This window comes from Nocardia sp. NBC_00508 (genome assembly GCF_036346875.1).
Taxonomy (GTDB): domain Bacteria; phylum Actinomycetota; class Actinomycetes; order Mycobacteriales; family Mycobacteriaceae; genus Nocardia.
In genome coordinates this window covers 1,951,594-2,008,761 of record NZ_CP107852.1, presented here as the reverse complement: position 1 = coordinate 2,008,761, position 57,168 = coordinate 1,951,594, and the positions used below count along the sequence as shown (strand labels likewise).

Genomic DNA, 57,168 nt, shown 5'->3' with positions numbered 1-57,168 from the left:
CGGTCGCCGCCCACCCCGCCACCGACTCCGACAACCGACCTCGAGAGTTCAGCACGGCCAAATCATGCAGCGCGTCCGTGCGCGTGACCGTGGCCTCGAACGCCGGGATCCCACCCGCCAACGCGTCCACCCGCACTACTGCACCCTCCCGGCCTGCGTCGATATCGTCGAGCACGTGCAGGGCGGTGGCTATCACCCCCGGTGCCACCTGGAAACAGGAACCAACCGGGTAGGCGCCGTCCAGAATACGGCCCAGATACCCCGGCACCCGCGGATCTGATGCCGGCTTCGGGGACGACGGCGAGGTCACGGCTGTGGCTCCTGATCGGTCCCGGGACTGCCCCGGCTGACCAGGGCACCTAGAACGAGGGTGTCGCGAATCGCCCGCACCGGTAATGGGTGTTCGAGTTCGGCGCGTGCGGCTTGCACGAGTTCGAGGGGAAGCACGGGTCCAGATCCTGCTGCTGCCAGCCTTGACGGCGCAACTGGTCGGACAGTTCTGTGGTCAGAGATTCCAGCGAGGTCGCCGCGGAGACGAACGCGGCCGCGGTGATGTACTCGGCGGTGTAGGGGTTGCGGCCGAGCAGATTCGGGCGGATGAGTTAGGGCCTGCCAGCCTGCCACCCACCCGGCGCCGATACCTCCCGAGTCGTGTTTGGAACGGGATCGGTTGATGCTGCTGGGCTTTCGATCCCCGATGTGATCGATATTGCGGCGGTGACGGCTGGTTCTGGAGCGGCGGGCGTGCTCGGGAGGGGATCGGAGCGGCGTCGCGGAATCTACCGGCAGGTGGTGACGCCAAGCCTGTGAGACCGGACAGAACACGAGCTCTGTCCGGTCTCCCGGCGCGTATCACCCCAGGTCGGAGGCCCGAAGCCGGTTCCTGGTCCCGGCCCCATCCCGTCAAGCGGCGTCGAGGGCTCCGGTGATCTTGCGGGCCATCTCAGCCATGGTGGGGATGGGCTCGCCCTTGTGGCGCTGGCGGGCTGCTTCGAGGGCGACGAGGATGGTGCTGCGGAAGTTGTCGGCCTCTGCCGGAGCCTGCTTCTCGAGCAGGCTCATGGCTGCCGTCAGGGCAGGCAGCACCTGGTCGGCGAGTCCGGCTACCGACTTGCCATTCAGCTTCATGCCCTTCGGCTTGGCGAGCACGTGCCCGACCAGGCCGGTCGCGGAGGACAGGGCGATGCTGCCGTCGGTGGCCACCTTGTGGGGCGAGCCACCGGCGGCAGCAGCGGCGGACATCAGCGAGACGGCACCGTACGCGGCGGTCTGCAGGGTGAGCTTGTCCTGGTCGGTAAGGGTGATGGACATGGTTGCGTGCTCCTTGGATCTGTTGTTACCTAGCGACCGTAACTATACGTAGAAGTATACGTATAGGCAAGATCCGGGGACACGCTTGCAGCGCACGTGAATTCGCTACTCGACAGTTCGGCACTTGGGCCGGACGCCCGCTCGTTGCCGTGAGCGGAGTGGGCGAGGGCCAGCAGCGCGACGGTCGACTGCGCCATCGAGCCTTCGATGACCAACGGCCACAGCCACGCTTCGCTGGACGGGACGCCAGTCGTGACCGCCAGTGACCGTAATGCGTTGTACGACAGCCAGAACGCACCCATGGCGATGAGCGCGGTCATCGCGGTGGCGATCCAGTGAGTAGCGCGTGCTCCGGCGTGTGCGCGAAGCAGCATCGAGACCCTGTGGGTCGCCGCCAGGAGTGTCAAGGACGGGAATATCGCGACAGCAGCGGCGACGCCGGTCAGTGCGGTGTCGTGCAGGAGGGCCTGGAGCGCGTCGCCGGTGATGCCGAAGGCGGCCGCGGTACCGAGCACTATCCAGAAGAAGGTGGGGCGACCGGTCGTGGCGTGGTGCGCATAGCTTCGATGAGCTCGTGCAGAGCTGTCGGTCAAGTCCAAGCGGGTGGTGTATCGGGGTGATTGCCGCGTGACCCTGTTCGGTCAGGCGGTCAGTGCTGGGGTGGTGTCCTCCTGTTCGGCGGGGTCGGTGAGGCCGCGGGAGCGGGCCAGCACGTCGAGGCCGAGGTAGCGGCGGCCTTCGATCCATTCGTCGTGTTGCTCGGCGAGCACGGCGCCGACGAGCCGGATGATGGCTTGACGGTCGGGGAAGATGCCGACGACGTCGGTGCGGCGGCGGATTTCCTTGTTCAGCCGCTCTTGGGGGTTGTTGCTCCAGATCTGGCGCCAGATCTGCTTGGGGAACGCGGTGAACGACAGCAGGTCAGCGCGTGCTGCGTCGAGGTGTCCGGCCACCTTCGGCAGTTTCTCGGTCAGTGCATCGAGCATCCGATCATATTGGGCAGCAACCGATTCGGCGTCTGCCTGGTCGAACGCCGAGTGCAACAGAGTCCGCACCCACGGCCACGACGATTTCGGGGTGATCGACATGAGGTTCACCGTGTAATGCGTACGACACCGCTGCCAGGCAGCTCCGGGCAGTGTCGCGCCGATCGCGGCGACCAGCCCGGCGTGGGCGTCGGACGTGACAAGGCTGACGCCGGACAGGCCGCGGGCGACCAGGTCGCGGAAGAATGCCAGCCAGCCCGCGCCGTCCTCGCCGCTGGTGACCTGGATGCCGAGGATCTCGCGGTAGCCATCGGCGTTGACACCGGTCGCGATCAGGGCATGCACGTTGACCACGCGGCCGTTCTCGCGGACTTTGAGCACCAGCGCGTCCGCGGCGAGAAACGTGTACGGGCCTTGGTCGAGTGGTCGGGTGCGGAACGCTTCGACCTGGGCGTCGAGGTCGGCGGCCATGATCGACACCTGGGACTTGGAAAGCTTTGTCACACCGAGTGATTCGACCAGTTTCTCCATGCGGCGGGTGGACACACCGAGCAGGTAGCAGGTCGCCACCACCGAGGTGAGCGCGCGTTCGGCGCGTTTGCGGCGCTCGAGCAACCAATCCGGGAAATAGGAGCCCGAGCGCAGCTTCGGGATCGCGATGTCGATCGTGCCGACACGAGTGTCGAAGTCGCGGTGGCGGTACCCGTTTCGTGAGTTCACCCGCTCGTCGGATCGTTCGCCGTAGCCGGCGCCACACACCGTGTCGGCTTCAGCGCTCATCAATGCCTGGATGAACGTGGACATCATGTTGCGCAGCAGATCCGGGCTCGCGACGGCGAGTTGGTCCGACAGCATCTTGGATGGGTCGATAGGCTGGACAGAGGTCATCGCGTGAAACTTTCTTCCTTCAGTGACTTGGTAGGTCTGTTGAAGGATCACGCGGTGACCACCCTCTACTCGGCTACGACACGCCCAGACTTTGCTGGTGTCCGGTCGTACACCATCCTGCTGGACTCAACCGAGCTGTCTGCGGTGGGATGACTGGTGCGATCAGCACGAGGGCCACCGCCCTGCAGTCCTACCCGGGTGTTCGGATTCGGAGTACTCGACTTCTCTGTGGGCCAAGGATTTACCTCCGAGTCGGGGCACTCGACCGCACGGCCCCGGTGCGATCAGCCGCACCGCCGGGCGCGTGAACGATGACGGGAAGCATTCGACCACGCGGGCGAGGGCGTGCCGCGTGTGCATGCGTCCGCCGCAGGTTCGTGCCCTCGGCGGAGCTCCGTACAGATTTGAATCGTGCCGATCAAACTGAATTTGCGCTTACGGAAACGGTTTCTGGGGTCTCCTGCCCCACACCCAGCAACTCGACGACCACCCTTGTCGCGGCCCACTCCAGCTCGAGTCTGCAAGTGTTGGAGGTGGCCCGGCCACGGGGCTGGCGGACAATAGGGCACGGATGCGTGGGCGATGCTAATTGGCAACCTCGGCATACATTCGCACCGTCCGCTCACGCAGCTCGGCCGCGTCCTTCTTCCTCGACGACACGACTCCTTCCTCTCCAGCATCCGCCACGCACAACCGCTGGTCAGCACGTACACCACCCCGGTGAACACCGCCCGCTGGTCGACCGGCGTGGTACCGCCACCCTGTGTGCGCGGGACGAACTCCGGCAGCAACGGCTCCACCAGCTCCCGCAACTCGTCGGGCGCAAGCCGCTTCGACAACTCGCCTGCCACGGCCAAACATCATGCGGCACAAGCGATCCCGACACACCGGAAACGGATTACATCGACGTGAGACAACGTGTACGCACAGTCGGTCGCCCATGGTTGGACCGCCTGCCAGAGACAGCTCATTAGATTGCTGAGCGATGCGTCTCCAGAAGGCTTGCCCTGGTTGTTTATTCGCACGATGCGAACGCGGTGTCAATCTTCGCCCGGGCGTAGAGGCCAGTACGTACGAATCATCGCCTGATGTACTCTCGTTCAGCATCTGCTGTGCCGTCCCGGATGGAGGATCGTGGACGACGAGTCGATGCTCGCCGAGACCAATAGCGCCCCAGCCGAACTTGCCAAGGGGATCAGCCGCATGTACGAGTTGATGCGTATTCCTGTTACGTCGCGGCTGTCCAATGCCGCTGCGGCGGAGGTGATTTCGAAACTTGTGGGAACATCACCCAGTCCGGCTTATCTGATGCAGCTGCGGACCGCTACGAAGTCGAACCCGACTAAGCAGTGCATCTGGACGATTGCTCAGTTCTTTGCCGTCCCAGCCTCGTATCTGCTCGACAGCCGGTCGGACAAGGCAATCGACTCCCAGTCGAGGTTGTTAGCGGCCATGAAGGATGCCGATGTGCGAAACCTGGTCTCACGCGCGTCGGGCCTGACTCCCGAGACGCTCGAGAGCCAGTCCGCGATCGTCGGCCGTGCGCGCGAGTTGGAGAATTTGTCCGCGGTGCATCCGAAGGAGCAGCCGCGTAGACACGGGGACAGCGAACTGTCGCTGGATGAATCATGACGGGGACCTCTGTCAGGCGGATCAAGAAGGCGATTGCCCAGCTTCCGGTTCCAGACCCGTGGGACCGCAGGCGATTTGTGGAGAGTGTGGCTGAGATGCGTGGCCGTCCGATCACCTTGTTGCCGGTGGGCATGCGCGGTGGGCTCGCGAGTCCGTGTGGTCTATGGCTTGTCCGTGAGCACGATGATGTGATCATTTACGAGGATGCGACCTCGGAATATCACATGGACCAGATAGTGTGCCACGAGATCGGCCATATGGTGCTCGGACATGATCGCACGCAATCATCCGATACCAGAGTCACGTCCGATCCGATGTTCCGATCGGTGTTTCCCGATATCGATCCGTTGACGGTACGGACCGTGCTTGGCCGCTCGGATTATGGGAACGCGCTGGAACGCGAGGCGGAGATGTTCGCCACGATGGTCATGGTCTCTGGAGGGCGCGAGCAGCGCGACCAGAACTTCCGCAACGTTCTGTTCAAGCGGCAGTGACGTCCTCGATATCCGCGGTGATCGCGTGGCCACTTATCGGCGCGATGCTGCTGGTGGTGGCGGCGCGGTGGCGATGGTTCAACGGCACCTCGGCCGAGCGCTACCTCAATGCCACGCTCACCATCATCGTCACCACTCAACTGCTGCGCGAGCACATAGTCGAGCGTTTCATCGCTGAGTGGTCGCCGCTGACCGAAACGGCAGTCCAGCAGGTGTCGCTGTGCACCATCGTTGCTTCGATCGCACCATTCCTTTGCGTGATCAGTCTGCTGTCCGGAACAGATCCGAAAGACATTCGGCGGCAGCAGTTCTTGTTCTACTTCGTCGCTGGTGCACTCGCCCTCGGGATACTCGCCGCAGGGACGCGGGCGCGCCGTGGTGAACAGCCGCTGGAGATCTCCGGTGGCTGGGATGGTGTGCTGGCTTGGGTAGCGTTCTCGGTTCTGCCGCTGTTCTTGGCATTCGAGATGATCCGCCGATGTGCGGCGGAGTATCGACAGTCCGGGGTGACCGCCGGTGAAAAGCTGGTTCTGGTCGGGATTGCTGTCGCGGGCGCGACCATTGGAGTGACGACGATGATCGCGGCTGTCCTTGCCGTGCTGCAGGAGCTGCATCTTGTCGACTCGGTCGAGTACCGGTTGGCCACCCACTCGCGCAACTTCTTCTGGATCGCCACAACGATCGGGGCCGTATCTGCCGCTCCGTTGGTGAAAGAGGTAGCCGGATATCTCGGCTACGACTCGACAAGCAAGCGGTGGCGGCGCCTGCAACCGATGTGGCAGGCGATGGTGTCGATGTTTCCGGACTGCCGACTTCCGCTCGACTCGAGTGAATCCGGACGCCGGGTCAGCAAGGTGCAGTTGCATCGCACGACGGTCGAGATCCGTGACGCCATTCTGCGGCTGCGTCCATACTGTCGTGCGGTCGACCCATCCCAGTTAGCCAGCTTCGTTGCCAGCGAACGTGTGCCGGGTCGAGAGCGGGAATCGGCCGAGTTGGCGTTGCAACTCGCCGCCGCGGCACAAGACAGGTCGGGTATTGCGAACCCGCCCGGTGATGCTGCCGGGATGACGGCCCCGTCGGCGTCTGCCAGTCTGGACGACGAGGTCGCCGAACTTCTCCCGCTGGCCAAGTGGTGGGTGGCGGCCTGTCGGTTCGTCGCGACCCGGCACAGTTCAGACTTCGAATCCAGTTCCGAATCAACACGATGAGCAGGGAGACGGCATGAGCGAGGCGTCGACGATCGAGGTAGGGGCTGGCTCCGGTATGCTTCCGCATCCACCTTTTCGGCTGCCGTTGCTCGGTGATGTGCTGACTACCGATTTCGCCAAGCCTTGCCAGCGGTTGGCCGAGCAGGCACGCGAACTCGGTCCGGTATTCGAGCAGAAGCTCTTCGGGTATCCGGCGGTCATCGTGACCGGCACTGGGGCGGTCGAGGAGGTGAACGATGAGTCGGTGTGGGAGAAGCATGTCGGGCACGCGCTGATGAAGCTTCGCCCCCTCGCAGGCGACGGGCTGTTCACCGCATTCAGTCGGGAACCGAACTGGGAGAAGGCGCACAACGTCCTGATGCCTGCCTTCACCAAGGCGGCGATGGCCAACTACCACGCCACGATCACCGCCACGGTGCGCGAGTTGACCGATGCATGGTCGGCGCACGCCACCAGCACATGGATCGACGTACCCGAGCACTCGAATGCGTTGACGTTCGAGATCATCGCGCGGGCCGGGTTCTCACATTCGTTTCGTTCGATGGCCGACCAGCACTCGGATCCGTTCGTCGAGGCGATGGTTCGTGAGCTCACCTACGCCAACCGGCGAACCGACGTCCTGCCCGTATTCGAGCGGATCTTCCGCCGTGGTCGGGCCCGTCAGCACCAGCAGGATCTGGGGCATGCGCACAGCGTCGTCGACAGCATCATCGCCGCTCGCCGAACCCAGTCCGGCGCAGCGCATCACGACATACTCGAGCTCATGCTCAGCAGTACCGATCCCGAATCCGGGGAATCGCTGGAACCCACCAACATTCGCAACCAGATCCTGACCTTCCTCGTCGCGGGCAGCGAGACATCAGCGAACACCATCGCCTTCGCGCTGCACTATCTGTCCATTCACCCCGAGATAGCCGACGGTGTCCGGGCCGAGCTCGATGAGCGTTGGCCGACAGAAAATTTTCCGGATATCCGTTTCGAGGATGTGGCCAAACTACGGGGCTTGCGACGGGTCGTCGATGAGACGCTGCGGCTGTGGCCGACCGGACCGGGCTACTTTCGGCGTGCACGACAGGACACGACTCTCTGCGACGGCAGATACCGCTTCCGGCAGAAGGATTGGGTGTTGGTCCTGCTCCTGGCCGCGCACCGGGACCCGGCTTGGGGTCCCGACGCCGACGAGTTCAACCCTGACCGGTTCCTTCCCGACAACATCCGGAATCTGCCACCGCGCATTTTCAAACCGTTCGGCACGGGTCCACGCGCCTGCATCGGGCGGCAGTTCGCACAGCACGAGATCACCGTCGCGTTGGCCGCGATCCTGCACCAGTTCGACCTTGAACCCGACCCCGCCTACCGACTCGACGTCCGCGAAACCCTCACCCTCAAACCCACGGGCCTCCGACTGCGGCCGCACCCGCGAACCAGCCACAAGATGTGAGTCAGATGTAACACCGCTTGCGTGGTTATGGCGCGCTAATGGTGTGTCCCCGAGCCAGAAGGGGATCGGCTCGGGGACACTTTCCAAACGTACAGGGAAGCTCCGGCCCATCAGCAGACGATTTCAATCGATAGGGCGCGCTGTCGACTATCAGCAGCTGGGGGACGAGCTGAGCTCACCCAGGGACGTTACCTCGGTGCCGATCAGCGCATCGAAGCGAGCCGGTTGTGTTCGTCCGATGCTCGCTCGTTTCGATGTTGTTGATGGTGGTCGTTGTGGTCAGCCCGGTCGGTGGTGAAGGTTGCGGCGTCGCTGAGTATTCGGCTGATCGTGGATCGGCTCTTGTTGAGGTGACGTGCGATTCGTGTCGGGTTCCAGCCGTCGCGGTGGTGGTGGACCAGTGCTTTGGTGACGAGGTCGGGATCGCGGCGGCGCGCCGGATCGCGTGCGCACAGACGCGTCGCGAGGTCGATGAAGTCGGAATGGCTCGGTGGTGAGGTGTGCGGTGGCGTGTGCACGCCAGTAGCGTCGACGGTCTCTGCGGGCGCAGTTGGTGTGGGCTCGGTGTCGGCCGTTGTGTCGGTGTGCGTCGGTTGGAGCGGGCGTGCGGTGACGTGGTGGGCACGCCCGGATGTGCTGTCGGGGTGTGCGGAATGGGCCAGCGCGAGGAGCGCGACGGTGGATTGGGCCATGGATCCTTCGATGATGAGCGGCCACACCCACGCCTCACCGGGTGGGACACCAGCGGTGATCGCCAAAGCCCGGAGGGCGGTGAAGGACAACCAGAACGCGCCGGTGGCGATAAGGACGGTCATCGCGGTCGCGGTCCATCGGGTGGCGCGGGTGGCGGTGTGCGCACGGGACAGCAGCGAGACCCCGTGCACGGCCGCCAACAGTGCCAGAGGCGGGATGATGGCGACCGCCGCGGCGACAACCGGGAGGGCGGTGTCGTGCAGCAGGGCTTGGGTGGCGTTGCCGGTGATGCTGACCGCGGCTGCGGCAGCCAGCACCGTCCAGAAGAACACGTGCGCATGCGATGTACGCACGGCGGGCGCAGCTGATCCGCCGCCGCGTCCGGTAGGGGATCCGGAAATACCCGGCGGAGGTCATCGATACCGGCCCGTCCTGTGCTGGGCGAACCGACAGCGCGCCCACCTCGAGATACGCCAGCGCCAAGCGCATACCTGGGCGCCAGTCCAGGGCGGCGAAGACGGTCTTGTCCAGGACTCGGCCCGCTTCCCCCACGGTGCACATCCCGTACACGATCTCACTGTCGGCGGCACGGACCACGCGGTTCGTGACCTGCGGTCCGTGAACAAGTTCCTGCAACGGCGACTGCGGCGGGATGACCGGCGCGATCATCGGCAATCACCCACCCCAGCAAACATTTCGGCGGGTGGGGCGCTAAGGAGATCCAGCAGATTTGCCGGGTATCGCCGCAGGTCAGAGCAAAAAATCACTGGTGTCCTCCGTGTGTTCGAGTGCACTCGCACACACGGCACGTGAAAACCACAGATCTGTTGGGAATCTGTGCGCGAGAGGGGACTTGAACCCCTACGTCCGTGGACACCAGAACCTAAATCTGGCGCGTCTGCCAATTTCGCCACTCGCGCTTGATGGTACGACCGTCCAAACTCTACCGGGCATTTCGACCATAGCGAAGCATTGGGTGGGCGTGGCGTACTCGTCAGTAACCTTACCTGGGATTATAACGATTTGGAAACTGGCAACATGAGGGGCGCTCATGTTTCGTACGGGTTAGTAGCCCCCAGACCTGCAGGTTCAAACATGAGGAGGGGTCATGTTTCTCACCATTCTGGTACGATCGTACGAAAATACTCCTAAGTAATGGGCGCGTCGGGGGACAAACGTGAGGATTTCCTCATGATTTTGTGCCATCCTCGCCGGTATCAGGCCGATCGCCCGCGATCACCCGCGTACCGGTAGGGACCGGCGTGTCGCCGAGGCATGTCGCATGGAGAAGGAAGTCGAAGCGTCTTGACGATCAACGAGAGCACCAAGACCGGGGCCGGACAGAGCGCGAAGGTGGTCGCGGCCGCCGGGAAGGCCGCGCCGGGCGGGGCGCGGTCGCCGCTGTTGGATCGTCTGCTCGGCGGCGTGCCGTACGCGCTCGCCTTCGGTGGACAGGGTGCCCAGTGGCTGAACGAGCTGGAGGAGATCGGGCGCGACAGCGCGCTGGAGCCGGAGCTGACCGCACTGGTCAACGAGGCGGCCGCGCTGCTGGAACCCGTTGCGGCGCAGTTGCTGGTGGTGCGGCCGGTCGGCTTCGACCCGATCGGCTGGATGCTGGAGAACGAGCTCGCCGACACCGAGGAGGGCGAGACCTCGGCGGCCCCGTCCGAGCAGGTGCTGCGTTCGGCCGCGGTGTCCATGCCGGGCGTGCTGTTGACCCAGGTGGCGGCCGTGCGGGCCCTGCGGCTGCAGGGGCTGGACGCGGCCGAGCAGGCACCGGCCGCGATCGTCGGGCACTCGCAGGGGTTGCTCGCGGCGGCCGCGGTCGATGCGGGCGGCACACGTGACGCGGAGCTGCTGGCGATCGCCCAGATGATCGGCGCCGCAGCGGGTTTGGTGGCGCGCAGGCGCGGGCTGATGCCGGTGGGCGATCGGTCGCCGATGGTCGCGGTCTCGAACGTCGACCCCGAGCGGCTGAGCGCCGTCGTGGCCCAGGTGTGCGAGGGAATTGATCCGGCCGCGGCCGTCGTGGTCTCGATCCGCAACGGACGTCGCCGCGCTGTGCTGTCGGGCCCGCCCGCGCAACTGGAGCGGGTGCGTCAGCGGTGCGCGCAGCTCCACGACGAGCAGGCGCGCGAGCGCGACGCCAAGGTGCGCGGTGGCTCGGTATTCGCTCCCGTCTTCGAGGACGTGGCCGTGGATGTGGCGTTCCATCACCCCGCGCTGGCCGACACGGTCGACCTGGTGAGCAGCTGGGCCACCCAGTGCGACCTGGACGCCGAGCTGGCCGGCGGGCTGGCACGGCAGATCCTCGTCGACCCGATCGACTGGGTGGACATCGTCGAGGGTGTTGTTTCGGCGGGCGCGCAATGGATCCTGGACCTGGGTCCGGGCGATCTGCTGTCCCGCATCACGGCGGGCACGCTGAAGGGCAGCGGCGTCGGCATGGTCGCGGCCGCCACCCGCGCCGGACAGCGCAGCCTGCTCACCCCGGGCGCGGCGCCGGAACCGGCGACACCGTGGTCGGCGTTCGCGCCGCGACCGGTGCGGCTGCCCAACGGGCGCATCGTCGTCGAGACCGCGTTCACCAAGCTGACCGGCCGCTCGCCGGTCCTGCTCGCGGGCATGACACCCACCACCGTCGACGCGAAGATCGTCGCCGCAGCGGCCAACGCCGGTCACTGGGCGGAGCTGGCCGGCGGCGGCCAGGTGACCGAGCAGATCTTCGCCGACCGGGTGGACGAGCTGAAGAAGCTGCTGCACCCGGGCCGCGCGGTGCAGTTCAACTCGCTGTTCCTCGACCCCTACCTGTGGAAGCTGCAGCTGGGCGGCAAGCGACTGGTACAGCGGGCCCGCGCGGCGGGCGCTCCGTTCGATGGCGTCATCGTGACCGCGGGGATTCCGGAGCTGGAGGAAGCCGTCGCGCTGATCCGAGAACTCACCGAGGTCGGCATCGCACACGTCGCGTTCAAACCGGGCACCGTCGCGCAGATTCGCGCGGTGCTGCGGATCGCCGACGAGGTGCCGGACTACCCGGTGATCATGCACATCGAGGGCGGCAAGGCCGGTGGCCATCACTCCTGGGAGGACTTGGACGACCTGCTGCTGGCCACCTATGCCGAGCTGCGCAACCGCGCGAACGTCGTGGTGTGCGTCGGTGGTGGCATCGGAACCCCCGAGCGCGCGACGGAATACCTCACCGGTGAGTGGGCGGTGCCGCACGGCTACCCCGTCATGCCGCTGGACGGCGTGCTGGTCGGCACCGCGGCCATGGCGACGCTGGAGGCCACCACCGCACCGGAAGTCAAGCAATTGCTGGTGGACACCCCCGGCACGCCGGATTGGGTCGGTGCGGGTACCGCGTCCGGCGGAATGGCCTCGGGCCGTAGTCAATTGGGCGCCGACATCCACGAGATCGACAACGCCGCCTCGCGCACCGGCCGCCTGCTCGACGAGGTCGCCGGTGACGCCGACGCCGTCGCCGCGCGCCGGGACGAGATCATCGCGGCGCTGAACGCGACCGCCAAACCGTACTTCGGCGACCTGACCACCATGACCTACCAGGAATGGCTGGAGCGCTACGTCGAACTCGCCGTCGGCCTGGACCACCGCAAGGACTTCGACTGCGGCACCGACCTCGGCGACGCCATCGCCGAGGCCACCCGCTCGGTCTGGCTCGACATCACCTGGCGCGACCGGTTCGCGGAGATGATGCGCCGCACCGAATCCCGGCTGCATCCGGCCGACCGCGGCGAGATCCCCACGCTGTTCGCGAGCGACGAGGACTTCGAGGACCCGCTCGCCGCCCTGTCCACGTTGAAGAACCAGTACTCTGCTTCGGCTCGGACTCTGCTGCACCCCGCCGACGTCCCGTTCTTCGTATCGCTGTGCAAGACCCCGGGTAAGCCGGTGAACTTCGTGCCGGTCGTCGACGCCGACGTGCGCCGCTGGTGGCGTTCGGATTCGCTGTGGCAGGCGCATGATCCGCGCTACTCGGCCGATCAGGTGTGCGTCATCCCGGGCACCGTCTCGGTCGCCGGCATCACCCGGGTCGATGAGCCGGTCGGCGAGCTGCTGGACCGCTTCGAGCAGGACACCGCGTACTCGCTGGTGCGCGCAGGCGTGGTGCCCGCCGCCGTGGACGCGCGCCGCACCGCTGGCGTCACCACCGGCCCGATCGACGCCGTGCTGGCCGCCCTCGACGTCCAGTGGGCCGGGCGCACCACCATCAGCCCGGTGCACCGGCTCGGCGATCTGGCGGAATGGATCGTCGACGGGAAGGGCGCGACGCATCCGCCCAGCGGTGCGACGCTGGCCGAGACCACAGGACCCGAGCCGGAGCACTCCTACCTCGAGCTGACCGTTCCGTTGCTGGCCGACAACGCGGTGCGCATCCGGATCACCGTCCCGGCCTCTGTATACAACGGTGGCGCCCCGGTCGTCACCGAGGCCGACGCGGACGAGGCCATGTCCGCGCTGCTGGCCGTCGCGGCCGGGCAGGCGCTGCCGGAGGTCAAGGGCAGGGTCGCGCACGTGAACCTGGCCTGGACGCCGGATCTGATCGCCGATCACGCCGGGGTGACCGGCTCCGGCCTGCCCGCAACCTTGAGCACGCTCGGCCGCACCGCGCCCGACGTGCTGGTCGGCGCCTGCTGGCCCGCCGTGTTCGCGGTGCTCGGCGCCGCGCGCACCGCGAACGGTGAGAGCGTCATCGAGGGCATGCTCGACCTGGTTCACCTCGACCACCAGATCCACATCTCCGGCGAGCTGCCCGCGGAGACCAGCGTGCTGGCGGTGCGCGCGGAGGCGGGGGAGACCCTCGACACCGACCTCGGTCGCGTCGTCGAGGTCAGCGTGCGGATCACCGCCATGCTGGACAAGCCCGAGACCGGAATGTCCATGCCGGTGCTGGCCACGCTCACCGAGCGATTCGCGATCCGCGGACGCAACGGTGCGGGCGAACTCACCGATCCGCCGCGCGCGGCGGGCACGCTGTCCGAGGCGGCCACCGACACTCCGCGTAGGCGTCGCCGCGACATCACCATCGTGGCGCCTCGCACCATGCACGCTTTCGCCGCCGTTTCCGGTGACCACAACCCGATCCACACCAGCGATTCCGCCGCGAAGCTGGCCGGGCTCGGCAGCCCGATCGTGCACGGCATGTGGCTGTCGGCCGCCGCGCAGCACGCCGTGTCGGCGGTCGATCCGGCCAGCTCGATTCCCGCGCGGACGCTGACCGCGTGGACCACCCGTTTCCTCGGCATGGTCCGTCCCGGCGCGGAGATCGACGTGCGCGTTGAGCGCGTCGCGGTCGACGCGGGCAGCGAGATCGTCGAGGTCTCCTGCCGGACCGGCGGCGACCTGGTGATGACCGCGACCGGTCGCACCGCGGCGCCGAAGACCGTCTACGCCTTCCCCGGCCAGGGCATCCAGCGCAAGGGGATGGGGCTGGATGCCCGCGCCCGGTCGAAGGCCGCCAAGGAGATCTGGGAGCGCGCCGACAAGCACAGCCGTGCGGCGCTCGGCTTCTCGATCCTCGCCGTGGTGCGGGACAACCCGACCTACCTGAAGGCGCGCGGCGTCGAGCACCGGCACCCGGACGGCGTGCTGCACCTGACCCAGTTCACCCAGGTCGCGATGGCGACCCTCGGTGTCGCCCAGGTGGCGGAGCTGCGGGAGGCCGGCGCGTTCGTCGAGGGCGCGATCTTCGCGGGCCACTCGGTCGGCGAGTACAACGCGCTCGCGGCCGTCGCGGGTGTGCTTCCGCTGGAGGCGCTGCTGGAGGTCGTGTTCCAGCGTGGTTCGGCGATGCACGAGCTGGTGCCGCGGGATGCGCAGGGCCGCAGCGACTATCGGATGGCGGCGATCCGGCCCTCGCAGATCGGGCTGGCCGACCAGGACGTGGTCGAGTTCGTCACGGGCGTCGGCGAGCGGGTCGGCGAGTTCCTCGAGGTGGTCAACCTGAACCTGCGCGGCTCGCAGTACGCCATCGCGGGCACGGTGGCCGGGCTGGAGGCGCTGGAGCAGGAGATCGACCGGCGCCGTGCGGAATTCGGCGGCAAGCGGGCGTTCATCCTGGTACCCGGCATCGATGTGCCGTTCCACTCCACCGTGCTGCGCAAGGGCGTTCCGGAGTTCCGGCAGAAGCTCGAGCAGCTCCTGCCCGCGGACCTGCACCCCGAGATCCTGCTCGGCCGCTACATCCCGAACCTGGTGCCCAGGCCGTTCTCGCTGGAGCGCGCGTTCATCCAGGAGATCGCGGATCTGGTGCCGTCGGAGCCGCTGACCGCGCTGCTGGCCGACTTCGACAGCTGGGCGGCCCGCCCGGCCGACCTGTGCCGCGTCGTGCTGATCGAGCTGCTGGCCTGGCAGTTCGCCAGCCCGGTGCGCTGGATCGAGACCCAGGACCTGCTGTTCACCGATGCCGCGTACGGCGGCCTCGGCGTGGAGCGGTTCGTAGAGATCGGACTCGCCGCGACGCCGACGGTGGCCAACCTGGCCGGCCAGACGCTGAAGCTGCCCGCATTCGGCGGCGCGAAGGTCGAGGTGCTCAACATCGAGCGCGAAGCCGCGATCGTGTACGCGACCGACAACGACCCGGCGTCCATCGACGAGCCGATCGAGGAGCCGACGGCAGCAGCCCCGGCGCCCGCCGCCGCGGCCGCTCCGGTCGCCGCTCCCGCCCCGAGCTCGGCGGGTCCCCGTCCGGACGACATCGCCTTCACCGCCGCCGACGCCACCCGCGTGCTGATCGCGCTGTGGACGAAGTTGCGGCTGGACCAGATCGGTCCGGTGGACACCATCGAGGGCCTGTGCGACGGCGTGTCCTCCCGGCGTAACCAGCTGCTCGTCGACCTCGGCTCCGAGCTGTCGCTCGGCGCGATCGACGGCGCGGCCGACGCCGACATGGGCGCGCTCTCCGCGACCGTGGAGCGACTGGCCCGCACCTACCGTCCGTTCGGCACCGTCCTCGCCGATGCCATCGGTGACCATCTGCGCAAGGTGTTCGGCCCGTCCGGCAAGCGCCCGGCCGCCATCGCCGAGCGGGTGACGAAGGTCTGGGAACTCGGCGACGGGTGGGCCAGCCATGTGACCGCCGAAGTGTCGCTGGGCACCAGGGAAGGCACCAGCGTGCGCGGCGGCGACCTCGGCGGGCTGGTCTCCGGTTCGCTGAGTGACGCGGCCTCGGTCGACGGGGCCATCGACGCCGCCGTGCAGGCCGTCGCGGCCCGTCGCGGTGTCGCGGTGTCGCTGCCCTCCGCGGGCGGCGGTGGCGGCGCGACCGTCGACGCGGCCGCGCTCGGCGAGTTCACCGAGCAGATCACCGGCCGCGACGGCGTCCTGGCCACGGCCGCCCGCGTCGTGCTCGAGCAGCTCGGGCTTGCCGAGCGGATTTCTGCTCCGGATGCGAAGGACGACTCGCTGGTCGACCTGGTCGCGGCCGAATTGGGTTCGGATTGGCCGCGTTTGGTCGCGCCCGCGTTCGACGCGCGCAAGGCGGTGCTGCTGGACGACCGGTGGGCCACGGCGCGCGAGGATCTGGCCCGGCTCTGGCTCGCCGACGATGCCGGAAGCGCGAACGGTCCGGTCATCGGGTTCCTCGGTGCGGGCGAAGCCGTTGCCGCGCAGGCCGACTGGTGGCGGGAGCGCGCGATGCACGAGGCTCGTTCGGTGCTCGCGGGGCTGTACGAGCGGATCGCCGAAGCGGCGCGCAGCGCCGGTGAGCCCGGGCTCTGGTCCTCGGACGTCGCGGTGATCACCGGCGCGAGCAAGGGATCCATCGCCGCGGCGGTGACCGGCAAGCTGCTCAGCGGTGGCGCCACGGTGGTGGTCACCACGTCCACGCTGAACGACGAGCGTCTCGGCTTCTACCGCAAGCTGTACCGGGACAACGCCCGGCACGGCGCCGCCCTGTGGATCGTGCCCGCGAACATGGCCTCCTACCAGGACATCGACGCGCTGATCGACTGGGTCGGCACCGAGCAGGTCGACAACGCGGGCGGCGCGAAGATCAAGATCAAGGACGCGATGACGCCGACCCTGCTGCTGCCGTTCGCGGCGCCGCGGGTGGCCGGTGACCTCGCCGACGCGGGTGCACGCGCCGAACTGGAGATGCGGGTACTGCTCTGGTCGGTCGAACGGCTGATCGGTGGACTGTCCAAGCTGGGCGCCGACCACGACGTGGACGCGAAACTGCATGTGGTGCTGCCCGGTTCGCCCAACCGGGGCATGTTCGGCGGTGACGGCGCCTACGGCGAGTCGAAGGCCGCCCTGGATGCCGTGGTCGCCAAGTGGCGGGCCGAGAAGTCGTGGTCGGCCCGGGTCACCCTGGTGCACGCGCTGATCGGCTGGGTGCGCGGCACCGGCCTGATGGGCCACAACGACCCGATGGTCACCGCGGTCGAGAAGGCGGGCGTGCAGACCTGGTCCACCACCGAGATGGCGGACGAGCTGCTCAAATGGTGCACTTCGCGGGCCAGGCAGGTGACCGCGGCCGGTCCGCAGCAGATCGACCTGACCGGCGGATTGGCCAGGGCCAAGCTGGACCTGCCCGCGCTGGCCAAGCAGGCCGCCGAGCAGGCCGAGCCGGAGACCGCCGCCGATGCGGAGAAGACCATCGCCGCACTGCCCGCGCCGCCGACCATGTCCTCGGCGCTGCCGGTGCCCGAATGGGGCGAAGTGACCGCGGATCCGGCCGACATGGTGGTCATCGTCGGTGCGGGCGAGCTCGGCCCATACGGCTCGGCGCGCACCCGCTTCGAGATAGAGGTCTCCGACGCGCTCTCCGCGGCGGGCGTGCTGGAACTGGCCTGGACCACCGGCCTGGTCACCTGGGAGAACGACCCGAAGCCGGGGTGGTACGACACCGCCTCCGGCGACTACGTGCCGGAGCACGAGCTGGCCGAGCGCTACCACGACGCCGTGGTCGCCCGCTGTGGCGTGCGCCGCTACGAAGACGACGGCGCGATGACCGACAACTCGGCTCCGCTGATGACCTCGGTCTTCCTCGATCAGGACCTGTCGTTCACTGTGGGCGGCGAAGCCGAGGCCCGCGCCTTCCACGCCGCCGCCCCGGAGCACACGGTGATCACGCCGGTCCCCGATTCCGGCGACTGGACGGTGACGCGCAAGGCCGGTACCGAGATCCGCGTGCCACGCCGGGCCAAGCTGTCGCGCACCGTCGGCGGCCAGATCCCGACCGGCTGGGACCCGACCATCTGGGGCATCTCTGCCGATATGGCCGCCTCGGTGGACCGGGTGGCGCTGTGGAACGTCGTGTGCACGGTGGACGCGTTCATCAGCTCCGGATTCAGCCCCGCCGAGCTGATGAGCTGGGTGCACCCCTCGCTGGTGGCCAACACGCAGGGCACCGGCATGGGCGGCATGACCTCGATGCGCTCGCTCTACGTCGACAACCTGCTGGGTGAGCCGCGTCCGAACGACATACTGCAGGAGGCGCTGCCGAACGTCGCTCTGGCGCACGTGGTGCAGTCCTACGTCGGAAGCTACGGCGCGATGGTGCATCCGGTGGCGGCCTGCGCCACCGCGGCGGTGTCGGTCGAGGAGGGCGTGGACAAGATCCGGCTCGGCAAGGCGGAGCTGGTGGTCGCGGGCGGCTACGACGACCTCGGCATCGAGGGCATCGTCGGCTTCGGTGACATGTCGGCCACCGCGGACTCGGCGGCCATGAGCGCCAAGGGCATCAGCGACCGGTATTTCTCCCGCGCCAACGACCGCCGCCGCGGCGGGTTCGTGGAATCGCAGGGTGGCGGCACCGTGCTGCTGGCCCGTGGGGATATCGCCCTGGAGCTCGGCTTGCCGGTGCTCGGAGTGGTGGCGTACGCCCAGTCGTTCGCCGACGGCGTGCACACCTCGATCCCGGCGCCCGGACTCGGCGCCCTCGGCGCGGGCCGAGGGGGTCGCGAGTCGCGGTTCGTCGCGGAGCTGCGCAAGCTCGGCGTGCGACCCGACGACATCGCGGTGATCTCCAAGCACGACACCTCGACCGCGGCCAACGACCCGAACGAGTCCGAGCTGCACGAACGCCTGGCCGCCGCGATCGGGCGGACGGACGGCGCCCCGCTGTTCGTCGTCTCGCAGAAGAGCCTGACCGGCCACGCCAAGGGTGGTGCGGCCGCGTTCCAGCTGATCGGCCTGTGCCAAGTGCTGGAAAGCGGTGCGATACCGCCGAATCGGAGCCTGGACTGCGTCGACGACAAGATGCGGGAGTACCCCCACCTGGTGTGGGTGCGCGAGCCGCTGCACTTCGGCGACCGGTTGCCGCTCAAGGCGGGCCTGGTGACCTCGCTCGGCTTCGGGCACGTGTCCGGGCTGCTCGCGGTGGTGCACCCGCAGGCGTTCATCCAGGCCATCGAGCCGGGCAAGCGCGAGGAGTACCGGCGCAAGGCGCAGGAGCGGCAGCTGTCCGGTCGGCAGCGGTTCGTCGAGGCGATGTGTGGCGGCGCGCCGCTGTACGAGCGTCCCGCGGATCGCCGCCTCGGCGGGGAGGGCACGCCCACCAAGCGGATCCGGCAGCTCGAGGCGGACGTGCTGCTCTCGCCGGACGCGCGTTTGGCCGAGGACGGGGCGTACCGGGCGAACGGGCTCGGATGCGCGTAGCCGGAAGCGCGGCGGGGCAACCCGCCGCGCAGGGTTCCCGCACGGCGTCGTCGACCACGTCGTAGGCTGCGCGCTTATGACGATCCTCGGTATCGGCTTGGACTTGGTGACCATCTCCGAGTTCGCCGAACAGCTCGAACGCGCCGGAACCACCATGCTCCGGGAGAGTTTCACCGCGGGCGAGCGACGCTACTGCCAGAGCAAAGGGACCGACCCGGCGCGTAGTTACGCGGCGCGGTGGGCGGCGAAGGAGGCGGTGCTCAAAGCTTGGGCGTCGTCGCGGTTCGCCCGCCGCCCACAGATCGGGGACAACCCGTATCCGCTGATCGAGGTGGTCAACGACGCCTGGGGCAGACCGAGCATCAAACTGCACGGCCTCGCCGCCGAATTCCTGCCCCGGGTAAGGGTTCACCTGTCGTTGACCCACGACGGCGACACCGCGGCCGCGATGGTCGTGCTCGAAGACCCGGGTGAGCTGGCCGATCTCATCGAAGGCCGCGACAACGTCGGCTGAGTCGTGCGGTGGTCCCGGTTCGTGCCGGGACCACCCTTACCTCTCGCTGCCGGTACGCGATTCCTTCTCCGCGACGAGCAGGTAGGCGACCATCAGCCGCTTGAGTTCGGCGACCGCCTCCGCGCTGCTCTGTTCATCCTGGACCGAGAAGTTCAGCATCGAATAGACCACGTGCACCAGCACTTCGGCCATCATGGTGCGCCGTGCCCGCGGAGTGCGCGGGGTGAGTGGACGCAGCATCTGCGACACGACCTCGGCGAACTGCTTCTCGTGAATCGCGCCGGTGGCCCGGGTGGACGGCGTGGATTGCATGGCAAGCCAAACTTCTCGCCGAGACGGGTCGGTCATCCACAGGTTGGCCAGGTGGTCGACGAACTGGTTCATGTGCCGCAGCCAGTCCAGTGACGGGATCTCGCCGTGGAAGTCGGCCAGCTCCTGGGAAACGGCCACCAGGTCTTGACGATTCAGCTCGCAGACGATGACGTACTTGTTGGCGAAGAACTGATACAGCGTGCCGATCGGCACCTCGGCCCTGGCCGCCACCTCTTCACAGGTGAACGACTCGAACCCGACCTCGACGAGCAGTTCTCTGGACGCCTGGAGTAAGGCGTCGAACTTGCGTTTGCTGCGTTCCTGCGTCGGCCGGCGTCGCGGCATGAGCTCCTGTGGGTCGTCCTGCAGCTCCAACGCAGGGTCCAGACGGTGCTTCGACCTGGCCTCCGCGCGTAGTTCCACGCATCCAGGCTAACGGTATGGGCACGTCGGCGACACGTGCGTCGGCTGTTCGAGTTCAGCCCGTTTGATTTCCCCCACCCATCCGGCGCAGATGTGGCGTCGAACACACACCGAGCGCGCGTGTCTCGCGACGTGTGCTCCGAGCAGGGGAATCCATGCGGCTCATGGCTTTCGGCAAGCTCGTGAGCTCGGTCAATGCCCAGAGGGAGGCGTGATCAGTGGTGGCTGAATCTGTGGTGACTCTCGGCGTATCCACCGAACGAGGCGCGGTGCACGCGGTAGCGCTCGCCGACGGCAAGAAGCTCGCGGAACGCGTGCTGTTGCGTCGGGTGGGGCGCACCGATGGCGACAGCAGGGCGGAAGTGGCGGCGGCGGTCGAGGCCGTGCTGAACGCCCTGGCCGCCGGGCTCGACTCGGACCAGGAGGTCGGCGGCGTGGCAGTCGCCTACCGGGACGCCGCGGAGCGGCGTGCCATCGTGACCCGCTTGGCGACCGGTCCCTGGCACAGCGCTTCGATGGTCTCGGCGAAGTCGGCGCATCTGAGCGTGGCGGGCATGATGACCTGGCTGGATACCTTCGACAATCTGCTGGTCTGCGAGGTCGTCCCCGGATACCAGGCGTTCACCCTGGTCGATCGCGGGCGCCGCCGGGTGCTGGCCGCGGTGGGGCGGGCGGGCCGGACGACCACGCAATCGCTCGGCGGGGCCGTGACGGCGGCCTGGGAGCAGTTGGAGGCGGCAGCGACCCGGCCCGACGCGGTGGCGTTGATCGGCTCGGCAGCCGCCGAACCGGCGGTGTCGGCCGCTGTCGAGGACTTCGGGGCACCGGTGATCCCGTGCACGATGGCCGCTTTCGCGTGCGCGGCGGGTGCCGCGTTGAGCGCGCGTATGGAAACCGACAGCTATGTCGAGCCGGCGGGCGAGCCGCATCGGGCGCGCGGCGGGGTGGCGTTGTTCGCGGCGGCCGGTGTGCTGGCGAGCGGGATGGTTGTCGGCGGCGGTTACGTGCTGAACGGGTTCGCGCGCTCGATGCCGACTGTGGTCGTAGCGGACGCTCAGCGGGATGGAGCCGGTGCGGATGGCGCCTCCGGAGGGCTGGACCGGACGCTGGATACCGAGGCGGACGGACGTTCCGCCGGGCCGCTCGGCTCGACCACCGATGCCGCGACCGGATCGCAGTTCTCGGATCAGCGCTGGGGCGCTCTTCCAGGGGACAGTCCGGTGCCGCTGTCGATCGGCGAACCCGGGGGTGCGGAGGAGACGGATACCGCGGAGCCGGTGGTGCCCGGCACCGGGCTCCCGTCCCACCGCAAGGTGGAGGCGCCCAATAGTGCGCTGCTCTTTCCCGGCGAGTCCCCACCGCCAGCCGCCTTCACCCCAGAAGCGGCGGCCTGGTGGGACGAGCACCTCCGATTGATGGCGCAATGGGCCGCTCAACAGGTGATGCCCGCCTGAGCTCTGTTTGTTTGGCAGCGCCTGCGGCGCTGCGTGTTCGCGGCTGTGCTTGTTCGGCCGCGACTCCGTCGCGGCGTGTTCGCGGCCCCCTTGTGGCTCGCGTCCGAGCGACCGCCGCTGGCGACGTCGTCGCGGACGCGTCGGCCGCTCGGACGCGAGCCGGGCCGCGAACGGGGAATGCTCGGTCTCGCTTCGCTCGAAATCGGGGGTTGTGCCGATGTGGCTGTATAGGTGAGCAATCGCGGCACTTGGTGTTCGCCGTGCATTGATGCTTCGGGCTGTGTCGGTCTGACTGGTGCTCGTAGTACCCGCCTCGATGGGCCGGAGGGAGGCGGAACTCGTCGCAGCCCGGCGCCCTTGCGGCGCCGGGCTTTTCGCTGCGTATATCGCTACACCGACAGGTCGCGGCGCAGCTTGGCGACGTGGCCGGTGGCGCGGACGTTGTACTGCGCCACGGCGATCTTGCCCTGCTCGTCGACCAGGAAGGTGGAGCGGATGACGCCGACGACCGTCTTGCCGTACATGGTCTTCTCGCCGTACGCGCCCCACGCGGTGAGCACGGCGCGATCGGGGTCCGACAGCAGCGGGAAGCTCAGCCCTTCGGCGTCGCGGAACTTGGTCAGCTTGGCCGGTTTGTCCGGCGAGATGCCCACGACGTCGATGCCCGCGCCGTTCAGATCGGTCAGGTTGTCGCGGAAATCGCAGGCTTGCTTGGTGCAGCCCGGCGTGCTCGCGGCGGGGTAGAAGTACACGATCACCTTGCGGCCCCGGTAGTCGGCGAGCGAGACGTCTTTGCCGTCGGCGTCGGGCAGCGTGAAGTCGGGGGCGGGGTCGCCGGGGGAGAGTCGTTGGTTGGTGGTCACCTCCAGCACGGTAACCGAACGCTCGGACAGGACATCCTCGCGCGGCCCGATCGCGCGGTGTGGGGGCGGATAGACTCGTCGGCGTGCCCTGGGCGCTCGGCGAACGGACGAGCATGCGGCGTCGTTCGGGCCCCGGGCGCGGCAATCGACAACAGGAGGGTGGAACGTGGCAAGGGATACCGAGCGGATCGAGCGGGATATCGAGGCCGCCCGCACTCGGCTGGCGAGCACGCTCGACGAACTCGCGGTGCGCGCGGATCCGCATCGGATCGCGGACGACACCAAACAGATCGTGGTCGCGAAGCTGAACCAGCCGAAGGTGAAGTACAGCCTGATCGGCGCTGCCGCCCTGTTCGTCGGGCTGGTGCTGGTGAAGATCTTCCGCTGAGCTGGGAAAACGACGACACCCGGTGTGGCGATGCCCACCGGGTGTCGTCGTTGTGGCGGTCGGTTCAGACCGTCGGGCAGGCGAAACCGTCGCCGTCGGGATCCAGGTGCGGGCCGAAACCCGGTTCCCCGCGGACCAGCGGGGCCCGTCCGGCGGCGCGGGCGTCATCGCAGTTGGCGAAGGCGCCACCAGCCGAACCGGTTTGGGACAGATTGGCCGAGCCGGTGGCACCGGAGCCGGTGTCGACGGCCGAGGAGCCCGTACCGGCGGAACCGGACGGAGGGGCGGCTAGGGCGGCGGGTGCCGCGAGAAGCGTCAGTCCCGCGACGGCCGCGCTGACGGTGAGCCGACGAACGTTCATGTATTCCTCTGTGTGTCTGCTGCGGTGGATGGGGCGCCCGACCGGACGCCGCATCCACTGTTGTGACGGCTCGCTCTCTTGTCAACCGTAGGGGGACGGAACTAGGGCATTAGGGGACGGGTGTTCATCACGAACGGCCCGTACTGCACCACCGGTTCCTGGATCGGCCGCCCGCCGAGCAGCAGAACCTCGAGCGCGCCGGTCCGATTGCCTTGGTGCGCATCGGCTGTCACGGTGATCGCGTCTCCGCGACCGAAGACTGCCAGCTGGTGTCCATGTCAACCAACCGGGATTACACTTCACGTCCATGGTCCGGTGGCTGAGCGACGACGAGCAGGAGACCTGGCAGGCCTATGTGCGGCTGCGCCAGCGTTTGGACGCGGCGATTTCGGCCGGGCTGGCCGAGGACGGCCTGTCCCTGGCGGACTACGAATTGATGGTGGCGCTGTCCGCGGCGCCGGGCGGCTGTCTGCGCGCCAAAGAGCTGGCCACCGGGGTGTGCTGGGAGAAGAGCCGGTTGTCCAAGCATCTGGCCAGGATGGACGCCCGCGGACTGGTCGAGCGCCGGCCCGCCGAGGAGGATGCCCGCGGCATCATCGTGCAGCTGACTCCGGAAGGTCGCACCGCGCTGGAGCGGGCCGCGCCGAACCATGTGGAACTGGTCCGCCGCGTGTTCATCGAGCCGATGACGGCGGCGGAGGCGCGAGCGCTGCGGGCACTCGCGGACAAAGTGGTCGCCGAGGTGGAGCAAGCGACCGAACTAGACACCTGACCGGCGGCGATTCCCGCGGCCGAGCCATCGCCGCCACCAGCGGCGTCGGGGCGGATGTGCGGTGACCTCATCGGCACGCCCTTGTGATGCCTCCGTCGACGACGGTGCGCGGCGTGCCCGCATCGCATCGCGCTCGGTCCGCCATTGCGCGACCACCTCATCCGCATTCACGGGCGCGATCGGCACGAACGGCCCCTCCGGCAGGCGCAGCCATTCCACGATGCGCTTGTTCAGTTCGCTCACCGCCGCCCGCACGTGTCGCTCGGCGGTGAGTTCCCGGACGGTCTCGGGCAGCCGCTCGATATCGCGTCGCAACAGCAGCGAGGGCGGCAGCAGGGCGTCGCCACCGACTCCCTGGCGACGGAGATACCCGCGCAACCACCAATCCTGGTCGTGGGCGGCACCCGCGCCGGGGATCGGCTTGCCGGTGCCGGGCAGATTGTCGAATTCGCCGCGCGCGGTCGCCTCGTGGATCTGCTTTTCGATCCACGACTCGAAGGTCAGCTTCGACGGCTTGCGCTCGGTCATTGCGACGGCGACCTCGGCTGGTGCATGACGCCAGTCTACGCAATCCTGTAGTAGACGCGGAAAATATTGTGCGGGAAGGGTTTTCGGAGAGGATCAGGGCCACGGCCGGATCGGCGGCTTGACCCAGAGCAGCTTCTCGTCGGCGTGCTCGCGCCGTGCCGCGGGATGCTCCGGATGCCGGGCGGCCCAGGTGTCCTTCTCGTCCAGCAGTGTCGCGACCGTCACCCAGGTCTCGTCGGTGCTGGGCGGATTGGTCTCTGCGGCCCTGGCCAGTTTGCGTCGCACGGGTCCGGACATCGCGAGCACCTCGGCTCCGGTGATGCCGCGCTGCCAGAGGTAGCCCGCCAGCCGTCGCGCTTTCTCGGCGCGGCTCTTGGCCGCCGCCTCGCTGTGTGCGTAGTCGGTCATGGCGTGTCCATGGGTCGGAGGTGCATCGACCCTAGCCGACCGAGAGGACCCGCCGGAACGCGCCGCAGCCTCCCCATCGTCGGATGGGGAGGCTGCGTGGCGGTGCTGGAGGCTCAGTACGCGCTGTTGACGTTGTCCATCGAGCCGTAGCGGTGCGCCGCGTAGTTGCAGGCGGCGACGATGTTGGCGACCGGATCCCAGATGTCCCAGGAGGTGCCTTCGACGTGGTAGGAGCGGAAGGTCGGATCGATCACCTGCAGCAGACCCTTGGACGGGATGCCGGCGGCGGCGTTGGAGTCCCACAGGTTGATGGCCTGCGGGTTACCGGACGACTCGCGCAGGATGTTGCGGTGGATGCCGTCGTAGCTGCCCGGGATGTTGTTCGCCCGCATGATGTCGAGGGCGTTGCGGATCCAGCCGTCCAGATTGTTCGGATAGACCGGTGGGGCCGGGGCGGGCATCGGCGCCGGGGCCGGCTCGGCGGCGGGCGCGGGAGCAGGCATGGGCGCGGGGATGGCCTCCGCGACCGGTGCGGCGGCGGGAGCCGGGGCGGTGGCGGGAGCCGGGGCGGCGGGCGCGGGTGCGGCCACGGGTGCGGCGGCAGGCTGCTGCTCGGACACCATGGCGATGCGAGACGGGACGCTGTTGTCGGCCACGGATGCCGCGGAGGAGGCTGCCACGGCCACGACACCCGCGGCGGCGACGGCGACGGTGATGGTTTCGCGAAGGGAGGGACGGCGAAGGGCGGAAAGGCGTCTGTCAGGCATTGCGAATCGGTTCCTTGTTCGGGGACTTTCTCGATCCGGCCGCGTTCGGGCAGCACGGATCCTGCGGCGGACGCTCGTGGACGTTCGCCGAAACGGCCATCTGCTGTTGTTTGGTTTGGTTGTGGGGGAACGTGTCCCCGGAACGCGGCGCACTTCGTGCGTGCGGCGCCGGTTCGCCCTCGGTGGGGCCTGGAGCGCGGTGTCGCGCGGGACTCCGCATCTCGCGATGCGAAGCGACGGGCGGAAGAATGGGATCGCGGGTCCGTTGCCGGATTTCGCTCCGCCGATCGCGTGGCTGACAGTTGCCGTCCGTGCGATCGTTACCGAATCGGTGTCTAAATCTCCTCGGCTGACCAAACTCCAGGTCGCTTTGTGACCTGATTGCAGAATGGTCACGCTTGGTTAACGTACGGTGAACGAGCAGTGAATGAACGGGGCTGCTGATCTTGGAAGGCCCACCGCGAGGTTGCCGAATCGTTATCCGAGCTGGGGCTTTGCCGATAAACCTGATGTGTGCTACGTCACAGATTTTTTTGGCTTGCGGACTGGATTTCAGCGGGCTCGCGGAGGTAGTGCTGTCCGAATTGAGACCCCTGGTGCTTCTGGGAAGATCCGCAGGTCACGCGAAGGTCACGGAAATCGTGGACCTGCCGGAGAAGAAAGAACGTGCCCTTGCCGTCTGGTAACTGGCAAGGGCACGTTGCGTCTGTGTTGTGCGCCATCAGGGACTCGAACCCCGAACCCGCTGATTAAGAGTCAGCTGCTCTGCCAATTGAGCTAATGGCGCGCGCATCCGTGTTCCGATGCGGGACAAACCTTAACAGGCCGGGGTGGCAGAAGTGAAATCGTGTCCTGACCGGCGCCGATGCGGCGGCTTGCCGCGCCGGTAACGGCGGGGATTCCGGAGGTTGATCTATCGGTTGTAACGCTGCAGTGACGGGCGCGGTATTCACATTGGCCCAGGCGTGACGTGCTGGCAGAATGTCCGATTGTGGTCCCGACCGCCCGCGACACGGCGGGGTGCGCGGCGTGGTGGGTATCCGAAGCCATCGGTGTGTTCCGGGAGCACCGAGACTTGAAACGGGGTTGAAATGAACGTTGGTCAGGGTCGGCGCAGACCGGCCACACGGTGGTCGATACGCACGATCGCCGCACCTGTCATCGTCGTCGCCGTCGCGGCGCTGACGTTGACGGGATGTTCGTCATCGGACGCCTCGCAGGCAGCGCAGGCGGTGATCGACCGCAACCCCATCACGGAATTGATCAAGCCCAAGCTGCTGTCTCCGGTCAAGGACGGCGAGGTGGGGGTCTCGCCGGGGATGCCGATGGCGTTCAAGGTCGAGGACGGCAAATTCACCACCGTGAGCCTGGTCAGCCCGCAGGGCAAATCGGTGAACGGCAAGCTGGCCGCTGACGGACGGTCCTGGGAGACCACCGAGGTGCTCGGCTACGGCAAGACCTACCGGCTGAAGGCCGACGCGATCGGGCTCGGCGGCGCGAACTCCGCGACGCTCAGCTTCACCACCAGCTCGCCGGACAACCAGACCAAGCCCTATCTGGTGCCTGGCGAAGCGGAGGTGGTCGGCATCGGTCAGCCGGTGGCCGTCCAGTTCGACGAGAACATCCCCGACCGCAAGGCCGCGCAGGCCGCGATCAAAGTCACTACCGAGCCGCCGGTGGATGGCGCGTTCTACTGGGTGAACAACCGCGAGGTGCGCTGGCGACCGGAGCATTTCTGGGCACCGGGGACGAAGGTCACCATCGACGTGAACGTCTATGGGCGTGATCTCGGTGACGGTCTCTACGGCCAGGACAACATCCACTCGTTCTTCACCATCGGCGACGCGGTGGTCTTCACCGCAGACGACAACACCAAACAGGTGACCGTCGAGCAGAACGGTCAAGTGATCCGGACCATGCCGACCTCGATGGGCAAGGCAGGCACGCCCACCGACAACGGCGTCTACATCGTGGCCGACCGGCACGAGAAGATCATCATGGATTCCTCGACCTACGGTGTGGCGGTCAACTCCCCGGACGGGTACAAGACGCCGGTGGACTACGCGACGCGACTGTCCTACAGCGGCATCTTCTTCCACTCGGCGCCCTGGTCGGTCGGTGCGCAGGGCTACAGCAACACCAGTCACGGCTGTCTGAACCTCAGCCCGGCGAACGCGCAATGGGTGTACCAGAACGCCAAGCGCGGTGACATCACGATCGTGAAGAACACCGTTGGCGGCACCCTCTCCGGCGTGGACGGCTTGGGCGACTGGAACATTCCCTGGCCGGTCTGGAAAGTCGGCAACGCGGACGACAACCGCTGAGCCACAGCACGAAACCGCCGAACGGGTCACCAGAAAACTGGTGACCCGTTCGGCGTTTCATGGGCTGATGTTGCGGTCGCAGCGTCGTGGCCGACCTCGCGCGGGTCGGATCAACCGCTCCTGCGTGGCGCTGCTACGTCACCGGCCCTGGTACCGCACCCAGGTGGTTGATGTAGGCGTCGAGGATCTGCTCGCCGGTGCAGAAGTGCGCCTCGGGATGCGCGCTGATGTGGCGCAGTGCCCGGTCCAGATACCGCAGTCGGTGGGGGACGCCCATGATGTAGGGATGGACGACCAGCGCCATCACGCGGGCTGAGCCGTCGGCGCGGGCGTCCGCCAGGAGCTGGTCGAACTGGTCGATCGCCCGCTGCCGGTACTCGTCGGCGGAATGGTGCTGGATCAGCATCATCGCGACGTCGTTGCACTCCTGGGTGTAGGGCACGTTGACGATCGGTGCGGTGCGGGTGCGCAGTAGCGTGGGCTGGTCGTCGAGCACCCAGTCGCAGACGTACTCGTAGCCCTCTTCGACCAGGATGTCGGGAGTCTCCCAGGTCTCGGTGAGCCCGGGGCCGAGCCAGCCGCGCGGGGGCCTACCGGTTGCCGCCGCGATGGCGTCGCGCGTGCGCTGGATGTCGAGGCGTTCGTCGTCGACCTTTTGCATGTTCTTCTGGGTGTAGCCGTGCCCGATGAACTCCCAGTTCCGCGCGGTAGCGGCGGAGGTGATCTGGGGGTAGGCGGCGACCGCTGATCCGTTGACGGCGAGGGCCACCGGGATCTCGTATGCGTCGAGCACCCGCAGCATGCGCCAGAAGCCGACGCGATTGCCGTATTCGTGCCACGCCCAGTTGGGCACGTCAGGCGATGGCACCCCGCCCGCGGGCGGGGTGAGGACGGTGCGTGGCATCGGCTCCGAGTCCGACCATTCCTCGACATTGACGATCAGCCACACGGCCACCTTTGCCCCGCCAGGCAGATGCAGCGGTGCCCGGCCGTCGATCGGGTCGTAGTCGATGCGCTCAGTGGGTCGCATGGTTCTTCCTTTCAGCGATGGTGACGGTCAGTGGGGTGAGCCCATCGATGTCCACCCGGACCTCGTTTCCGGGTCGGAGGGCGGCGACGCCCGCCGGGGTGCCCGTGTAGACGAGGTCGCCCGGCATGAGCCGGTAGTCCATCGAGAGGTGGGCAAGGATCTCGGCGACGTTCCAGATCATGTGCGCGATCCGGGTGTGCTGACGTACAGCGCCGTCGACGGTGAGGCGCAGCTCGGCAGCACCGACATCGCCCGCGGCCGCGGCCGGGGTGATCGGGCCGCATGGCGCCGAGGCGTCGAAGGACTTTCCCGCTTCCCAGGCCACCTGTCGTTCCCGGCAGTCGCGCTGCCGATCGCGGCGGGTGAGGTCGATGCCCGCGGCGTAGCCGAAGACCAGTTCCAGGGCCCGTTCGACCGGCACGTCGACGCCTTCGGCACCGACGGCGACGACGAGCTCGCCCTCGAACTCGAAGTCGGCGGTGCGCGGCGGGTATGGCACCCGAGCCCCGTCCCCGACGACGGCGTCGGGCGGCTTCTGGAAGAAGAACGGCTTGTCACGCTCGTCGCCCTCTCGCATTTCCCGCACATGGTCGAGGTAGTTGCGGCCGACGCAGTACACCCGGCGCACCGGGAACAACCGGTCGGAGCCGACCACCGGCACCGTGCTGGCGGTGAGGCTGAACAACAAGGTCATGAGGCTTCCTTTCCAGGGGCGGCGATGGAGCTGAACAGCGCCGGACGCAGCAGCACCGACAGGGCGGCGCCGACCAGGGAGAGCCCGGCGATCTGGATCAGACCGGCGCTGTTCCAACCGAGGAGGGTGACCATGCGGCTCAGCAGGTACCCGGCGACCCCTGCGGCGACGTAGATACAGGTGATGAACAGTCCCGAGGCATGCCCGGCGATCTCCGGACGTACGGACTTGACCAGCAGCCCGGCCAGCGCCACGTACATGCCGCTGCTCGCGAAGAGCCCGAACAGGAAGGAGAACGCAGCATGCCAGCCCGGCGTCGGGGGCCCGAGGAACAGTGCCGCGGCCGAGGCGGCCGTGAGGACGTTGAGCAGGGCGAGGCACAGCCGCGGGTCGAGCCGGTCGCTGAGCCACCCGCCCAAGGGGGAGGCGAAGGCGGCCAGGCCGGACAGGCTGACTGCGAGCCCGGCCTGTCCCGGGGTGAACCCGAGGTGTTCGCGAAGGAAGGTGGCGTACAGGCCGATGTAGGCGAAGTCGACGAGCCCGAACAGGACGGTCACCACGGCGAGCAGCATCGGATTCCAGGACAGCACCGATCCGGCGCCGCCGCGGTGGCGCGAATCCGCAGTCTCCACAACACGTTCCGGTGAGCCGACCTCGGTGAACCGGAGCGGCACCAGCACGAGCACGGCGACCGCCAGGACCAGGCCCAAGAGCCCGAAGACGATCATCGGAGAACGCCAGGTGCCATGTTCGACCAGCAGGGCGGTCGCAACGAGCGGGCCGATGACCGATCCCGTCGCGAACGCCATGTTCACCGCGCCGATCGCGAGGCCGCGATGGCGCGGAAACGCGCCCGCGGCAACGGTGATGATCGCCGCGAGCTGCAGCGCTTCACCGACACCGGAGAGCACCCGCCAGGCGAGCATGTCGGCAAAGCCCACGCTCACCACGGTCAGCACGGTGGCGACGGAGAAGAGCACGGTGCCGACGACGATCAGCCTGCGGCGACCGAATCGGGCCACGGCGATGCCCGCGGGAATGCCGGTGATTCCCATGCCGAGCGCGAACATGGTCGACTGCAGGCCCGACTGGTCGAGCGTGAACCCGTATTCGGCCCGGACATCGGACAGCAGTACGGGAAAAACCATCCGATCCATTGCGTTCACCGAATAGGCGAGCAACAGCAGCGCGAAGAACGCGATGGCCGGCCGGGTGGCGACACGTGCTCCTGTCGAAGGGACCGTGGCGACGTTCGTGGTCATTGGTGCACCGCCGTTTGTGTTGTCGTCGAGTGTGATTCGGTCATTTCCAGGCCCCTGCCGTCCGTGCCCGCTCGACCAGCGCGTCCCGCCGCGCGTCCGCGTCGGCCACCGCGGTGCGGGCGGACGGTTGGGTGAGCTGCCTGTCGTCCAGCAGCACGCGGCCGTCGACGACGACAGTCGTGATATCGGTCGCGCGGCCCTGCCGGACCAACGCCTCGGCGGCATCGCCGGAGGGCAGCAGGTTGGACGATCGCGCGTCGAGCAGGATGAGATCCGCGCGTTTGCCAGGGGACAGCGAACCGGTCACCGCGTCGATCCCGAGGTCGCGGGCGCCGTCGACGGTTGCCAGCTGCAGCAGCCGCCGCGGGCTCGGCGCGCGATCGGCGCCGCAACGCGCACTCTCGACTGCCTCCACTGCGCGCAAGGTGCTGAACACGTCCGGCGCGGTCGGCATGGCGAGCGTGTCGGTGGACAGCGAGACCACGACTCCGGCTTCGAGTAGCTCCGTTACCAGGGGGAACCCCATTGTGCGCAGCTCGGTGATCGGGCTGAGCGACACGTGCGTTCCGGTCGCGGCCAGCGCGGTGATGTCGGCGCCGGACGCATGTACCGCGTGTACGACCTGCACGTCCGGACCGAGCAGCCCCTCGTCGTCGAAGCGGACGAGACCACATGTGCGGCAGTCGGTTTCCCGCAGGCAGCGGTCGCAGTGCAGCGTGATCGGCAGACCCCATTCGCGAGCGCTGCGCCACTCGGCGCGGTAGACCGACTCCGGCGTCCGGTGCGGGCCGCGCAGCGCGACGCCGACATCCACCAGGCCACCGGTCCGACTGGCAGGCCAGCGATCGATGAAGACGCGCAGGTCGGCCAGATCCATGGTCGCCTCGGGTGTGCTGGAGTCGCGCGGACCGTAGGAGAACCGGCCGCGAATGCCCGCGTCGAGCTGAGCCCGCACGTTCGCGTCGGCATCGTCGGGGGAGCGGACGTTGTGGTCCCAGTTGTGCACGGTGGTGATGCCCGCGGTCACCGCCTCGGCGAGGGCGAAGCGCGCGGCCCAGTAGAAGTCCTCGATGTCGTGGAACGGTCCGAGGCCGCGCTTGACCGAGAAGTAGTCACGTCCCGGCGCGTCGGACACGGTGCCGCGCAGCAGGCTGTTCCAGAGATGCCAATGGGTGTCGACGAAACCCGGCAGCGCCAGCAGTCCAGCTCCATCGAGCACGCGAGCGCCCGCGGGGTCCATCGGGTCGACGCCGATCTCGGTGATCACCCCGTCTTCGATGCGTATCGTGGCGTGTTCGAGATCGCCGAGACGTGGATCCATCGTCAGCGCGGTGACATCGGTGATCAGCAAATCCGCGCGAGCGGGCAGGTCGGAGTCAGGAAACATGTCGGCTTACCTCCAATGAGACGGCGATCGCGGCACCCCACGCTGCGACTGTCCAGCGCAGCACGGGAGCAGAGATACGGCGGGCGAGTTGGACGCCGAGGCGTCCCCCGGCCAGCCCGGTCAGGGCCAGCAGTGCGGCCGGACCCCATGCCACCGGGGTGAGCAGGCCGAACGTTACGGTCACGACCATCCCGATGACCAGCGACAACGCACCTTTGAGCGCGTTGAGCCGCTGCGTGGTGTCGTCGAGGAACATCCCGAGCGTGGCGAGGATGACGATGCCCAGCCCCGCCATGAAGAACCCGCCATAGAAGGCGGCGGCGAACTGGGCCGACATCAAGGCCGCCCCACCGGTGGCGTCGACGCGGTGCCGGTTCAGCCGGGCGACGAGCCACGGCTGGGCCGCGAGCAGAACCGCGGAGGCCAGCACCAGCCAGGGCACTACCGCGCGGAACGTCTCCGCGCTCACCGTCAGCAGCGTGATCGCTCCGGCGGTCGCGCCCAGCGTGCTCACCGCACCGAGTCGCACAATGCGCCCGCGCTGGCCGGTCAGTTCCGGCCGGTAAGCCAGCGATCCACCGAGATAGCCCGGCAAGGCCGCGACCGAGTTCGTGACGTTCGCCGTGACCGGCGGCAAGCCGAGCGCCAACAGCGCGGGAAACGACAGCATCGACCCGCCACCCGCCACGGCGTTCGCCGCGCCGGCCAACAGACCGGTCACGGTCAGCACTGCGAGTTGTACCGGAGTCACTCCGATCATGCGCCTCTCCCGTCGTTGCGAGAGTGAGTGTATGCAGTGCATGCAGTGAGTGTCAACGGGCGTTTTGCATGCACTGTATGCTTTAGGTATGAGCAATCCGGCTGCCAGCGGCACCCACGCGGTCTACCTCGAGTTGCGCCGACGCTTCGCCGACGGCGACTTCGCTCCGGCGGAACGCCTCACCGAGACGACGCTGGCCCAGGAGTTGGGCGTGAGCCGGACTCCGGTCCGCGAAGCGCTGGGCAGGCTGCTCGCGGACGGGCTGGTGGTGCCCGCCGCGCGGGGCGGCGCAGTGGTGGCGGCGCTCGACAGTGACGAAGTCCGGCACATCTATCGGCTGCGGGCGTCCCTCGAAGGGCTCGCGGCAGCGGAAGCCGCGAAGCGGCAGGCCAGCGGTCTGATCGCACCCGTGGAGATGCGGGCAATCGGCGACGCCGCCGATGCCGTCGAGCGCGCGATCGAGTTGGGCGACGCGAAGCGCTCCGCCCAGGCGAACCTGGCATTCCATCGCGCGATCGGGCGGACCGCGGCCAATCCGTTTCTCGAAGACGCCCTGCATCGTGTGTGGGACCGGATCGCGGTCGCGACGGTCTCGAATCTCTCCGACCCGGTGTGGGCCGCGAGAGCAGTGGCCGAGCACCGGGCGATCTTCCAGAACATCGCCGACGGCGACGAGAACGCCGCGCGGGCGGCGGCCGAGCAGCACATCAATGACGCCGCGCTGATCTACGAAGCCGCCCAGGCGCGTCGGTGACCCAAAGGCCCGCAAAGCGATTTCTCGAGAGAGGGTCGCGTGAAGAATTGCGGGGATCCCGCTGAAAAGAGGGCCAGATCAGGGTTTGTTCCCTGACCTGGCCCGTATGGGGTGAGCGACGGGACTCGAACCCGCGACATCCAGGATCACAACCTGGTGCTCTACCAACTGAACTACGCTCACCATCGCCGGTGAAGAACCGGCGGGCTAGATATTAGCGTGTCACCCCGCCGACTCCCTAATCGGTTTCTGGCGCGGCGTTGACCTGGGCGGATTCGGCGACCTCTGCGCCCACCTCGGCGGCGACCGCGGCGATCTCGGTGGTGGATGGCCCGGGCGGGGCGACGAATGCGGTGCGCCGGTAGTACTCCAGCTCGCGGATCGACTCCTTGATGTCGGCCAGCGCGCGGTGGCTCAGGCCTTTCTCCGGCTGGCCGAAGTAGATGCGCGGGTACCAGCGGCGGCACAACTCCTTGATCGAGCTCACGTCGATCATCCGGTAGTGCAGGTGCGCGTCCAGCAGCGGCATGTCCCTGGCGATGAAGCCACGGTCGGTGGCGATCGAGTTACCGGCCAGCGGCACGGTGCGGGGGGTCGGGATGTACTCGCGGATATAGTCGAGCACCCGCCGCTCGGCCCCCTCGAGGGTGACGGCGGAGCGGCGGACCTCGTCGGTCAAGCCGGAGCGTGCGTGCATCTCGGCGACCACCGCGGGCATCGCGGCCAGCGCGTCGTCGTCGGCGTGGATGACGATGTCCACGCCCTCGCCGAGGATGTTGAGATCGCTGTCGGTCACGAGTGCGGCCACCTCGATCAGCTTGTCGCTGTCCAGGCGCAGGCCGGTCATCTCGCAATCCATCCACACCACGTATTTGTCGGACACTCGTGCAACACTAGCCGGGTCGAATTGTCCGGCTCGCGGTACGGCGTCTTCGCCCGGTTCCGGGGCGCGCCGCGGACGACGGCCGTCATCGCCTGCGCGCCCGAATCCCGGCGCGGTCACCGGAAGCCGCCGATGAGGCAGGCGAACGCGACCAGCGGCGATACAGTTTCCCCACGATCGGTCCCGCGTCCGGCCCCGCTCACACGCCCGGTGCTATGCACTCGTGCCGACTTGCACGTGCCTGGGGGATGTGGTTCAGCCGTGCTGGCGCGGACCGTCCTGGCTCGTTCGTGATCGAAGGCCGTCCGATCACGACCGAGCCGGTCTCACCGCCCGACGTCGCGGGCCGGCAGATCGGCGGTGGTCTCCCTGCGCACCAGTTCCCTGGCGCGGCCGTCGCGGACGGCGATGACCGGAGGGCGGCCGACACCGTTGTAGGACGAGGCCAGGCTGTGGTGGTAGGCGCCGGTGCACGGCACCGCGAGCACTTCGCCGGGACGCAGGTCGGCGGGGAGGTGCACGTCGGTGGCGAGGATGTCGCCCGCCTCGCAGAAGCGGCCGGCGACGGTCGCGGTCATCTGCGGACCGCAGGGATGACGGTTGGCGACCACGACCTCGTATCGGGCGCCGTAGAGCGCGACGCGCGGGTTGTCGCCCATGCCGCCGTCCACGGTGACATAGGTATGGCCTTCGTCGATGTGCTTGACCGAGAGCACCCGGTACACATGACGCCGCGGATCGTCTCGGTGACGCAGGTCGCTCAGCCGCCGAGCTTCCGGTAGAAGACGCCCGCGATGGGTGCGGTGAGCGCGCGCGGTCCGTACTGTCCCGCCACGCTCATTCCCTTGCTGATCAGGCCGGGAACCACGCGCATCTTGTTGCGGGCGAGCGCCTCGATGGACACCTTGGCGGTGGATTCCGAGGAGACCCACATGAAGTCGGGCACCATCCGGTCCACGATCGAGGCGTCGGCGGGATCGGGGGCTTCGGTGCGGACCGGGCCGGGGGCCAGCAAGGTGACATGCACGCCGGAGCCCTTCAGCTCGCCGCGTAGCGACTCGGCGAAGGTGTTCGCGAACGCCTTGCTCGCGGCGTAGGTGGCGTTGTTCGGGATCGGCATATTGCCCGCGGCCGAGCCGCTGATCAGGATGCCCCCGCCGCCCCTGGCGATCATGCCGGGCAGCACGGCCAGCGTCAGATCGTGCACGGCGACGGCATTGAGCTCCATCTGGGCGCGTTCGTAGTCCGGGTCGAGGTCGGCGACCGCGCCGAAGGTCGCGATGCCCGCGTTGTTGCACAGGATGGCGATGTCGCGCGCGGCCAGCTCCTCCGCCAGCACGCCGCGCTGGGCGCGGTCGGCCAGGTCGACGGGCCGCACCTCGGCGGTGACGCCGTGGGCCAGCGTCAGTCGCTGCGCCAGCTCGGTGAGCAGCTCCTCGCGGCGGGCGATCAGGATCAGCGAGTAGCCGCGTGCGGCGAGCTCGGCGGCGAGCGCGGTGCCGATACCGGAGGAGGCACCGGTGACGACCGCGCGGTTCTCGGAGGTGGGGGAGGGCAGGCTCACCCGGTGCAGCATAGGAGGTACGCCTAGGCGATGCGAAGGCAGCCGCATATCGCCGCTCACAGCCGCGCGGCCAGGCGGGTGCCCTGGTCGATGGCCCGTTTGGCGTCGAGTTCGGCGGCGAGGTCGGCGCCGCCGATGAGGTACAGGCTGACACCGGCGGCGCGCAGCGGGGCCTCCAAATCCCGGACGGATTCCTGGCCCGCGCAGACCACCACATTGTCGACCGGGATCAACTGCGGCTGTTGACGTTTCGCACCGAAGCTGATGTGCAGGCCGTTGTCATCGATGCGTTCGTAGTTCACGCCGCCGACCTGCTCGACTCCCTTGGCCTTCAGTGCGGCGCGGTGCACCCAACCGCTGGTCTTGCCGAGGTCCTTGCCGAACGGGCTGGTCTTGCGTTGCAGCAGAACGACTTCGCGTGCCGCGGGGGCCGGCCTCGGTGTAGCGAGCTGTCCGGGCACCTGCTCGTCGTCGGCGGTGACGCCCCACTCTTCCTTCCACTCGTCCAGCTTGAGCGTGGGATGTCCTTCGACGGTGAGGAATTCGCTGACGTCGTAGCCGATGCCGCCGGCGCCGATCACCGCGACGCGCTTGCCGACCGGCTTCTCCTCGCGGACCAGCTCGGCGTACGACAGCACCATGGGGTGATCGATGCCGGGGATGTCGGGGATGCGCGGCCGCACGCCGGTGGCCAGCACTACCTCGTCGTAGCGGCCTGCGATGAGTTCGTCGGCGCCGACCCGCTTGTTCAGGTGCACCGTGACCCCGGTCAGCTCGAGCATCCGGCTGTAGTAGCGGATCGACTCGCTGAACTCCTCTTTGCCGGGAATACGGCGGGCGATGTCGAACTGGCCGCCGATCTTGTCGTCGGCCTCGAACAGCTCGACGCGGTGCCCGCGTTCGGCGAGGTTCACCGCCGCGGCGAGACCGGCTGGTCCCGCGCCGACCACCGCGACGCGCTTGGTGCGGCGGGTCGGGAGCAGCTTCAGCTCGATCTCGTGCCCGGCGCGCGGGTTGAGCAGGCATGACACGGTCTTGCGCTGGAAAGCGTGGTCCAGGCAGGCCTGATTGCAGGCGATGCAGGTGTTGATCTCGTCGACGCGATCCTGCGCGGCCTTGTTCACCCACTCCGGGTCGGCGAGGAACGGCCTGGCCAGCGAAACCAATTGGGCGTCACCGCGGGTCAGGATCTCCTCGGCGACTTCCGGCATATTGATCCGGTTGGACGCGCACACCGGAATAGTCACCTGGGCGGTGATCTTCGCGGTGAACTCGACGAACGCCGCGCGGGGCACCGAGGTCACGATGGTCGGCACTCGCGACTCGTGCCAGCCGATATCGGTGTTCAGGATGTTCGCCCCGGCCGCTTCGAGTTCCTTTGCCAGCGCGATGATCTCGTCGAAGCTCTGGCCCTTCTCCACCAGCTCGGCCATGGACAACCGGAACACGATGATGAAATCCGGGCCGACCGCGGCGCGCGTGCGGCGCACGATCTCCACCGCGATCCGGCGCCGGTTCTCCGCGGAGCCGCCCCATTCGTCGGTGCGCTTGTTGGTGCGCGGCGCGAGGAACTGGTTGATGAAGTAGCCTTCACCGCCCATGATCTCGCAGCCGTCGTACCCGGCGAATTGAGCCAGCTTCGCGCAGCGGGCGTAGTCGTCGATGGTTCGCTCGACGCCGTTGGCCGAGAGTTTGCGCGGCCGGAACGGATTGATCGGGGCCTTGATCGACGACGCCGAGACGCTGCCCGGCATATAGGAGTAGCGACCGGCGTGCAGGATCTGGATCGCGATCTTGCCGCCCTGCTCATGCACGGCCTTGGTGATCGTCCGGTGCCGATACGCCTCGGTCTTGTTGGTCAGCTTCGCGCCGAATGGCAGCAGCCAGCCCGTGCGGTTGGGTGCGTAGCCGCCGGTGATGATCAGGCCCGCACCCCCGCGTGCGCGTTCGGCGAAGTAGGCGGCGAGCTTGTTGGTGTCCCAGGCGCGGTCCTCCAGACCGGTGTGCATCGAGCCCATCACCACGCGGTTGCGCAAGGTGGTGAAGCCGAGATCGAGCGGCTCGAACAGATGGGGGAAGGAGCTCATCGGTGAGATCGCCTTTCTCCGTCAATCCGCGTGCGGGGCTGAGGCACGCGGGTGCAGTGCTTGCAGAACTTCGTCGCACCATTCGACGAACCCCGACTCCACGCGGATGCCCGCGCGCAGAACGAGGTACTGGTGCAGGGCGGTCCCGGAGAGCTGGTCCGGGGCCGGGAAGTCTCGTTTCTCGATGTGCCGGTACAGCTCGAGCCGCTGGGCGTGCTGGTCGCGGTGGCGGGCCACCTCGGCGCGCAACGCGGTGATGTCGCCGTAGGCGGCGGCGCGGATCTTCACCGCGAGCTCGTTGCGCGGGGTGCCGGGGTCGCTCGGTTCGGCGATCCAGCGGGCCAGCTCGGTGCGCCCGGCCTCGCTCACCGAGTACACCTTCTTGTCCGGCCTGCCCTCCTGGACCACCGACACGCCGTTGACCCAGCCGGACTCCTCCATGCGTTTGAGGACGCGATAGATCTGCTGGTGGGTCGCGTTCCAGAAGTAGCCGATGGACTTGTCGAAGCGGCGCGCCAGCTCGTACCCCGAGCCGGCGCGCTCGCTCAGCGATACCAGCAACGCATGCTCGAGTGCCATGCGGTGAGGATAGCCGTGACACTTGGTACTATGCAACTAGGTGCATAGAGGTTCGGGTGCGATCGTCGCGCCATCGCTGGGGGCGGACCCGCGTCGTCCCGCTGTGCTCATGGGCTGCGGCCATTAAGCTGCGCGGCATGACCGAGGTGAACGCGCAGGCGACCGTCGGGCAGGCGGCCGGGCGCGGGCAGATGGTGGCGTGGGGGTTGTGGGACTGGGGGTCTTCGGCGTTCAACGCCGTCATCCTCACGTTCGTCTTCTCGGTATATCTCACCGACAAGGTCGGCGACGACCTACCCGGCGCGGTTTCCGCCAGTGCCTGGCTCGGCTGGTCGCTGGGTATCGCGGGCCTGATCGTGGCACTCACCGCGCCGATCAGCGGGCAGCGCTTCGACGCGTCGGCGAAACGCAAACGCTCCCTGGGTGTGCTGACCGCGCTCATCATCGCCCCGATGACGCTGATGTTCTTCGTGCACGACGACTACAACGACCTGTGGCTCGGCCTCGTGCTGCTGGCGTTCGCGTCGGCCTGTTTCGAACTGTCGAACATCCCGTACAACGCGATGCTGCGGCAGGTGTCCACGCCGCAGACGGTTGGCCGGGTCTCCGGATTCGGCTGGGCGATGGGCTATTTCGGCGGGATCTTCCTGCTGTTGATCTGCTACGTCGGTTTCATCGCCGGCGAGGGCGACAATCGCGGGCTGCTCGGCGTGCCCACCGACGACGGGCTCAACATCCGCTTGGTCGCGGTGCTGGCCGCCGTGTGGTTCGCCGCCTTCGCGCTGCCGGTCATGTTCGCGGTGCCCGAACTGCCTCGGACGAACGCTGATCCCGGCGCGGCGAGCGCCGGGGTCTTCGCCTCGTACCGGGTGCTCTGGCGCGATCTGCGCGAGTTGTGGCGCACCGACCGTCGCACGGTCGGTTTCCTGGTGGCCAGCGCCGTGTTCCGCGACGGTCTGGCCGGGGTGTTCACCTTCGGGGCGGTGCTTGCCGTGCGGGTCTACGGCATCGACGACTCGGACGTGCTGCTGTTCGGCATCGCCGCCAATGTGGTTGCCGCGCTGGGCGCGATCGTCGCGGGACGCTTCGACGACAGCGCAGGCCCGAAGATCGTCATCGTGGTATCGCTGGCCGCGATGCTGGTGTGCGGTTTCGCCCTGCTGGTGGTGTCCGGCCCGCTGATGTTCTGGATCTTCGGGTTGCTGCTCACGGTTTTCGTCGGTCCCGCGCAAGCGGCGGCGCGCTCGTTCCTGGTGCGGGTGGCCCCGCCGGGCCGAGAGGGTCAGCTCTTCGGCTTGTACACGACCACGGGCCGCGCGGTGTCCTTCCTGGCTCCGAGTCTTTTCGGTTTGTTCGTCTGGCTGTTCGACGACGATCGCGCGGGCATTGCCGGGTTGCTGGTCGTGCTCGCGGTGGGGCTCGCGGTGCTGCTGCCGGTGCGGTCGCCGGACCCGATGGAAGTCCGAACCGATCCGGTCCCTGAGGGGCCCGGGTCGGCCCGGTGAGATCCGCCGTGGGCGTCACCGGCGCTTCGGTGGCCGCCAGTTGCCCATGCCGAGCGCGATCAGGCGCATCTGCTGCACGGTGCGGTCGATGATCGCTTGTTCTTCGCGCGGTGCGGCCGACACGTAGGCGGCGATCGCATCGGTCACGGTGGTGACCATCAGGTCGGCGGCGATTTCCAAGTCGCGCGGGGTCCAGGAGTCCAGAGCCGTGATCCGGGAGAGGTCGGCGACGAGTTCCCGCACGATCAACTGGATCTCGCGGGCGATCGCGGTGCGCAGCGCCGCAGATCCGCCGTGCCGCTCCCTGGTGAGAAAGCCGAACAACTCCCGTTTCGGGCCTACCTGCGTGAACACGAATCGCACCGTGTCCGACAGGCTCGCGTCCCGGTTCCGCCGCACCTCGCGCAGCGCCAAGCGCAACGCGGTGACGCCATCGTCCACCAGTGTCGCGCCCAGGTCCTCCAGCGACGCGAAGTGCCGGTAGAACGCGGTCGGTACGATGCCGGCCGATCGGGCGATCTCCCGCAGGCTGAGCGCGGCGAAACCGCGGTCGGCGGCCAGCGTCAAGGTGCCGTCCAGCAGTGCCTGCCTGGTCCGCTCCTTGCGTTCGCCTCGGGTAGCTGCCTGCTCACTCATCCCGGTGAGCATACATCCGTTCACCATTCGGCCTATCGATAGCTGTTGTTCAGGTCACATGTTTTGCCCGTTGACACCGGTCCACGGTCATCAGTCACACTAGTTGAGTGTACAGACGTGCACTGAAATTTACGTCGCACGTCGTCGGCCCGACTAGAGGCACGGAGAACGAATGGTGGATCTCATCAACCTGGTGCAGACCCTGACCTCGCCCCACCCGCTGGATCGGTATCTGGAACTGGTCCGCCCCACCCTCACGCTGCGGGACATGCGGGCGGAGATCACCCGGGTGCGCCACTCGGCGCCGGGCTCGGTGACGCTCACCTTGCGTCCGACCAGGCAGTGGAAAGGCCATCAGGCCGGACAGTACGTCCAGCTCGGCGTCGTGATCGATGGCGTTCGGCACACCCGGTGCTATTCGCCGGTGAACCCGGAAGGCGGTCGGGATCGCCACATCGAACTCACGGTGAAGGCACATCCCGGCGGAGTGGTGTCGCCATTTCTCTACCACAACGCCGTGCCCGGCATGGTGGTCGATCTGACGCCCGCCGACGGCATGTTCCGGCTGCCCGAGCCGCGTCCGGAACGTCTGCTGTTGATCAGCGGCGGCAGCGGCATCACGCCCGTGCTGTCCATGCTGCGCACGCTGGCCGCGGAGAGCCATCGGGGCGAGGTCGTCTTCCTGCACTACGCGAAGTCGCCCGCAGTGCTGCCGCACCGCGCCGAACTCGACGCTATCGCGCGGCGGCACCCGAACTTTCGCATCGAACTGCGCCACCCGCACCGGCCCGAACGCATCGACCCCGGCGCGCCGTGGATCGACCTCGCGCGCCCGAAGGGCAGCGGGTACTTCGACTACGACGAATTGGAGCGTGTCGCTCCCTGGTTCGCCGACGCACAGACCTACGTGTGTGGTCCACAATCGCTGATGGACGCGGTGCGCAAGATCTACCAGGCCGAACAGTGGGACGACCGGCTGCACACCGAAGAGTTCACGCTGTCCGTCGCGGCTGCGGACGCCGCTCGAGCCCACGGCACGGTGAACTTCTCGGCGAGCCGGGTGAGTGCCGAGAACAACGGCGCAACGCTGCTGGAGCAGGCCGAATCAGCCGGCCTCAGCCCCGAGTACGGCTGCCGCATGGGGATCTGTTTCTCCTGCACCGCGGTGCGCCGCGCGGGCTGCACGCGCAACCTGCGCACCGGCGAGACCGACAGCGATCCCGACCAGCCCATCCAGTTGTGCATCAGCGCGCCGGTCGGCGACGTCGACATCGATATCTGACACCGAACGGGAGCAATCATGACCATCCTCACCGAAACCGAATCCGGGCCATTGGTCCTGAGCCGGGAGCAGATAGAGGAACTCGGCCGGGAGCTCGACGAGCTGCGCGCCGCGATCGTCGCCGATCTCGGCGAGCGCGACCGGGAGTACCTGTACTCGATCATCAAGGCGCAGTGCGGCTTCGAGATCGCCGGGCGCGGCCTGATGTATCTCGGCTTCCTTCCGCCGTTCTGGCTGGCCGCGGTGGCGGCACTGAGCGTGTCGAAGATCTTGGACAACATGGAGATCGGCCACAATGTGATGCACGGCCAGTACGACTGGATGCGCGAACCCGGCCTGAATTCCCGCGTGTTCGAGTGGGATACGGTCTGCCCGGCCGACCAGTGGAAGCATTCGCACAACTACCTGCACCACACCTACACCAACATCCACAACAAGGACCGCGACATCGGCTACTCCGTCCTGCGGATGGACGAGGCCCAGGAGTGGAACGTGCTGCGGCTCGGACAGCCGCTGTACGCCTTCATGCTGATGATGCTCTTCGAGTGGGGGGTGATGGGCCACGATCTCGAGGTCGAGAAGATCGTGCGCGGCGAGCGGACGTGGCCGGAGATCGAGCAGTTGATCCTCGGCCAGTGGCGCAAGGCGGGCAAACAGGTGCTCAAGGACTACCTGGTGTTCCCGGCGCTGACCGGGCCACTGTTCTTCCACACCCTGGCGGGGAACGCCGCGGCCAACCTGGTGCGCAACGTATGGGCCTTCGCCATCATCTTCTGCGGGCACTTCCCGACCGGAGTACAGACGTTCACCGAGGAGGAGACCGCGGACGAGACCCGGGGTGAGTGGTACATCCGCCAGATGCTCGGCTCGGCCAACATCACCGGCAGGAAGCTGTTCCATATCATGGCCGGCAATTTGTCGCACCAGATCGAACACCATCTGTTTCCGGATCTGCCCGCGAGCCGCTATCCGGAGATGGCGCCGACGGTGCGCGCATTGTGTGAAAAATACGGCCTGCCGTACAACACCGGCACGCTCGGTAAGCAGATCGGCTCGGTATGGAAGAAGATTTTCAAACTCGCGCTGCCGCCGCGCTGGGTGAAGAGCGAGCCATCTCCCGGTGTTATCGTGATGCGTCAGCGAAAGGCGAGCGAAGCGGGCGTGTGAATGATCGGTAAATTCGAAAGCAACAAAGATCTCATTCAGGAATTGACCTCCTCCGGGGCCAGGCACGTCGGCAATATCGCCAACATCGTCACCGGCACCGTCGCGGAGGTCACCAGGGAGATCGGTGAGTGGATCACCGACGCGATCGAGATGAACGAGGCGGCCGCCGCGGCTCGCCGGGACGCGGCGGCCGAGCGCGATCTGGCCCGCGATTCCGACGATGTGCAGGTCACGAAACCGCCGGTGACCGAGACGGAGGGGTTTGTGGACGCCGAGGTCGTCGACGCCGAGGTCGACGAGCCCCGCTGATCACCACACCGGCAACCGGCGCCGGTGTTCGATGACGTCGGTGATCAGATCCTGGTAGCCGTCGATCAGCTCGGCGAGCTTGGTCCACTGCAGGTGAGCTTCCCCGTCCACCTGCAGTGGATGTGGCCGCATCGTGACCATGCCGCCCAAAGAATATTGGGCGGCAACCCATTTCTCCGCGATGCGATCGATGACCGCCCCCAGCGTCTCCGTGTGCAGCGAGGCGCCCGCGCGGTGTTGAATGTGCGCATCGACCCAGGCGTCTATGCGTCCGATCCACTCGGCGCGTTCCGCATCGATACCCTCGACCAGTTGAGTGCAGACCGCGACGTGCGTACTGGCGGCTCCGGGCGCGTGTGCCCGCTCGAGCGCCCGGTGTCGTCGATCATGGCATTCGACGAGCTCTTGCGCGGCCTGCAGCACGTCGTGCCGGTGCCGGTCGGCGTCGTCGGGTGCACGGAATGCGCGAAGCAGCGCGGCGGCCGGCGGGAGTTCATCGGCTCCGAAACTGCGTTGAGCGTATTGGGTTGGCATGACATACCCCTGCGACATGATCAGAATCCTGGTTACGCCAGGGCCGAGGGGGATTCAGGGAGGGGCCGCCCCTCGGCTCCGGCGCAGTCCCGCACCCGGATGGCCATCCCACCGTCCACAGCACGGCAGAGAAACCGGGAAATCCGCGACGATGCGAGAGAAGACGGTCCGAGAAATCGGGACACTTTCAGGAAAGCGCGGTAGTCGAATCCGCGCAATAGGGTGATGTGCGAATCCGAAAGCTGCCGGGAAATCGTTATGTTCCGTTACGGCTGGGTCACCCGCTGCCCGGGAACGTTGCGCAGCGGCGCGAATAGCCGGAGCGCATCAGTGGCAAACCGATGGATTGCGGCGGCTGCGCGTGCCGGTCCGATCGGCTAGCCTCGGTGTTCGTGCCCGCCTACGTGTCATCGCCCGAGCTGACATTCGGGTTCATGTTCGCGCTGGAAGACCCTGAGCGAATCGCGGAAGTCGTGCGCACGCTCGTCGTCCGCAAGACCGTGTCTGTCTTCCGCCTCGCCCGGCTGTCCGACGACGATGGCCCGCCGGAGCGCTACGTGGTCAACTGGGCGGTCATCCCGCAGATCTCCATCACCACCGCCGCGCCGGACCAGGATGAGCTCCGCGCCACCCGCACCATGCTGGTCAACGCTTTTCTCAGCGAGGACGGCGAGGTCAGTCTGTATTCGGCACAGTCGAACGGACCGGCTTGACCGACCGCCCGGATGGCGGGCATCCGGGGCGGTCGATCGGTCAGCCTGCCGCGATCGGTTCGTCCAATCGCCCGGAACGAGCGAGCCTGAACAGGCCGGCCGCGGCGATCAGGCCGACGGCGGCAAGCGCCGCCCAAGCCAGGGCGCTCATCCCCGCGTCGCGAGTGGCATCCAGAAGCGTTCCGATGCCAAGGTTTCCGATCAGGATGCCGATGCCGACGATGGTGTTGTAGACGCCGTAGTGCGTCGCCACCAGGCGGTTGCCCGACAGCGCGACCACGGTGTCCATCTCGAACGGAAACACCGCTGCCGCACCGACTCCCAGCACCGCGGCGGTCAGCAGCAGGGCGCCGACCGCGGGCCACACGCCGAGGCCGATGCCCGGCACCGACAGCAGCGGCAGGAACGCCGACGCGAGTATCGCCATGCCGCGTGCCAGGCTGTCCACGCGACCCCAGCGCTGCCCGAACCAGCGGGTGATGCGCAGTTGCCCGGCGATCGCGATCACCCCGGACAACACGAACACCGCCGTCATCAGCGCGGTCGCCGAGTCCGCACCGACGATCCGCGCAGCGTGCACGGGCAACGCCAGATACACCTGGAAGGCCAGCACCGAGGAGCTGATCATCGCGGCGGCGAACAGCAGGAACGGTCGGTTGGCCAGTACGACGCGCCAATCGTCCAGTACCGTAGCGGTTTTCGGCTCGGCCGTGTGCTGCGGCAGGGCCCGCAGCTGTGCCAGGGTCAACGCACCGAAGACCACCGCGGCGCCCGTGGCGGTGGCGCGGAAGTCCACGGCCATCAGCGCGAGCCCGACGATCGGGCCGAACAGGATGCCCGCCTGATAGAAGACGTTGAACACAGCGAACGCCTCCACCCGCCGCGGCTGCGAATCCACCGCCAGATACGCACGGACCGCGGGGTTGAACAGCGCGCCGGCGAAGCCGGTCGCCGCCGCCGCGATCAGCAGCGCGGGCAGCGAATTCGCGATGGTCAGCAGTGCGAAACCGCCGGTGCGCAGCAGGCAGCCGGCCACGATGAGCGGTTTGTAGCCGAGTCGATCTGCCAGTGTTCCACCGAGCAGGAACATGCCTTGCTGAGCGAAGTTGCGGACGCCGAGCACCAGCCCGACCGCCCACCCGGCCAGGCCGAGCGGGCCCGCCAGGTAGCCGGCCAGGTAGGGCATCAGCATGTAGAAGCCGGTGTTGATGGCGAACTGGTTGATCATCAGCATGCGGCTCGGCCGGTTGAAGCCGCGGTAGGTGGTGAGCAGTTCGGTCATCGTGCCCGCTCCCCGGTGGGGGCGCCGGCGCGGGGATCGGTGACCGTCGTGCACCGGGCCCAGGAGTCGACGACGGCGTCGGACGGATGTGCGATGCGCAGCGGTGCTGATGGCGGTTCCATGCCGAGCAAGCCGTGCGCGCGGCAGTAATCGTCGCTGTACACGGTGTCGAAGTAGCGCAGTGGACCGTCAGGGAAGACGGCGGCGATCCGGGTGTCCGGGTCGCCGGTGCGGGCCAGCCAGCCCGCCACCAGCGCGACCGCGCCGACGCTCCACCCGCCGCTGGCATGGTGTGTCGCGGCGAGTCGGCGGCAGGCCCACACCGCCTCCGCGGGCGCGACCCAGTGGACTTCGTCGAACGCCGGGTAGTCGACGTTGTCCGGATGGATGCTCGAGCCGAGACCGCGCATCAGCCGCGGGCCTGCGGGCTGGCCGAAGATCGTGGAGGCGACGGTGTCCACGCCGATCAACCGCAGATGCGGGAAATACCGCCGCAGGGTGCGCGCGATCCCGGCGGAATGACCGCCGGTGCCGACCGAACAGACCAGCACATCGATCCGCCCCAACTGAGCGACCAGCTCGAGGGCCAGCGTTTCGTAGGCGTCGCGGTTGTCGGGATTACGGTACTGGTCGGGGCACCACGCCCGCGGATCCTGGGCCAGGAGTTCGGCGACGCGGTCGCGGCGCGCCTGCTGCCAGCCGCCTGCCTGGTGCGGTTCGGTGACCAGCTCCACCGTGGCGCCGTAGGCCGCGAGCATGTGGCGCATGAGCGGCTCCAGGCCGGGGTCGGTGACCACCGTGACCGGATGGTGATGCACCATGCCCGCCAGCGCCAGTCCCAAACCCAGAGTGCCGCTGGTGGATTCGATGATCGGGGCGCCCGGTGCGAGCTCGCCGCGCGCGGCGGCGCGTTCGACCATGTGCAGGGCGGGCCGGTCCTTCATGCCGCCGGGATTGGCGCCCTCCAGCTTCGCCCAGAAGCCGCGGCCGTCCGGTTCTGTTGCGGCGCCGAGTGGTTCGGTGATCCAGAGGACCGGCGTGTTGCCCACCATGGTTGCCGGACGCGGGCAACGGTGGGCGGCCGTCAAGAGACTGGCGGGGCTCGACAGCGGGGTCGACGGTGCCGTATCCGATTCGCGTGGAGCGGGATTCGGCACAGCCGGGTTCTGCAGCGCAGAAGTCATGGGGAATCGTCGATTCTGTGCGGTCGCTGCGTGCAGCGACGGTGTGAGTGCGGATGTCGCACGAACACCGGCCGGGCCCCGGCAGGCTCCGGCCTGACGCTGGCCGATCAGTTCCGATCGATACCGAATCGAGTGAGTGTTTCCCTGCCCCTACACACGGGCAGCAGCGCCACCGGAGGCGCGCGCACACCGCCTCCCAGCGTGGCCGCAGGCGCGGCCACCAGCACCACAGCAGCCGCGATCAGCAGCAATACCAGCAGCGATACGGCACGTGGCAGGGCGGCGAGCACCGCGTCGGCGGGCATATGCCGGTCCGGCTGCGCGGCATGCTGGTGCCGGTCGGTGAGTATCGCGGGGGACGCGGCGGAAGCCATGGTTGGCCCGGACGCTTCGATGTGCGCGTGCGGTGCGGCGGCGTGGGGGAAGACATGGCACTGCGGCACCGCCATCGCGACAACCCAGGCGGTGAATGCGAGGGCAACGACGATCCGGGTCACCGGTAGCCGCAGCGCACCGAACATCACACTTTCCGATGGTACAAGTCGGTCCGCAGCAGGCTCAGCGGGTCGGGACGATGGTGGGCCGCGCCGCGCACGCCGTGCCGTCTTCTGTGCCGTCCAGCCGGTCGAGCTGGATCGAGTAGCCGCTGTCGGCGCGCCGCACCGGCGCCTTTCCCGCCTTCCATGCCTCGGCGCAGTCCCGGAATGGCTGCTGCTGCGCCGTCGAGGTGGCCGCGGGCCGCGACGACGTCGAATGCCGTCGCTTCTTGCTCGCGCATCCGCTCATGGTCAACACCAGCACTGCGATCATCAGCGCACCGACGATCAGCACCATAGGACGCGACCTGCGCATGGTCGAAAATACCCCCGGTATCAACGTGATTGGTCAAAACATCGGCCAGTATCCATGCCGCCCTGGCGTAGTGCAATTCGCGGCCATGCCGGCGGCGCTGCCTGAACTGGGCGGCACGGCGCGCGCCTGTGGCAGGAGCAGGCCCGCGCCACGCCGTGATGCACCGTTTCGTTGGCGTGTCGGTATCGGATGGTGCCGTTTCTGAATGGCCGGATACGCCACAATCAGGGCATACCGCACTGTTTGTGGCGTGGATCACAAACAACCGGAAGGAGTATCGATCATGGAACCTGAGAAATCCGTGGTGCCGGCCAACCCGATTCGTGTTCGGGGCGATCTGGACCCGGGGCTGTCGCGGTGGATGTGGCTGGTCAAGTGGCTCTTGGCCATCCCGCACTACATCGTGCTGTTCTTCCTACACGTCGCGTACTTGGTGCTCACGATCGTTGCCTTCTTCGCGATCCTGATCACCGGCAAGTACCCGCGCGCGCTGTTCGACTTCAATGTCGGCGTCATGCGCTGGGGCTGGCGGGTCACGTTCTACGCGTTGTCGGTGCTCGGCACCGACAAGTACCCACCGTTCAGCTTGCAGCCGAGCGCGGAGTACCCGGCCGATCTGGAAATCGACTATCCGGACACCCTGCACCGCGGCTTGGTGCTGGTGAAATGGTGGCTGCTGGCGATTCCGCACTACCTGATCGTCGGCGCAATGGTGAGCGGCGGCGTCTCGGTCGGGATGAGCGACGACTGGGGCGGTGCCTCGATTCCGCTGACGAGCATCCTGCTGATCGTGGCGCTGGTCGCGTTGCTGTTCACCGCGCGCTACCCGCAGGGCATCTACGACTTCGTGATGGGCATCAACCGCTGGATCATCCGCGTCCAGGCGTACGCAAGTCTGATGCGCGACGAATACCCGCCCTTCCGGCTCGACCAAGGGGCAAGCGAAGCCGACTGAAGCCGGATGCCGACCCGCACCGAATCCGCCCGCCGGCTCAGCGGGCGGATTCGTATATCCGGCGGACCACGTCCTCGATCTCGGGCTCTTCGATCGACAGATCCCGTACTTCGGCCCGATCGGACACGGCCGCAAGCAATTGTGCGGCGGTGATCTGCTCCGGATCGAAGGCCAGCCGCTGTCGCATGCCGTTGCCTTCGCTGCTCAGCAGCTGGGCCGCGGGCAGATCGTCGAAGTCCGGCGCCGGTTCGGCCAAGTCGACCACCAGGACTCGGCGGGCGCCGACCGTGGCCGCCAAGCCGGTGAGCGAACCGTCGTACACCAGGCGTCCGTGATCGACGACGAGTACACGGCCACAGAGCCTTTCGATGTCGCCCATGTCGTGCGTGGTGAGCAGTAGGGTCGTGCCGCGTTCGGCCCGCTCGGCCCGGAGGAATTCGCGCAAACGCTGCTTGGACAGCACGTCGAGGCCGATCGTCGGCTCGTCCAGTATCACCAGCTCGGGCGAATGCAACAGCGCCGCAGCAACTTCCGCGCGCATGCGCTGGCCGAGCGACAGTTGCCGCACCGGCGTGTCGAGGGTGTCGGCCATTTCCAGCTGCTCGATCAGCTCGTGCGCGCGCTTGCGCGCGGCGTCCGGCTCCAGCCGGTGGATCGCGGCGAGGATCGAAAACGATTCGCGCAGCGGCAGGTCCCACCACAGCTGCGAGCGTTGCCCGAACACCACGCCGATCCGCCCGGCCAGTTCACGCCGCTGCCGCACCGGGTCCAGCCCGCAGGTGCGCACCGCGCCGGAGGTGGGTACCAGGATGCCGGTGAGCATCTTGATGGTGGTGGACTTGCCCGCGCCATTGGCGCCGATGTAGCCGACGGCGGCGCCGCGCTCGATCCGGACGGTCATCCGGTCGACCGCGGTGAGTATTTCGCGTCGTCGGCGCCAGCGGCGGCCATCCTTTCGGTACAGGGTGAATTGCCTGGTCAGATCGTTCATGTCGATGATCGCCTCCCCGCGCCCCGACTGCGCCATGCCTATCCGCCGCCTCCCTGGTAGTGCCGTGTGCCCGACCGCCACAAGACCAGCGCCAGCAGCCACACCCAGAGCGCCGCGGCCGGAGTCAGCCAGGCCAACCAGGCGGGCAGCAGGGGCGGACCGGGCAGTCGCAGTAGCGCGAGGGTGGGTAGGTAGGCGGTGAATGAAACAGGTATCGCGAAGCCGAACAACAGCTTCATCGGCGTGGGAAACACCGACGCCGGTTGCGTCGCGGCGAACGAGCCGCCGTAGGTGAAGCTGTTGGTGAGTTCGGAACCGTCGATCAGATAGAACTGCAGCCCGGCGGCGCAGACGAACATCCCTCCGAACAGGGCTATACCGCCCAGGATCGTCAGCGTGAGCAGTGTGACCGTGCTCGTCTCCCAGGCGATGTCGTTGCGCACCAGACCCACTCCGAGCGCGACGATCGACACCGAGGCGCGGGCGAACCTGCGCAGTGAGATGTCGCTGGTGATCAATTGCAGCAGCAGCGGTTGCGGGCGCAGGTGGTAGGCGTCGAGCTGTCCCAGCCTGATCAGAGCAGGCAGATTGTCGAGGTGGCCGAACAACACTTGGGACAGCGCGAAACTCGAGTGGCTCAGTCCGAACAGCAGCAGCGCGGCGTCCAGGTCGAGCCCGCCGAGTATCCGCGCGGTACGGAAGATCAGCCACACTTCGGCGAGCTCCACCAGTCCCACCACGAACGCACTGACAACCTCACTCGCGAACGACAATCGGTAGCTGCGCTGGGCACGGATCCGGGAGCGCAACACCGCCACATAAGGTGTCGACCAAGACCTGGTGCGGGGCGTGGCGACCTCAACCACCCTGCACCTCCAGCCTGCGCCGCCCGGCGGCCAGCAGCACGCGCCCGGCGATCCCGATCGCCAGCACCCAGAACGCCTGGACGGCGACGACCGAGAACGCCTCCGCTCCGGTGATCCGCCCCGAGAGCACGTCGACCGGCGCCTGCAGGATCGACGGGAAGGGGGTCGCCGCCGCCACCGCGGCCAGCCACGACGGGAACATGTGCACCGGCACGAAGAGTCCGGCCAGAAACGTGCCGGAGGTGTAGTACAGCAGGCGGATACCGCGGGTCTCGACCACCCAGAATCCGATCAGCACCACGACGAACCGGCACAGGAACGAAACCACCACGGCCAGCAGCACACTCACCATGCCGAGCAAGTAGGGTCCGGGCGTGGCGGGCATCGCCAGGCCGAAGGTGAGCGTGCCCACCAGGACACTCGGTACCCCGCGCGGCAGGAAGGTGCAGACGGCCCGCCCGAGATCGTCGGCGAGATAACCGCATTGGATGTCGACCGGGCGAAGGAAGTCGATCGCGATATCGCCGTTCTTCACCCGATCGTCCAGCTCACCCAGCGGACCCATGAACTGCACCGCACCGAGCAGGCCCTGGGAGAGCCACACGTACGCGCCGATGCTGCCCTGGTCGTAGCCGCCGAAGTCGCCGGCGGCGTCGACCGCGGCGACCAGCACGGCCGCGCGCACGAACCCGAACACGCTGTTGGTGAACAGTCCGGCGAACATGGCCAGTTTGTACTGCCACTGCCTGCGGAATCCGGCGCCCACCAGAGCGGTGTAGAGGGCGACGGCGCTGCGAAATCGTTCTCCGACGGCACGCTGTCCGTCCCCCTCCGGTATGCCGCGCACAAAGAGTTCACCCTACCGGCCGAGGCGGACGTGGGAAAGGCCTCGCCACGGTCCGAGTGGTGGCAGGGTCGATCAGCCGACGAGTCTCACGGAGCGATCGGCTGGAAGGGGAGAATCTCGTCGTGGCCGGGATAGACGACGCCTGCCGCTGATTCCGGGACTTCGTTCCATGCCCCGGAGAGGTCGCGCAGCGGCTCGGAGACCACGAATCGGGCTTCTTCGCCCAGCTGATACAGAACCTGGACCTCGGGATGCAGCGCGCGCAGGGCGGCGATATCGGTGGAGTAGAACAGTGACCGTGTCTGCCGTTCGCTGGAGTAACGGAAGAACCACATCGACCGGCCGTCGGTGGTCGCGACGGTCATCTGGACCGGGGCGGCGACGTCGTATGCGCGGCAGGCGTCCTCGACGAAGCCGACCGCACGGGCGACCGCGCCGAGCGGGTCATCGCGCAGGCCGAAGGTCAGCGCGAGAAAGAACAGGAGCTCCGAGTCGGTAGAACCCTCGATGTCGGGGAACAAGGACGGCTCGACCGCGGTGATCAGGTCGCGCTTGGTGTCGTGGAAACCGCGCAGCGCCCCGTTGTGCATCCACAACCAGTGTCCGTACCGGAAGGGGTGGCAGTTGCTGCGCTGCACCGCGGTGCCGGTCGACGCGCGCACATGCGCGAAGAACAGCGGCGTTCGCACCTGTCCCGCGACCTCCCGCAGGTTCCGGTCGTTCCATGCGGGTTCGATGTTCTTGAACACCGCCGGTCGCGGGCCGACGCCGTACCAGCCGATGCCGAAGCCGTCGCCATTCGTGGTCGTCGCGCCGAGCCGGGAGTGCAGGCTCTGGTCGATCAGCGAATGCTTCGGCCGGAACAAGAGTTCCTCGGCCAGGATCGGCTCACCTGAATAAGCCATCCACCTGCACATATATCGATTGAAGCAGAACAAGCGGGTGTACGGGGACACGTTGCTCGATGGTGTTCGCATCGTGAAGTTCGCGGCACCGGCGGGTAGGACCACTTGGAGGCGGTGACTGCGCGGCGTAGACCCGTTCGTCGCCGCAACTCGCTCGCGAAGCTCTCGCACGCTCGGCCGGAGCACCGAACCACACATCTGGTGAGAAGCCGCACCTGGCGGAGATTCTTGGGTGTTTGAGCTCCGCAGCCAGCGGGTAATAGCACTGGGAACCCGCATCGTTGCAGGTCACCAGTGCTGTTGCGCCCCCGGCAGGAATCGAACCTGCGACCTAGGGATTAGAAGGCCCTTGCTCTATCCAACTGAGCTACGGAGGCAGTGGGTTCCACCATGGCCGACATCGGCCGTGCTGTCCAGCGGGGCAATTATAGCGACCGTCCAGGTCTCCAGTTTCTTACCTTTAGCAACGTTTCAGCCACCCCGAGACGGTAGTTGACGCACTGTGGTGATCCGCGGCCCAGAATATCGGCCCAAACCCGACCGGGCCACGGAATACTCGCCGAACTACGCTCAGGCGTATGTCGTCCGCCGCCACCCCGTCCGCCGCTCCTGATGCCGAGGCTTCCCGGTCCGGGGCGACGTTCGCGGCGGTCACGGCGCTGTCCGGCGCCATCGCGGCCGTGGTCGCGGCACTGGTGGTGGGGCTGTCGGCGGCGCAGGCGCTGAGTCTGCTCGGCATCCCCGACCCGGGCGCGTCGACCACCTACGGCCTGCCCGCGGTGCGCGCGCTGGCCGATCTGTCGGCGGCGCTGACGGTCGGCTCATTGCTGTTCGCGGCGTTCCTGGTGCCACCGCAGCCGAATGGCCTCCTGGACGTCGGCGGGTACCGCGCGGTGCGCATGGCGTCGAATTTCGCGTTGGTCTGGGCGTGTTGCGCGGCGCTGCTCGTACCGCTGACCGTCTCCGACACCACGGGGCAGCCGGTGGGCGACATGCTGCGGCCGGACAGTCTGTGGCGGGCGATCGCGCAGATCGAATTGGCCGGTGCTTGGCGAACCACCGTGATCTTCGCGCTGATCGTCGCGGTCGGATGCAGGCTGGCGTTGCGCTGGGGCTGGACGCCGGTGCTGTTCGGCGCCTCGATCATCACGATGATGCCCTTGGCGTTGACCGGACACTCGTCCTCGGGCGGATCGCACGATGTCGCCACCAACAGCCTGATCCTGCATCTGGTTTCGTCCGCGGTCTGGGTCGGTGGTCTGTTCGCGGTCCTGGCGCATGCCTTTCGTGGCGGCCGGTACACCGACGTGGCGGCGCGGCGTTTCTCGCTGACCGCGACGGTCGCGTTCGTCGTGATCGCGGTCAGCGGCGTCCTCAACTCCTGGGTGCGAGTACCGCTGGACGAGCTGCTCACCAGCACTTACGGCAGGCTCGTGCTCGCCAAAGCCGCCGCGCTGCTGCTGCTCGGCGTGCTCGGCTATCTGCAGCGCCGCGCCGCGCTGCCCGCGCTGGCGGCGGATCCCGGTAATCGTGCGGCACTGGTCCGGTACGCGGGCGTCGAGGTCTTGATCTTCGCCGCGACCGTCGGGCTCGCGGTCGGGCTCGGGCGTACTCCGCCGCCACCGCCGGAATCGGTCCCGACGCCTGCCGAAGTGGAACTCGGCTACAACCTGGCCGGGCCCCCGACCGTCGCCCGGCTGCTGTTCGACTGGCGGTTCGACCTGATCTTCGGAACGCTGTCGATCGTGCTTGCTGTGCTGTATCTGCTCGGCGTGCGGCGACTGCGTGCGCGCGGGGACGCGTGGCCGGTCGGCCGCACGCTCGCCTGGCTGTCCGGCTGCGTAGCGCTCCTGATCGCGACATCCTCCGGCGTCGGCCGGTATTCGCCCGCGATGTTCAGCGTGCACATGGGCGCGCACATGGCGCTGTCGATGCTGGCGCCGATCCTGTTCGCGCTGGGCGGCGCGGTGACGCTAGGGCTGCGGGCGCTGAAGCCCGCCGGCCGCGGCGGTGTGCCGGGCTCGCGGGAATGGCTCCTGGCCGCGGTGCACAACCCGGTGTCGCGTTTTCTGACCCACCCGGTGGTGGCCTCGGCGATCTTCGTTGCCGGCTTCTACGCGCTGTACCTGGGCGGCATCTTCGATACGTACGCCGACTCGCATGCGGCGCATCTGTTGATGAACGTGCACTTCCTGCTCAGCGGCTACCTGTTCTACTGGGTGGTGATCGGCATCGATCCCAAACCTCGGCAGGTGGAGCCGCTCACCAAGCTGGCCATGGTGTTCGGCTCGCTGCCGTTCCACGCGTTCTTCGGGATCGCGCTGATGAGCATGGCCACGGTGCTCGGCGGCTGGTTCTACCGGAGTCTCGGCCTCGGCTGGAACGCCGATCTGCTCGGTGACCAACGCACCGGCGGGAGCCTGGCCTGGGCAAGTGGCGAAGTTCCGTTGGTGGTGGTGATGCTGGCATTGCTGATCCAATGGTCCCGCAGCGATCGGCGGCTCGCACAGCGCACCGATCGAGCCGCCGAACGCGACAACGACGCCGCCCGCGCGGCACACAACGCGATGTTCGCCGAACTGGCCAAGCGAGATGGAGAAGTGCGTAAGTGAGTGAACGCGCCACCACGGTCTCCCCACGCAGACCGGTCAGGGTGGAACGGCCGGACGTGCGAAGCGCGCGCAGGCGGATGGCCGGGAAGATCCGCAAGACACCCGTCTTCCACACGTCCGTCGCGAGCCCGTCCGGCCCCGTGCCGGTGACGCTGAAGCTCGAGCACCTCCAGCACGCCGGGACGTTCAAGGTGCGCGGCAGCCTGAACGCGCTGCTGGTGTCGGGAGAGGGCATCGATCAGGTCGTCATCGCGTCGGGCGGCAACGCGGGCATCGCGGCCGCACTGGCCGCCGCGCGACTGGGCAAGTCCTGCACCGTGGTGGTCCCAGAGACCGCGCCGCACACCAAGGTCGCCGCGATGTGGTCGCATGGCGCCGAAGTGCTCTGGTACGGAACCAGCTACGCCGAGGCACGGCGGCACGCGACCGAGCTCGCCGCCGATCGCGGCGCGCTGCTGCTGCACGCCTACGACCTGCCCGACGTGGTCGCCGGGATCGGCGTGGTGGGGCTGGAGCTGGAGGAGCAGGTGCGCGGACGACCGCCGGTGCTGGCCGCGGTGGGCGGCGGCGGACTGGTCGCCGGGATCGCGGCCGCGCTCGGGCGCCGTCAGCAGGTGATCGGGGTCGAGCCCGAGGGCGCCGCCATTTTGCGTGCGGCGCTGGCGGCGGACCGTCCCGTGGATGTCGTCGCGTCCGGTGTCACCGTGGATTCGCTTGGCCCGACCAGAATCGGTGACATCGCGCTCGATGTCGCTCGCCGCAACCGGGTGCGGTCGCTGCTGGTCACCGACGACGCGATCGGCGCGGCGCGGGAGTACCTCTGGCGCGAATTCCGCATCCTGGTCGAGCTGACCGGGGCCGCGGCGCTGGCCGCCATACACAGCGGCGCGTACGTTCCCGCACCGGATGAGCGACCGATCGTCGTCCTGTGCGGCGCCAACACCGACGTGGCGGTGTTCTGAATCCCACGCTTGCGAAAGATGCTGTTTTCACATACCGGATAGTTGTGCACATTCGCGGATCGCGTCGTGCGGCGGGTGCGGGTTCGGCGCAGGCTGGAAGGGCCCTCCTGGAGGGGGAGGAATTTCCGGGCCGGCCCGGATCCGAATGTGAAGGGGCGTCATCATGTACGAGGCCA

General features: G+C 67.7%; 50 protein-coding genes, 4 tRNA genes and 3 pseudogenes (2 of these 57 cut by a window edge). 20 read left to right on the top strand and 37 right to left on the bottom strand.

Annotation, left to right across the window (positions count from 1 at the left end):
- The 5 genes and pseudogenes from OHA40_RS09030 to OHA40_RS09010 all read right to left on the bottom strand — a co-directional run.
- Positions 1-310, bottom strand: the 5' end (the start) of a protein-coding gene (locus OHA40_RS09030) for a CHAT domain-containing protein (protein WP_330232606.1). Its footprint begins 3,368 nt before the window's first position; only the first 310 of its 3,678 coding nucleotides appear in the window; the start codon lies at positions 308-310; its stop codon lies beyond the left edge, outside the window.
- A gap of 593 nt (positions 311-903) precedes the next feature.
- Complete coding sequence (locus tag OHA40_RS09025) at positions 904-1,311, bottom strand: hypothetical protein (RefSeq protein WP_330232605.1); 408 nt, start codon at positions 1,309-1,311, stop codon at positions 904-906.
- 29 nt (positions 1,312-1,340) lie between these two features.
- Positions 1,341-1,910, bottom strand: a complete 570-nt coding sequence (locus OHA40_RS09020) for a DUF2637 domain-containing protein (protein ID WP_330232604.1) — start codon at positions 1,908-1,910, stop codon at positions 1,341-1,343.
- Between the two features lie 42 nt (positions 1,911-1,952).
- Positions 1,953-3,185 carry an IS256 family transposase gene (locus OHA40_RS09015; protein WP_330230232.1) on the bottom strand — a complete coding sequence of 411 codons (1,233 nt, stop codon included), beginning with the start codon at positions 3,183-3,185 and terminating at the stop codon, positions 1,953-1,955.
- A 674-nt stretch (positions 3,186-3,859) separates the two neighbouring features.
- Positions 3,860-4,024, bottom strand: a pseudogene (locus OHA40_RS09010) (transposase); the annotation flags it as partial.
- A 295-nt stretch (positions 4,025-4,319) separates the two neighbouring features.
- On the opposite strand from OHA40_RS09010, the gene OHA40_RS09005 reads away from it, so the two are divergent.
- From OHA40_RS09005 to OHA40_RS08990, 4 genes are read left to right on the top strand one after another with little or no spacing between them, the layout of a single operon-like run.
- Positions 4,320-4,817: an XRE family transcriptional regulator gene (locus tag OHA40_RS09005; RefSeq protein ID WP_330232603.1), complete on the top strand. Its 498-nt coding sequence runs from the start codon at positions 4,320-4,322 to the stop codon at positions 4,815-4,817.
- Positions 4,814-5,311: a regulator gene (locus OHA40_RS09000; protein WP_442943959.1), complete on the top strand. Its 498-nt coding sequence runs from the start codon at positions 4,814-4,816 to the stop codon at positions 5,309-5,311. The genes OHA40_RS09005 and OHA40_RS09000 overlap by 4 nt, the downstream gene beginning before the upstream one ends.
- Positions 5,308-6,522 carry an MAB_1171c family putative transporter gene (locus OHA40_RS08995; RefSeq protein ID WP_330232602.1) on the top strand — a complete coding sequence of 405 codons (1,215 nt, stop codon included), beginning with the start codon at positions 5,308-5,310 and terminating at the stop codon, positions 6,520-6,522. The genes OHA40_RS09000 and OHA40_RS08995 overlap by 4 nt, the downstream gene beginning before the upstream one ends.
- 13 nt (positions 6,523-6,535) lie before the next feature.
- The gene (locus OHA40_RS08990) at positions 6,536-7,963 is read left to right on the top strand and encodes a cytochrome P450 (RefSeq protein WP_330232601.1); all 1,428 of its coding nucleotides are present in this window, start codon (positions 6,536-6,538) and stop codon (positions 7,961-7,963) included.
- A gap of 203 nt (positions 7,964-8,166) precedes the next feature.
- On the opposite strand, the gene OHA40_RS08985 is transcribed toward OHA40_RS08990, so the two are convergent.
- Positions 8,167-9,009, bottom strand: a complete 843-nt coding sequence (locus OHA40_RS08985) for a DUF2637 domain-containing protein (protein WP_330232600.1) — start codon at positions 9,007-9,009, stop codon at positions 8,167-8,169.
- 485 nt (positions 9,010-9,494) lie between these two features.
- Positions 9,495-9,576: transfer RNA gene (locus OHA40_RS08980), tRNA-Leu, on the bottom strand.
- Positions 9,577-9,961: 385 nt separating this feature from the next.
- Here OHA40_RS08980 and OHA40_RS08975 point away from each other — a divergent pair.
- Both OHA40_RS08975 and acpS read left to right on the top strand, forming a co-directional pair.
- Positions 9,962-19,276, top strand: a complete 9,315-nt coding sequence (locus OHA40_RS08975; protein WP_330232599.1) for a fatty acid synthase subunit beta domain-containing protein — start codon at positions 9,962-9,964, stop codon at positions 19,274-19,276.
- 76 nt (positions 19,277-19,352) lie between these two features.
- A complete protein-coding gene (gene acpS, locus OHA40_RS08970; RefSeq protein ID WP_330232598.1) occupies positions 19,353-19,790 on the top strand; it encodes a holo-ACP synthase AcpS in 438 nt (145 codons plus the stop codon).
- A gap of 36 nt (positions 19,791-19,826) precedes the next feature.
- Here the strand turns inward: acpS and OHA40_RS08965 are convergent, their stop codons facing one another.
- Complete coding sequence (locus OHA40_RS08965) at positions 19,827-20,447, bottom strand: TetR/AcrR family transcriptional regulator (protein ID WP_223522150.1); 621 nt, start codon at positions 20,445-20,447, stop codon at positions 19,827-19,829.
- A gap of 299 nt (positions 20,448-20,746) precedes the next feature.
- Between OHA40_RS08965 and OHA40_RS08960 the strand changes: the two genes are divergently transcribed.
- Entirely contained in the window at positions 20,747-21,979 is a 1,233-nt protein-coding gene (locus OHA40_RS08960; RefSeq protein WP_330232597.1) for a hypothetical protein, read from the top strand.
- 389 nt (positions 21,980-22,368) lie between these two features.
- On the opposite strand, the gene bcp is transcribed toward OHA40_RS08960, so the two are convergent.
- A complete protein-coding gene (bcp, locus tag OHA40_RS08955) occupies positions 22,369-22,842 on the bottom strand; it encodes a thioredoxin-dependent thiol peroxidase (RefSeq protein WP_330232596.1) in 474 nt (157 codons plus the stop codon).
- Positions 22,843-23,008: 166 nt separating this feature from the next.
- Between bcp and OHA40_RS08950 the strand changes: the two genes are divergently transcribed.
- Positions 23,009-23,230 carry a DUF3618 domain-containing protein gene (locus OHA40_RS08950; protein WP_330232595.1) on the top strand — a complete coding sequence of 74 codons (222 nt, stop codon included), beginning with the start codon at positions 23,009-23,011 and terminating at the stop codon, positions 23,228-23,230.
- A gap of 64 nt (positions 23,231-23,294) precedes the next feature.
- Here the strand turns inward: OHA40_RS08950 and OHA40_RS08945 are convergent, their stop codons facing one another.
- Both OHA40_RS08945 and OHA40_RS08940 read right to left on the bottom strand, forming a co-directional pair.
- Positions 23,295-23,591: an excalibur calcium-binding domain-containing protein gene (locus OHA40_RS08945; protein WP_330232594.1), complete on the bottom strand. Its 297-nt coding sequence runs from the start codon at positions 23,589-23,591 to the stop codon at positions 23,295-23,297.
- Between the two features lie 116 nt (positions 23,592-23,707).
- A pseudogene (locus OHA40_RS08940) lies at positions 23,708-23,860 on the bottom strand (pirin-like C-terminal cupin domain-containing protein); the annotation flags it as partial.
- 38 nt (positions 23,861-23,898) lie between these two features.
- On the opposite strand from OHA40_RS08940, the gene OHA40_RS08935 reads away from it, so the two are divergent.
- Positions 23,899-24,363, top strand: coding sequence for a MarR family winged helix-turn-helix transcriptional regulator (locus OHA40_RS08935; protein ID WP_330232593.1), 465 nt, complete (start codon positions 23,899-23,901; stop codon positions 24,361-24,363).
- Here the strand turns inward: OHA40_RS08935 and OHA40_RS08930 are convergent.
- From OHA40_RS08930 to OHA40_RS08915, 4 genes are all read right to left on the bottom strand, one after another.
- A complete protein-coding gene (locus OHA40_RS08930) occupies positions 24,352-24,891 on the bottom strand; it encodes a J-domain-containing protein (protein WP_330232592.1) in 540 nt (179 codons plus the stop codon). The genes OHA40_RS08935 and OHA40_RS08930 overlap by 12 nt on opposite strands.
- A gap of 93 nt (positions 24,892-24,984) precedes the next feature.
- Positions 24,985-25,299 (bottom strand): hypothetical protein, encoded by a 315-nt coding sequence (locus OHA40_RS08925; protein WP_330232591.1) that lies wholly within the window; start codon positions 25,297-25,299, stop codon positions 24,985-24,987.
- A 113-nt stretch (positions 25,300-25,412) separates the two neighbouring features.
- Complete coding sequence (locus OHA40_RS08920) at positions 25,413-26,066, bottom strand: transglycosylase SLT domain-containing protein (RefSeq protein WP_330232590.1); 654 nt, start codon at positions 26,064-26,066, stop codon at positions 25,413-25,415.
- A gap of 714 nt (positions 26,067-26,780) precedes the next feature.
- Positions 26,781-26,853 (bottom strand) — tRNA-Lys (locus OHA40_RS08915).
- Between the two features lie 304 nt (positions 26,854-27,157).
- On the opposite strand from OHA40_RS08915, the gene OHA40_RS08910 reads away from it, so the two are divergent.
- Positions 27,158-28,390: a L,D-transpeptidase gene (locus OHA40_RS08910; RefSeq protein ID WP_330232589.1), complete on the top strand. Its 1,233-nt coding sequence runs from the start codon at positions 27,158-27,160 to the stop codon at positions 28,388-28,390.
- A gap of 133 nt (positions 28,391-28,523) precedes the next feature.
- Here the strand turns inward: OHA40_RS08910 and OHA40_RS08905 are convergent, their stop codons facing one another.
- From OHA40_RS08905 to OHA40_RS08885, 5 genes are read right to left on the bottom strand one after another with little or no spacing between them, the layout of a single operon-like run.
- Positions 28,524-29,420 carry a polysaccharide deacetylase family protein gene (locus OHA40_RS08905; protein ID WP_330232588.1) on the bottom strand — a complete coding sequence of 299 codons (897 nt, stop codon included), beginning with the start codon at positions 29,418-29,420 and terminating at the stop codon, positions 28,524-28,526.
- Positions 29,407-30,114: a fumarylacetoacetate hydrolase family protein gene (locus OHA40_RS08900; RefSeq protein ID WP_330232587.1), complete on the bottom strand. Its 708-nt coding sequence runs from the start codon at positions 30,112-30,114 to the stop codon at positions 29,407-29,409. The genes OHA40_RS08905 and OHA40_RS08900 overlap by 14 nt, the downstream gene beginning before the upstream one ends.
- A complete protein-coding gene (locus tag OHA40_RS08895) occupies positions 30,111-31,376 on the bottom strand; it encodes an MFS transporter (protein ID WP_330232586.1) in 1,266 nt (421 codons plus the stop codon). The genes OHA40_RS08900 and OHA40_RS08895 overlap by 4 nt, the downstream gene beginning before the upstream one ends.
- Before the next feature lie 40 nt (positions 31,377-31,416).
- Positions 31,417-32,763, bottom strand: a complete 1,347-nt coding sequence (locus tag OHA40_RS08890) for an amidohydrolase family protein (RefSeq protein ID WP_330232585.1) — start codon at positions 32,761-32,763, stop codon at positions 31,417-31,419.
- Complete coding sequence (locus OHA40_RS08885; protein WP_330232584.1) at positions 32,753-33,523, bottom strand: sulfite exporter TauE/SafE family protein; 771 nt, start codon at positions 33,521-33,523, stop codon at positions 32,753-32,755. Before OHA40_RS08885 ends, OHA40_RS08890 begins: the two co-directional genes overlap by 11 nt.
- An 88-nt stretch (positions 33,524-33,611) precedes the next feature.
- Between OHA40_RS08885 and OHA40_RS08880 the strand changes: the two genes are divergently transcribed.
- Positions 33,612-34,277, top strand: coding sequence for a GntR family transcriptional regulator (locus tag OHA40_RS08880; RefSeq protein WP_330232583.1), 666 nt, complete (start codon positions 33,612-33,614; stop codon positions 34,275-34,277).
- 107 nt (positions 34,278-34,384) lie between these two features.
- On the opposite strand, the gene OHA40_RS08875 is transcribed toward OHA40_RS08880, so the two are convergent.
- From OHA40_RS08875 to OHA40_RS08850, 6 genes and pseudogenes are all read right to left on the bottom strand, one after another.
- Positions 34,385-34,460, bottom strand: a tRNA-His gene (locus OHA40_RS08875).
- Positions 34,461-34,515: 55 nt separating this feature from the next.
- The gene (gene orn / locus OHA40_RS08870; protein ID WP_442944034.1) at positions 34,516-35,136 is read right to left on the bottom strand and encodes an oligoribonuclease; all 621 of its coding nucleotides are present in this window, start codon (positions 35,134-35,136) and stop codon (positions 34,516-34,518) included.
- 350 nt (positions 35,137-35,486) lie between these two features.
- Positions 35,487-35,885 (bottom strand): annotated as a pseudogene (locus OHA40_RS08865) (diaminopimelate decarboxylase family protein); the annotation flags it as partial.
- Between the two features lie 35 nt (positions 35,886-35,920).
- Positions 35,921-36,724 (bottom strand): mycolate reductase, encoded by an 804-nt coding sequence (gene cmrA / locus OHA40_RS08860; protein WP_330232581.1) that lies wholly within the window; start codon positions 36,722-36,724, stop codon positions 35,921-35,923.
- A 56-nt stretch (positions 36,725-36,780) separates the two neighbouring features.
- On the bottom strand, positions 36,781-38,811 hold the full coding sequence (locus OHA40_RS08855) for an NADPH-dependent 2,4-dienoyl-CoA reductase (protein ID WP_330232580.1): 2,031 nt from the start codon (positions 38,809-38,811) through the stop codon (positions 36,781-36,783).
- A gap of 21 nt (positions 38,812-38,832) precedes the next feature.
- Positions 38,833-39,390 (bottom strand): PadR family transcriptional regulator, encoded by a 558-nt coding sequence (locus tag OHA40_RS08850; protein ID WP_330232579.1) that lies wholly within the window; start codon positions 39,388-39,390, stop codon positions 38,833-38,835.
- A 137-nt stretch (positions 39,391-39,527) separates the two neighbouring features.
- On the opposite strand from OHA40_RS08850, the gene OHA40_RS08845 reads away from it, so the two are divergent.
- Positions 39,528-40,895, top strand: a complete 1,368-nt coding sequence (locus OHA40_RS08845) for an MFS transporter (protein WP_330234101.1) — start codon at positions 39,528-39,530, stop codon at positions 40,893-40,895.
- Positions 40,896-40,910: 15 nt separating this feature from the next.
- Here the strand turns inward: OHA40_RS08845 and OHA40_RS08840 are convergent, their stop codons facing one another.
- On the bottom strand, positions 40,911-41,531 hold the full coding sequence (locus OHA40_RS08840; protein ID WP_330232578.1) for a TetR family transcriptional regulator: 621 nt from the start codon (positions 41,529-41,531) through the stop codon (positions 40,911-40,913).
- A gap of 172 nt (positions 41,532-41,703) precedes the next feature.
- Between OHA40_RS08840 and OHA40_RS08835 the strand changes: the two genes are divergently transcribed.
- Genes OHA40_RS08835 through OHA40_RS08825 form a run of 3 tightly spaced genes read left to right on the top strand, consistent with a single transcriptional unit; the run spans position 41,704 to position 44,289 of the window.
- Complete coding sequence (locus tag OHA40_RS08835; protein ID WP_330232577.1) at positions 41,704-42,813, top strand: ferredoxin reductase; 1,110 nt, start codon at positions 41,704-41,706, stop codon at positions 42,811-42,813.
- Between the two features lie 18 nt (positions 42,814-42,831).
- Positions 42,832-43,980 (top strand): fatty acid desaturase family protein, encoded by a 1,149-nt coding sequence (locus tag OHA40_RS08830; protein ID WP_330232576.1) that lies wholly within the window; start codon positions 42,832-42,834, stop codon positions 43,978-43,980.
- Entirely contained in the window at positions 43,981-44,289 is a 309-nt protein-coding gene (locus OHA40_RS08825) for a hypothetical protein (protein ID WP_330232575.1), read from the top strand.
- Here the strand turns inward: OHA40_RS08825 and OHA40_RS08820 are convergent, their stop codons facing one another.
- Positions 44,290-44,823: a DUF4254 domain-containing protein gene (locus OHA40_RS08820; protein ID WP_330232574.1), complete on the bottom strand. Its 534-nt coding sequence runs from the start codon at positions 44,821-44,823 to the stop codon at positions 44,290-44,292.
- 392 nt (positions 44,824-45,215) lie between these two features.
- Here OHA40_RS08820 and OHA40_RS08815 point away from each other — a divergent pair, with 392 nt between their 5' ends.
- Positions 45,216-45,536, top strand: a complete 321-nt coding sequence (locus OHA40_RS08815) for a hypothetical protein (RefSeq protein ID WP_330232573.1) — start codon at positions 45,216-45,218, stop codon at positions 45,534-45,536.
- 40 nt (positions 45,537-45,576) lie between these two features.
- Here the strand turns inward: OHA40_RS08815 and OHA40_RS08810 are convergent, their stop codons facing one another.
- The 4 genes from OHA40_RS08810 to OHA40_RS08795 form a co-directional block, all read right to left on the bottom strand.
- Complete coding sequence (locus OHA40_RS08810) at positions 45,577-46,818, bottom strand: MFS transporter (protein WP_330232572.1); 1,242 nt, start codon at positions 46,816-46,818, stop codon at positions 45,577-45,579.
- The gene (locus OHA40_RS08805; protein WP_330234100.1) at positions 46,815-47,870 is read right to left on the bottom strand and encodes a PLP-dependent cysteine synthase family protein; all 1,056 of its coding nucleotides are present in this window, start codon (positions 47,868-47,870) and stop codon (positions 46,815-46,817) included. Before OHA40_RS08805 ends, OHA40_RS08810 begins: the two co-directional genes overlap by 4 nt.
- Before the next feature lie 239 nt (positions 47,871-48,109).
- Positions 48,110-48,526, bottom strand: a complete 417-nt coding sequence (locus tag OHA40_RS08800) for a hypothetical protein (protein ID WP_330232571.1) — start codon at positions 48,524-48,526, stop codon at positions 48,110-48,112.
- 34 nt (positions 48,527-48,560) lie between these two features.
- Positions 48,561-48,836: an excalibur calcium-binding domain-containing protein gene (locus tag OHA40_RS08795; protein ID WP_330232570.1), complete on the bottom strand. Its 276-nt coding sequence runs from the start codon at positions 48,834-48,836 to the stop codon at positions 48,561-48,563.
- Between the two features lie 301 nt (positions 48,837-49,137).
- On the opposite strand from OHA40_RS08795, the gene OHA40_RS08790 reads away from it, so the two are divergent.
- Positions 49,138-49,809 carry a DUF4389 domain-containing protein gene (locus tag OHA40_RS08790; protein WP_330232569.1) on the top strand — a complete coding sequence of 224 codons (672 nt, stop codon included), beginning with the start codon at positions 49,138-49,140 and terminating at the stop codon, positions 49,807-49,809.
- Between the two features lie 37 nt (positions 49,810-49,846).
- Here OHA40_RS08790 and OHA40_RS08785 read toward each other — a convergent pair whose 3' ends face one another.
- The 5 genes from OHA40_RS08785 to OHA40_RS08765 all read right to left on the bottom strand — a co-directional run bounded on the left by OHA40_RS08785 (position 49,847) and on the right by OHA40_RS08765 (position 53,795).
- Positions 49,847-50,836: an ABC transporter ATP-binding protein gene (locus OHA40_RS08785; RefSeq protein WP_330232568.1), complete on the bottom strand. Its 990-nt coding sequence runs from the start codon at positions 50,834-50,836 to the stop codon at positions 49,847-49,849.
- Between the two features lie 2 nt (positions 50,837-50,838).
- Positions 50,839-51,666, bottom strand: a complete 828-nt coding sequence (locus OHA40_RS08780) for an ABC-2 family transporter protein (protein WP_330232567.1) — start codon at positions 51,664-51,666, stop codon at positions 50,839-50,841.
- Entirely contained in the window at positions 51,659-52,513 is an 855-nt protein-coding gene (locus OHA40_RS08775) for an ABC transporter permease (RefSeq protein ID WP_330232566.1), read from the bottom strand. The genes OHA40_RS08780 and OHA40_RS08775 overlap by 8 nt, the downstream gene beginning before the upstream one ends.
- Positions 52,514-52,599: 86 nt before the next feature.
- Positions 52,600-53,418 (bottom strand): class II glutamine amidotransferase, encoded by an 819-nt coding sequence (locus tag OHA40_RS08770; protein WP_330232565.1) that lies wholly within the window; start codon positions 53,416-53,418, stop codon positions 52,600-52,602.
- 303 nt (positions 53,419-53,721) lie between these two features.
- Positions 53,722-53,795, bottom strand: a tRNA-Arg gene (locus tag OHA40_RS08765).
- Between the two features lie 201 nt (positions 53,796-53,996).
- Here OHA40_RS08765 and OHA40_RS08760 point away from each other — a divergent pair.
- From OHA40_RS08760 to OHA40_RS08750, 3 genes are all read left to right on the top strand, one after another.
- The gene (locus OHA40_RS08760; RefSeq protein ID WP_330232564.1) at positions 53,997-56,030 is read left to right on the top strand and encodes a cytochrome c oxidase assembly protein; all 2,034 of its coding nucleotides are present in this window, start codon (positions 53,997-53,999) and stop codon (positions 56,028-56,030) included.
- 77 nt (positions 56,031-56,107) lie between these two features.
- Complete coding sequence (locus tag OHA40_RS08755; RefSeq protein ID WP_330234099.1) at positions 56,108-56,992, top strand: serine/threonine dehydratase; 885 nt, start codon at positions 56,108-56,110, stop codon at positions 56,990-56,992.
- A 163-nt stretch (positions 56,993-57,155) separates the two neighbouring features.
- Positions 57,156-57,168, top strand: the 5' portion of a protein-coding gene (locus OHA40_RS08750; RefSeq protein ID WP_330232563.1) for a single-stranded DNA-binding protein. It continues 488 nt past the right edge of the window; only the first 13 of its 501 coding nucleotides appear in the window; it begins with the start codon at positions 57,156-57,158; the stop codon falls past the right edge of the window.

Coding starts and splice junctions, on each gene's coding strand:
- OHA40_RS08990 (WP_330232601.1), top strand. CDS start 6,536: ATGAGCGAGGCGTCGACGATCGAGGTAGGGGCTGGCTCCGGTATGCTT.
- OHA40_RS08930 (WP_330232592.1), bottom strand. CDS start 24,891: ATGACCGAGCGCAAGCCGTCGAAGCTGACCTTCGAGTCGTGGATCGAA.
- OHA40_RS08840 (WP_330232578.1), bottom strand. CDS start 41,531: ATGAGTGAGCAGGCAGCTACCCGAGGCGAACGCAAGGAGCGGACCAGG.
- OHA40_RS08820 (WP_330232574.1), bottom strand. CDS start 44,823: ATGCCAACCCAATACGCTCAACGCAGTTTCGGAGCCGATGAACTCCCG.
- OHA40_RS08880 (WP_330232583.1), top strand. CDS start 33,612: ATGAGCAATCCGGCTGCCAGCGGCACCCACGCGGTCTACCTCGAGTTG.
- OHA40_RS09025 (WP_330232605.1), bottom strand. CDS start 1,311: ATGTCCATCACCCTTACCGACCAGGACAAGCTCACCCTGCAGACCGCC.
- OHA40_RS08885 (WP_330232584.1), bottom strand. CDS start 33,523: ATGATCGGAGTGACTCCGGTACAACTCGCAGTGCTGACCGTGACCGGT.
- OHA40_RS08790 (WP_330232569.1), top strand. CDS start 49,138: ATGGAACCTGAGAAATCCGTGGTGCCGGCCAACCCGATTCGTGTTCGG.
- orn (WP_442944034.1), bottom strand. CDS start 35,136: ATGGATTGCGAGATGACCGGCCTGCGCCTGGACAGCGACAAGCTGATC.
- OHA40_RS08855 (WP_330232580.1), bottom strand. CDS start 38,811: ATGAGCTCCTTCCCCCATCTGTTCGAGCCGCTCGATCTCGGCTTCACC.
- acpS (WP_330232598.1), top strand. CDS start 19,353: ATGACGATCCTCGGTATCGGCTTGGACTTGGTGACCATCTCCGAGTTC.
- OHA40_RS08895 (WP_330232586.1), bottom strand. CDS start 31,376: ATGACCACGAACGTCGCCACGGTCCCTTCGACAGGAGCACGTGTCGCC.
- OHA40_RS08830 (WP_330232576.1), top strand. CDS start 42,832: ATGACCATCCTCACCGAAACCGAATCCGGGCCATTGGTCCTGAGCCGG.
- OHA40_RS08945 (WP_330232594.1), bottom strand. CDS start 23,591: ATGAACGTTCGTCGGCTCACCGTCAGCGCGGCCGTCGCGGGACTGACG.
- OHA40_RS08900 (WP_330232587.1), bottom strand. CDS start 30,114: ATGACCTTGTTGTTCAGCCTCACCGCCAGCACGGTGCCGGTGGTCGGC.
- OHA40_RS09015 (WP_330230232.1), bottom strand. CDS start 3,185: ATGACCTCTGTCCAGCCTATCGACCCATCCAAGATGCTGTCGGACCAA.
- OHA40_RS08760 (WP_330232564.1), top strand. CDS start 53,997: ATGTCGTCCGCCGCCACCCCGTCCGCCGCTCCTGATGCCGAGGCTTCC.
- OHA40_RS08845 (WP_330234101.1), top strand. CDS start 39,528: ATGACCGAGGTGAACGCGCAGGCGACCGTCGGGCAGGCGGCCGGGCGC.
- OHA40_RS08850 (WP_330232579.1), bottom strand. CDS start 39,390: ATGGCACTCGAGCATGCGTTGCTGGTATCGCTGAGCGAGCGCGCCGGC.
- OHA40_RS08810 (WP_330232572.1), bottom strand. CDS start 46,818: ATGACCGAACTGCTCACCACCTACCGCGGCTTCAACCGGCCGAGCCGC.
- OHA40_RS08905 (WP_330232588.1), bottom strand. CDS start 29,420: ATGCGACCCACTGAGCGCATCGACTACGACCCGATCGACGGCCGGGCA.
- OHA40_RS08890 (WP_330232585.1), bottom strand. CDS start 32,763: ATGTTTCCTGACTCCGACCTGCCCGCTCGCGCGGATTTGCTGATCACC.
- OHA40_RS08925 (WP_330232591.1), bottom strand. CDS start 25,299: ATGACCGACTACGCACACAGCGAGGCGGCGGCCAAGAGCCGCGCCGAG.
- OHA40_RS09000 (WP_442943959.1), top strand. CDS start 4,814: ATGACGGGGACCTCTGTCAGGCGGATCAAGAAGGCGATTGCCCAGCTT.
- OHA40_RS08935 (WP_330232593.1), top strand. CDS start 23,899: ATGGTCCGGTGGCTGAGCGACGACGAGCAGGAGACCTGGCAGGCCTAT.
- OHA40_RS08825 (WP_330232575.1), top strand. CDS start 43,981: ATGATCGGTAAATTCGAAAGCAACAAAGATCTCATTCAGGAATTGACC.
- OHA40_RS08785 (WP_330232568.1), bottom strand. CDS start 50,836: ATGGCGCAGTCGGGGCGCGGGGAGGCGATCATCGACATGAACGATCTG.
- OHA40_RS08910 (WP_330232589.1), top strand. CDS start 27,158: ATGAACGTTGGTCAGGGTCGGCGCAGACCGGCCACACGGTGGTCGATA.
- OHA40_RS08755 (WP_330234099.1), top strand. CDS start 56,108: ATGGCCGGGAAGATCCGCAAGACACCCGTCTTCCACACGTCCGTCGCG.
- OHA40_RS08920 (WP_330232590.1), bottom strand. CDS start 26,066: ATGCCTGACAGACGCCTTTCCGCCCTTCGCCGTCCCTCCCTTCGCGAA.
- OHA40_RS08770 (WP_330232565.1), bottom strand. CDS start 53,418: ATGGCTTATTCAGGTGAGCCGATCCTGGCCGAGGAACTCTTGTTCCGG.
- OHA40_RS08795 (WP_330232570.1), bottom strand. CDS start 48,836: ATGGTGCTGATCGTCGGTGCGCTGATGATCGCAGTGCTGGTGTTGACC.
- OHA40_RS08965 (WP_223522150.1), bottom strand. CDS start 20,447: ATGCCGCGACGCCGGCCGACGCAGGAACGCAGCAAACGCAAGTTCGAC.
- OHA40_RS08835 (WP_330232577.1), top strand. CDS start 41,704: ATGGTGGATCTCATCAACCTGGTGCAGACCCTGACCTCGCCCCACCCG.
- OHA40_RS08805 (WP_330234100.1), bottom strand. CDS start 47,870: ATGGTGGGCAACACGCCGGTCCTCTGGATCACCGAACCACTCGGCGCC.